Source organism: Zobellella endophytica (genome assembly GCF_003012775.1).
GTDB classification, from domain to species: domain Bacteria; phylum Pseudomonadota; class Gammaproteobacteria; order Enterobacterales; family Aeromonadaceae; genus Oceanimonas; species Oceanimonas endophytica.
On the sequence record NZ_PXYG01000013.1, the window covers coordinates 1 to 57,671 of the forward strand.

General features: G+C 62.9%; 45 protein-coding genes, 1 tRNA gene and 1 pseudogene (1 of these 47 running past the window's edge). 11 read left to right on the forward strand and 36 right to left on the reverse strand.

What is annotated here, in order from left to right:
* The 7 genes from C7H85_RS18745 to C7H85_RS18770 all read right to left on the reverse strand — a co-directional run.
* On the reverse strand, positions 1–1,600 hold a 1,600-nt coding region (locus C7H85_RS18745), incomplete at its 3' end, for a retention module-containing protein (protein WP_146140486.1).
* Between the two features lie 226 nt (positions 1,601–1,826).
* Positions 1,827–2,906 (reverse strand): class II fructose-bisphosphate aldolase, encoded by a 1,080-nt coding sequence (gene fbaA, locus C7H85_RS18750; RefSeq protein ID WP_106731238.1) that lies wholly within the window; start codon positions 2,904–2,906, stop codon positions 1,827–1,829.
* A 67-nt stretch (positions 2,907–2,973) separates the two neighbouring features.
* On the reverse strand, positions 2,974–4,137 hold the full coding sequence (gene pgk / locus C7H85_RS18755) for a phosphoglycerate kinase (RefSeq protein ID WP_106731239.1): 1,164 nt from the start codon (positions 4,135–4,137) through the stop codon (positions 2,974–2,976).
* A 19-nt stretch (positions 4,138–4,156) separates the two neighbouring features.
* On the reverse strand, positions 4,157–5,188 hold the full coding sequence (gene epd, locus C7H85_RS18760; protein WP_106731240.1) for an erythrose-4-phosphate dehydrogenase: 1,032 nt from the start codon (positions 5,186–5,188) through the stop codon (positions 4,157–4,159).
* 220 nt (positions 5,189–5,408) lie between these two features.
* Positions 5,409–5,561 (reverse strand): hypothetical protein, encoded by a 153-nt coding sequence (locus C7H85_RS19760; RefSeq protein ID WP_158260122.1) that lies wholly within the window; start codon positions 5,559–5,561, stop codon positions 5,409–5,411.
* A 66-nt stretch (positions 5,562–5,627) separates the two neighbouring features.
* On the reverse strand, positions 5,628–7,001 hold the full coding sequence (locus C7H85_RS18765; RefSeq protein WP_106731241.1) for an MFS transporter: 1,374 nt from the start codon (positions 6,999–7,001) through the stop codon (positions 5,628–5,630).
* 188 nt (positions 7,002–7,189) lie between these two features.
* Positions 7,190–9,361 carry a malate synthase G gene (locus C7H85_RS18770; protein ID WP_106731242.1) on the reverse strand — a complete coding sequence of 724 codons (2,172 nt, stop codon included), beginning with the start codon at positions 9,359–9,361 and terminating at the stop codon, positions 7,190–7,192.
* Between the two features lie 362 nt (positions 9,362–9,723).
* Here C7H85_RS18770 and C7H85_RS18775 point away from each other — a divergent pair, with 362 nt between their 5' ends.
* A complete protein-coding gene (locus tag C7H85_RS18775; protein WP_106731243.1) occupies positions 9,724–12,021 on the forward strand; it encodes a sensor domain-containing phosphodiesterase in 2,298 nt (765 codons plus the stop codon).
* A gap of 48 nt (positions 12,022–12,069) precedes the next feature.
* Here C7H85_RS18775 and C7H85_RS18780 read toward each other — a convergent pair whose 3' ends face one another.
* The 5 genes from C7H85_RS18780 to C7H85_RS18800 all read right to left on the reverse strand — a co-directional run bounded on the left by C7H85_RS18780 (position 12,070) and on the right by C7H85_RS18800 (position 19,730).
* The gene (locus C7H85_RS18780; RefSeq protein WP_106731244.1) at positions 12,070–13,572 is read right to left on the reverse strand and encodes a CoA-acylating methylmalonate-semialdehyde dehydrogenase; all 1,503 of its coding nucleotides are present in this window, start codon (positions 13,570–13,572) and stop codon (positions 12,070–12,072) included.
* 14 nt (positions 13,573–13,586) lie between these two features.
* Positions 13,587–14,477, reverse strand: coding sequence for a myo-inosose-2 dehydratase (iolE, locus tag C7H85_RS18785; protein ID WP_106731291.1), 891 nt, complete (start codon positions 14,475–14,477; stop codon positions 13,587–13,589).
* A 309-nt stretch (positions 14,478–14,786) separates the two neighbouring features.
* Positions 14,787–16,640: a 3D-(3,5/4)-trihydroxycyclohexane-1,2-dione acylhydrolase (decyclizing) gene (gene iolD, locus C7H85_RS18790; protein WP_210433704.1), complete on the reverse strand. Its 1,854-nt coding sequence runs from the start codon at positions 16,638–16,640 to the stop codon at positions 14,787–14,789.
* 2 nt (positions 16,641–16,642) lie between these two features.
* Positions 16,643–18,556 carry a bifunctional 5-dehydro-2-deoxygluconokinase/5-dehydro-2-deoxyphosphogluconate aldolase gene (locus C7H85_RS18795; RefSeq protein ID WP_106731246.1) on the reverse strand — a complete coding sequence of 638 codons (1,914 nt, stop codon included), beginning with the start codon at positions 18,554–18,556 and terminating at the stop codon, positions 16,643–16,645.
* Positions 18,557–18,593: 37 nt separating this feature from the next.
* Positions 18,594–19,730, reverse strand: a complete 1,137-nt coding sequence (locus tag C7H85_RS18800) for a Gfo/Idh/MocA family protein (protein ID WP_106731247.1) — start codon at positions 19,728–19,730, stop codon at positions 18,594–18,596.
* 545 nt (positions 19,731–20,275) lie between these two features.
* On the opposite strand from C7H85_RS18800, the gene C7H85_RS18805 reads away from it, so the two are divergent.
* Positions 20,276–21,139: a MurR/RpiR family transcriptional regulator gene (locus tag C7H85_RS18805; protein WP_106731248.1), complete on the forward strand. Its 864-nt coding sequence runs from the start codon at positions 20,276–20,278 to the stop codon at positions 21,137–21,139.
* A 242-nt stretch (positions 21,140–21,381) separates the two neighbouring features.
* On the opposite strand, the gene phoU is transcribed toward C7H85_RS18805, so the two are convergent.
* The 4 genes from phoU to C7H85_RS18825 are packed head-to-tail and all read right to left on the reverse strand — an operon-like array spanning position 21,382 to position 26,837.
* Positions 21,382–22,089 (reverse strand): phosphate signaling complex protein PhoU, encoded by a 708-nt coding sequence (gene phoU / locus C7H85_RS18810; protein ID WP_106731249.1) that lies wholly within the window; start codon positions 22,087–22,089, stop codon positions 21,382–21,384.
* 14 nt (positions 22,090–22,103) lie between these two features.
* Positions 22,104–22,922 carry a phosphate ABC transporter ATP-binding protein PstB gene (pstB, locus tag C7H85_RS18815; protein WP_106731250.1) on the reverse strand — a complete coding sequence of 273 codons (819 nt, stop codon included), beginning with the start codon at positions 22,920–22,922 and terminating at the stop codon, positions 22,104–22,106.
* Between the two features lie 30 nt (positions 22,923–22,952).
* Entirely contained in the window at positions 22,953–24,602 is a 1,650-nt protein-coding gene (pstA, locus tag C7H85_RS18820; RefSeq protein ID WP_106731251.1) for a phosphate ABC transporter permease PstA, read from the reverse strand.
* A 15-nt stretch (positions 24,603–24,617) separates the two neighbouring features.
* Positions 24,618–26,837: an ABC transporter permease subunit gene (locus C7H85_RS18825; RefSeq protein WP_106731252.1), complete on the reverse strand. Its 2,220-nt coding sequence runs from the start codon at positions 26,835–26,837 to the stop codon at positions 24,618–24,620.
* 143 nt (positions 26,838–26,980) lie between these two features.
* Between C7H85_RS18825 and C7H85_RS18830 the strand changes: the two genes are divergently transcribed.
* From C7H85_RS18830 to ppx, 3 genes are all read left to right on the forward strand, one after another.
* Positions 26,981–27,481, forward strand: coding sequence for a glycine cleavage system transcriptional repressor (locus C7H85_RS18830; protein WP_106731253.1), 501 nt, complete (start codon positions 26,981–26,983; stop codon positions 27,479–27,481).
* 75 nt (positions 27,482–27,556) lie between these two features.
* Positions 27,557–29,611: a polyphosphate kinase 1 gene (gene ppk1 / locus C7H85_RS18835; RefSeq protein WP_106731254.1), complete on the forward strand. Its 2,055-nt coding sequence runs from the start codon at positions 27,557–27,559 to the stop codon at positions 29,609–29,611.
* Positions 29,612–29,617: 6 nt separating this feature from the next.
* Positions 29,618–31,105 carry an exopolyphosphatase gene (gene ppx / locus C7H85_RS18840; RefSeq protein WP_106731255.1) on the forward strand — a complete coding sequence of 496 codons (1,488 nt, stop codon included), beginning with the start codon at positions 29,618–29,620 and terminating at the stop codon, positions 31,103–31,105.
* A 1-nt stretch (position 31,106) separates the two neighbouring features.
* Here the strand turns inward: ppx and tadA are convergent, their stop codons facing one another.
* Positions 31,107–31,598, reverse strand: a complete 492-nt coding sequence (gene tadA / locus C7H85_RS18845; protein WP_106731256.1) for a tRNA adenosine(34) deaminase TadA — start codon at positions 31,596–31,598, stop codon at positions 31,107–31,109.
* A gap of 190 nt (positions 31,599–31,788) precedes the next feature.
* Here tadA and C7H85_RS18850 point away from each other — a divergent pair.
* Positions 31,789–31,865: transfer RNA gene (locus tag C7H85_RS18850), tRNA-Pro, on the forward strand.
* 66 nt (positions 31,866–31,931) lie between these two features.
* Here C7H85_RS18850 and C7H85_RS18855 read toward each other — a convergent pair.
* From C7H85_RS18855 to C7H85_RS18895, 9 genes are all read right to left on the reverse strand, one after another.
* Positions 31,932–32,393 carry a GNAT family N-acetyltransferase gene (locus C7H85_RS18855; RefSeq protein WP_106731257.1) on the reverse strand — a complete coding sequence of 154 codons (462 nt, stop codon included), beginning with the start codon at positions 32,391–32,393 and terminating at the stop codon, positions 31,932–31,934.
* Between the two features lie 105 nt (positions 32,394–32,498).
* Positions 32,499–33,725, reverse strand: coding sequence for an organoarsenical effux MFS transporter ArsJ (arsJ, locus tag C7H85_RS18860; RefSeq protein ID WP_425445085.1), 1,227 nt, complete (start codon positions 33,723–33,725; stop codon positions 32,499–32,501).
* 6 nt (positions 33,726–33,731) lie between these two features.
* A complete protein-coding gene (locus C7H85_RS18865; protein WP_106731259.1) occupies positions 33,732–34,745 on the reverse strand; it encodes an ArsJ-associated glyceraldehyde-3-phosphate dehydrogenase in 1,014 nt (337 codons plus the stop codon).
* A gap of 259 nt (positions 34,746–35,004) precedes the next feature.
* Entirely contained in the window at positions 35,005–35,511 is a 507-nt protein-coding gene (locus tag C7H85_RS18870; RefSeq protein ID WP_106731260.1) for a phosphatase domain-containing putative toxin, read from the reverse strand.
* Positions 35,512–35,540: 29 nt separating this feature from the next.
* A complete protein-coding gene (gene arsB / locus C7H85_RS18875; RefSeq protein WP_106731261.1) occupies positions 35,541–36,563 on the reverse strand; it encodes an ACR3 family arsenite efflux transporter in 1,023 nt (340 codons plus the stop codon).
* A 121-nt stretch (positions 36,564–36,684) separates the two neighbouring features.
* The gene (locus C7H85_RS18880) at positions 36,685–37,656 is read right to left on the reverse strand and encodes a PstS family phosphate ABC transporter substrate-binding protein (RefSeq protein WP_106731262.1); all 972 of its coding nucleotides are present in this window, start codon (positions 37,654–37,656) and stop codon (positions 36,685–36,687) included.
* Between the two features lie 175 nt (positions 37,657–37,831).
* Positions 37,832–39,148 (reverse strand): phosphate regulon sensor histidine kinase PhoR, encoded by a 1,317-nt coding sequence (gene phoR / locus C7H85_RS18885; RefSeq protein ID WP_106731263.1) that lies wholly within the window; start codon positions 39,146–39,148, stop codon positions 37,832–37,834.
* Between the two features lie 7 nt (positions 39,149–39,155).
* Entirely contained in the window at positions 39,156–39,845 is a 690-nt protein-coding gene (gene phoB, locus C7H85_RS18890; RefSeq protein WP_106731264.1) for a phosphate regulon transcriptional regulator PhoB, read from the reverse strand.
* 125 nt (positions 39,846–39,970) lie between these two features.
* The gene (locus C7H85_RS18895) at positions 39,971–40,399 is read right to left on the reverse strand and encodes a GNAT family N-acetyltransferase (protein ID WP_106731265.1); all 429 of its coding nucleotides are present in this window, start codon (positions 40,397–40,399) and stop codon (positions 39,971–39,973) included.
* A gap of 172 nt (positions 40,400–40,571) precedes the next feature.
* On the opposite strand from C7H85_RS18895, the gene rdgC reads away from it, so the two are divergent.
* The 3 genes from rdgC to C7H85_RS18910 all read left to right on the forward strand — a co-directional run bounded on the left by rdgC (position 40,572) and on the right by C7H85_RS18910 (position 43,193).
* On the forward strand, positions 40,572–41,480 hold the full coding sequence (rdgC, locus tag C7H85_RS18900; RefSeq protein WP_106731266.1) for a recombination-associated protein RdgC: 909 nt from the start codon (positions 40,572–40,574) through the stop codon (positions 41,478–41,480).
* Between the two features lie 95 nt (positions 41,481–41,575).
* The gene (gene trhP / locus C7H85_RS18905; protein ID WP_106731267.1) at positions 41,576–42,964 is read left to right on the forward strand and encodes a prephenate-dependent tRNA uridine(34) hydroxylase TrhP; all 1,389 of its coding nucleotides are present in this window, start codon (positions 41,576–41,578) and stop codon (positions 42,962–42,964) included.
* Positions 42,942–43,193: a YfhL family 4Fe-4S dicluster ferredoxin gene (locus C7H85_RS18910; RefSeq protein WP_106731268.1), complete on the forward strand. Its 252-nt coding sequence runs from the start codon at positions 42,942–42,944 to the stop codon at positions 43,191–43,193. The genes trhP and C7H85_RS18910 overlap by 23 nt, the downstream gene beginning before the upstream one ends.
* Before the next feature lie 43 nt (positions 43,194–43,236).
* Here the strand turns inward: C7H85_RS18910 and C7H85_RS18915 are convergent, their stop codons facing one another.
* Together C7H85_RS18915 and C7H85_RS18920 are read right to left on the reverse strand one after the other, a co-directional pair.
* Positions 43,237–44,415, reverse strand: coding sequence for an MFS transporter (locus tag C7H85_RS18915; protein ID WP_146140487.1), 1,179 nt, complete (start codon positions 44,413–44,415; stop codon positions 43,237–43,239).
* 128 nt (positions 44,416–44,543) lie between these two features.
* A complete protein-coding gene (locus C7H85_RS18920; protein ID WP_106731270.1) occupies positions 44,544–45,041 on the reverse strand; it encodes an acyloxyacyl hydrolase in 498 nt (165 codons plus the stop codon).
* A gap of 227 nt (positions 45,042–45,268) precedes the next feature.
* Here C7H85_RS18920 and suhB point away from each other — a divergent pair, with 227 nt between their 5' ends.
* A complete protein-coding gene (gene suhB, locus C7H85_RS18925) occupies positions 45,269–46,072 on the forward strand; it encodes an inositol-1-monophosphatase (RefSeq protein ID WP_106731271.1) in 804 nt (267 codons plus the stop codon).
* Between the two features lie 547 nt (positions 46,073–46,619).
* Here suhB and C7H85_RS18930 read toward each other — a convergent pair.
* The 5 genes and pseudogenes from C7H85_RS18930 to C7H85_RS18950 form a co-directional block, all read right to left on the reverse strand.
* Complete coding sequence (locus C7H85_RS18930) at positions 46,620–48,392, reverse strand: DEAD/DEAH box helicase (RefSeq protein WP_106731272.1); 1,773 nt, start codon at positions 48,390–48,392, stop codon at positions 46,620–46,622.
* A 123-nt stretch (positions 48,393–48,515) separates the two neighbouring features.
* Positions 48,516–48,943 (reverse strand): annotated as a pseudogene (locus C7H85_RS18935) (hotdog fold thioesterase).
* Between the two features lie 53 nt (positions 48,944–48,996).
* A complete protein-coding gene (locus C7H85_RS18940) occupies positions 48,997–49,239 on the reverse strand; it encodes a GlsB/YeaQ/YmgE family stress response membrane protein (RefSeq protein ID WP_106731273.1) in 243 nt (80 codons plus the stop codon).
* 137 nt (positions 49,240–49,376) lie between these two features.
* Complete coding sequence (gene ydiJ, locus C7H85_RS18945; protein ID WP_106731274.1) at positions 49,377–52,433, reverse strand: D-2-hydroxyglutarate dehydrogenase YdiJ; 3,057 nt, start codon at positions 52,431–52,433, stop codon at positions 49,377–49,379.
* A gap of 248 nt (positions 52,434–52,681) precedes the next feature.
* Positions 52,682–53,491, reverse strand: a complete 810-nt coding sequence (locus tag C7H85_RS18950) for a helix-turn-helix transcriptional regulator (RefSeq protein ID WP_106731275.1) — start codon at positions 53,489–53,491, stop codon at positions 52,682–52,684.
* A gap of 113 nt (positions 53,492–53,604) precedes the next feature.
* Here C7H85_RS18950 and tyrS point away from each other — a divergent pair, with 113 nt between their 5' ends.
* On the forward strand, positions 53,605–54,879 hold the full coding sequence (gene tyrS, locus C7H85_RS18955; RefSeq protein WP_106731276.1) for a tyrosine--tRNA ligase: 1,275 nt from the start codon (positions 53,605–53,607) through the stop codon (positions 54,877–54,879).
* 111 nt (positions 54,880–54,990) lie between these two features.
* Here tyrS and rluF read toward each other — a convergent pair whose 3' ends face one another.
* The 3 genes from rluF to C7H85_RS18970 form a co-directional block, all read right to left on the reverse strand.
* The gene (gene rluF, locus C7H85_RS18960; RefSeq protein ID WP_106731277.1) at positions 54,991–55,878 is read right to left on the reverse strand and encodes a 23S rRNA pseudouridine(2604) synthase RluF; all 888 of its coding nucleotides are present in this window, start codon (positions 55,876–55,878) and stop codon (positions 54,991–54,993) included.
* 126 nt (positions 55,879–56,004) lie between these two features.
* The gene (locus C7H85_RS18965) at positions 56,005–56,466 is read right to left on the reverse strand and encodes a methyltransferase family protein (protein ID WP_106731278.1); all 462 of its coding nucleotides are present in this window, start codon (positions 56,464–56,466) and stop codon (positions 56,005–56,007) included.
* Positions 56,463–57,671, reverse strand: the 3' portion of a protein-coding gene (locus C7H85_RS18970) for a SulP family inorganic anion transporter (RefSeq protein ID WP_106731279.1). Its footprint extends 564 nt past the window's final position; 1,209 of the gene's 1,773 nt are visible here — the last part of the coding sequence; its start codon lies beyond the right edge, outside the window; it ends in the stop codon at positions 56,463–56,465. Before C7H85_RS18970 ends, C7H85_RS18965 begins: the two co-directional genes overlap by 4 nt.

Below are 57,671 nucleotides of genomic sequence, written 5' to 3' on the forward strand. Positions count from 1 at the left end.
CAAAGCTGACGCTGCCCTCGGTCTCGCCGGCGGCGATGGTGATGATCTCGCCGTTGCTCAGGGTCAGCCGCACATCGCTGGCCGGGGCCTGGTCCACCCGGGCGGTGACGGTGATCGCCGTCCCCTCCACCACCGACGCCGGCGCCTCGAGGCTGACGGTGGTGACATCGGCGTCGTCGGCCACGGTCACCGTGGTGGTCGTACTGCTGTCCAGCGCCTCGTAGTCGCCGCCCTCGGTGGCGGTGATGCTCAGGGCCAACACGCCGTCGCCCTGGGCATGGACGTCGTCGGCGCGGCTGGCAAAGCTGACGCTGCCCTCGGTCTCGCCGGCGGCGATGGTGATGATCTCGCCGTTGCTCAGGGTCAGCCGCACATCGCTGGCCGGGGCCTGGTCCACCCGGGCGGTGACGGTGATCGCCGTCCCCTCCACCACCGACGCCGGCGCCTCGAGGCTGACGGTGGTGACATCGGCGTCGTCGGCCACGGTCACCGTGGTGGTCGTACTGCTGTCCAGCGCCTCGTAGTCGCCGCCCTCGGTGGCGGTGATGCTCAGGGCCAACACGCCGTCGCCCTGGGCATGGACGTCGTCGGCGCGGCTGGCAAAGCTGACGCTGCCCTCGGTCTCGCCGGCGGCGATGGTGATGATCTCGCCGTTGCTCAGGGTCAGCCGCACATCGCTGGCCGGGGCCTGGTCCACCCGGGCGGTGACGGTGATCGCCGTCCCCTCCACCACCGACGCCGGCGCCTCGAGGCTGACGGTGGTGACATCGGCGTCGTCGGCCACGGTCACCGTGGTGGTCGTACTGCTGTCCAGCGCCTCGTAATCACCGCCTTCGACACCAGTGATACCCAGCACCAGTGACTCATTCCCCTGTGCATAGGCATCGTCGGCACGGCTTTCAAAACTGACACGGCCCTCGGCCTCACCGGCCGGAATAACAATCATCTGACCATTACTGAGGGTTATCTGCAGATCCGTCACCGGCGCCGTATCCAGCGTGGCAACAACAGTGATAAAAGCGCCTTCAGTGATGCTGCCGGGTGCCGCCAGCGAGATGGTACCGTTCAACGGTGTAATACCGAGAGTGTCATCTTCCCCGGCGGGCAAGGCATCTTCGGGTTGCTCTTCTGTGTCAACCACCAGCGGCGCAAAGTCGGTATCGAATCCCGTTTCGGCAATCACGCTCTCGCCGGTGCGGGAAACCACCACAAAGCCTCCGTTACCACTGCCCTCGCCGGTGGTGGCAACAGGCTGTTCAATGCCGGCGGCCGTTGCCTCGAAGGCCTGGGTCGGGTCATTCCCCTGCAAAATCGCGGCTTGCAGGGCGGCCACATCGTCACTGGCATTGCTGAGAATGGGCGGAATGGTACCGCCCGGCTGTAATTCCTGCCGGGGGATTTGCGTGGTGCTGTCACCGTCCAGCTGCAGGAGAAAATCATGAGCACTGACCACCAACTGTGCGCCTCCGTCGGTCATGACGATGGCTCCTGCAGGCAGTTCATCCCCCGGTTTAAGGGCAACCCGATCACCATTGGCACTCAGCATAAAGGCATTGCCGGTAAGGACGGACACAACAGCGGCTTGTTGGACTTGTTCCATGTCTATTTTCTCCCGTGACGGAATTATTTTTATTTATACGTTTTAAGCTTAAATAGTTTTAAACAATGTATCCTTTATAAAATATCGATAAGTAAATTAAGCTTCAGTTGAAAACCTTTCTATTTTTTAGAATGAACGCTCATGACAAGATATGAGGCAACTGGTCGAAGTATAGATAAAAAAATACCGGCTCAAGGCCGGTATTAATTATTTATAAAAGAAATGATTACAGTACGTTAATCGCGTTCAGCTCTTTGAACGCCTGCTCCAGGCGGGCAATCATGCTGTTCTGGCCTTCACGCAGCCAGACGCGCGGATCGTAATACTTCTTGTTGGGCTTGTCTTCGCCGTCGGGGTTGCCGATCTGACCCTGCAGGTAGCCTTCTTTCGCCTTGTAGTAGTCCATCACGCCCGCCCAGGTGGCCCACTGGGTGTCGGTGTCGATGTTCATCTTGATCACGCCGTAGCCGATGGATTCCTTGATCTCGTCGGCGGAAGAGCCGGAGCCGCCGTGGAACACGAAGTTCAGGGACTTGGCCGGCAGGCCGAATTTCTCGGACACGTACTTCTGGGAGTTGTCGAGGATCTTGGGGGTCAGCTTGACGTTGCCCGGCTTGTAGACTCCGTGCACGTTGCCGAAGGAGGCGGCGATGGTGAACTTGTCGCTGATGGCGCTCAGTTTCTCGTAGGCATAGGCCACGTCTTCCGGCTGGGTGTACAGCATGGAGCTGTCCATGCCGGTGTTGTCCACGCCGTCTTCCTCGCCGCCGGTGCAGCCCAGCTCGATTTCCAGGGTCATGCCGATCTTGCTCATGCGTGCCAGGTACTGGGCGCAGATCTCGATGTTCTCTTCCAGGCTCTCTTCGGACAGGTCGATCATGTGCGAGCTGAACAGCGGCTTGCCGGTTTCGGCGAAGTGCTGCTCACCGGCGTCGAGCAGGCCGTCGATCCAGGGCAGCAGCTTCTTGGCGGCGTGGTCGGTGTGCAGGATCACCGGTACCCCGTAGGCCTCGGCCACGGCGTGTACATGCTTGGCACCGGAGATGGCGCCGATGATGGCGGCCTGCTGGCCTTCCAGCTTCAGGCCCTTGCCGGCGAAGAAGGAAGCACCGCCGTTGGAGAACTGCACCACCACCGGGGCTTTCGCCTTGGCGGCCGCTTCCAGCACGGCATTGATGGAGTCGGTCCCCACCACGTTGACCGCCGGCAGGGCGAAGGCATTGGCCTTGGCGATGGCGAAGATCTTCTGCATGTCGTCGCCGCTGACCACACCCGGTTTTACTACATCAAAAATTTTCTGGGACATTCTCTTGCTCCTGTTGAGGCTCTTGTCAGCCGGTGTGACCCGGCCGATTCAAATAGATAAGGTTAACTCAGCCCTTGGCTCTCTGCTCGAGCATGGCCACCGCCGGCAGGGTCTTGCCTTCCACGAATTCGAGGAAGGCGCCGCCCCCGGTGGAGATATAGGAAATCTGATCCTTGATACCGAACAGGTCGATGGCCGCCAGGGTATCACCACCACCGGCGATGGAGAAGGCATCGCTCTCGGCGACGGCCCGGGCCACGATCTCGGTGCCGCGACGGAAGTTCTCGAACTCGAATACCCCTACCGGGCCATTCCAGATGATGGTCTTGGCGTTTTTCAGGATATCGGCCAGGCGCTGGGCGGACTCGTCACCCAAATCCAGGATTTCTTCGTTGTCGGTCACTTCCGATACCATCTTGACAGTGGCCGGGGCGGTTTCGGAGAACTCGGGCGCAGTGCGCACGTCGGTGGCCAGCGGGATATCGCAGCTTTCCATCAGGCGCTTGGCTTCCGGGATCAGGTCCGGCTCGTACAGGGACTTGCCCACGTTATGGCCGGCGGCGGCCACGAAAGTGTTGGAGATGCCACCGCCCACCACCAGCTGGTCGGCGATCTTGGACAGGGACTCGAGCACGGTCAGCTTGGTGGAGACCTTGGAGCCCCCCACCACCGCCACCATGGGCCGGGCCGGGTTGCCCAGCGCCTTGCCCAGGGCCTCCAGCTCGGCGGACAGCAGCGGGCCGGCACAGGCCACGGGCGCGAACCTGGCCACGCCGTGGGTGGAGGCTTGGGCCCGGTGGGCGGTGCCGAACGCATCCATCACGAAAACATCGCACAGGGCGGCGTACTGTTTGGACAGGGTCTCGTCGTCTTTCTTCTCGCCCTTGTTGAAGCGCACGTTTTCCAGCACCACCAGTTCGCCGGCGGCCAGGTCCACCCCGTTCAGGTAGTCCTTGGCCAGGCGCACGGGGGCGCTCAGCTTGGCGGCCAGGTAGTCGACCACCGGCTGCAGGGAGAACTCGTCGGCATATTCGCCCTCGGTGGGACGCCCCAGGTGGGAGGTGACCATCACCTTGGCGCCTTGAGCCAGCGCGGTTTCGATGGTGGGCAGCGAGGCCAGGATACGGGCGTCGGAGGTCACCTTGCCATCCTTGACCGGTACGTTCAGATCGGCGCGGATCAGTACCCGCTTGCCGGACAGGTCGAGTTCATTCATTTTAATGACAGACATAAAACGTCCTCTTTAAGTACTAGTGTTTTCTGGAAACGGTCTCGGTGGCCGCCAGCCAGGCCAGGCTGGTATCGAGCATGCGATTGGCAAAACCCCACTCATTATCGCACCACATCAGCATCTTGATCAGATTGGCGTCACTCACCCGGGTCTGGGTACCGTCGATGATGGAAGAATGGGGATCATGATTGAAATCGACCGACACCAGGGGGGCCTCGGTATAGCCGAGAATCCCCTTGAGCGGACCTTCGGCAGCCTGGCGCAATACCTGGTTGACGGCCTCGACGGTGGCCTTGTTCTCGACGATCACGCTGAGATCCATGGCGGTGACGTTGATGGTCGGCACCCGTACGGAAATGGCCTCAAATTTGCCGGCGAAATGGGGCAAGATGCGCTCTACTCCCTTGGCCAGCTTGGTGTCCACCGGGATGATGGACTGACTGGCAGCCCGGGTCCGGCGCAGATCCGAATGATAGGCATCGATCACCTGTTGGTCATTCATGGCTGAGTGAATGGTAGTAATATTACCACATTTTATATTAAAAACTCTGTGCAATGTCTCAATTACGGGCACCACGCAGTTGGTGGTGCAGGAAGCATTGGACACGATCACTTCCTGCCCGGTTAGTTGTTGGTGGTTTACACCATAGACGATGGTGGCATCCAGATCATTGTCGGCCGGGTGGGAAAACAACACCTTTTTCGCCCCCGCCGCCAGGTGCCGGCCGGCGTCGGCCCGGCTCGACAACACGCCGGTGCACTCCAGTACCAGGTCTACCCCCAGTTCGGCCCAGGGCAGCAGGGAAGGGTCCGGTGCGTGGCACAGGCGGATCAAATCGTCTTCTATTTCGAAAGCGCCCGGCAGCAGGCGCACTTCATGGCCAAAGCGGCCGTGGCTGGAGTCATAGCGGGTCAGGTGGGCCATGGCCTCGGGCTCGGCCAGCTCGTTGATGGCCACTATCTTCATATGCTGGTGCAGGTCACGTTCATAAAAAGCCCGTAATACACTGCGACCAATACGGCCATAGCCGTTGATGGCTAGTCGAATCATTACTCTCAAGTTCCTGCTGGGCTCAAAGGCAGCACCGGCGCTTTCGCCTCCGGTGCGAAATACCGCTCAAGTCTAACGGGGATTGAAAGCAAGGGGAATGGTCGGGGGAGACTTTGCCGGGGCAAAGCAATACATTGCCGCTTCTGCTTCTTGGAACCTGTTTGAGATCTGGTGTCCTCGGCCAAAGGGCATTGCTCCGCCGAAGATCGTCAACTGGCTCTTACACCACTTCCAACTCCGCCGAGAGCGGCCGGCTCGGCGTGGTATCACGCTGTTGCTGCAGCCAGTGCAGCAGTTGCATCGGGTAACAGTCATCCGCAGCGGCCAAACAGGGGGGCGGCGGCAAGGCATCGGGCTCCGGCGGATGGTCCATGATGTCGTCCTCGGGATGGGGTCCTGATCAGGCTATCCCCTCCCCTTGACGTTTTAATGACAGCAATCAGCGGGAAACGATGATCACGTCTTCTTCCTGGCATGTCTCGGTCGGCTCCGGTAGCTCCAGGTCCATCTGGTTGGCCTGGGCCTGGGCAATCTCTTCCTGCTCCAGATCGGGGAACACCTCTTCCATCGGCACATCTACGAACTCTTCGTTCCGCGGATCCAGTTCGACGATGACACCGGCGGTTTCCACCGGCGTCGGAATATAGTGCGCCTGATCGGCCACCGCCACCATCTTGGTACGCTGCCGCCAGAACCAGGCGTAGCCGCCCAGCAGAAAGGCCACCCCGGCACAGCCGTAATAGAGCCCCTGGGCACCCAGCCAGGTCATCATGCCGGAGCTGAACAGGGGGCCGAGCGAGCTGCCCAGGCCGTAGCTCAGCAGCAGGGTAGTGCTGGCGGCGACGATATGCTGGGCTTCCATCCGGTCATTGGTGATGGCCACCGCCACCGGATAGATGGAGGCGACCATGCCCATGTAGAGAGAAGAGAAACCGATCAGCAACCACAGGTGGTAATGGCCGGCAAACACCACCCCCAGGGCGCAGGCGGTAATCACCACATTGATCCAGATTATGATTTTGCTCCGGTCCAGCCGGTCACAGAGGCGGCCGAGCGGCCAGGCGAAGAGAATAAAGGTAAAGACCGACGCCGCCATGAAATAGGATAGCTGATCCACCGGCAAGCCCACCTGAATGGCATACACCGGTGCCATGGCATAGAAGCTGCTGATCAACACACCGCTGCACAGGGCCGCCAGCAGACCTACCGGCGCGTCGCGGATAATGGCTTTCACGCTGATGCGCTCGTTATGCTCTATGGTCGGCGCGTCCATCCGGGTCAGCGACAGGGGCACCAACGCCGCGGTCAGCACGATGGCCCCCAGGGTAAAGGGCACGAAGGCCGCCGGATCGGTAAAGCCGATCAGCAACTGACCGGCGGTGGCCGCCAGGTAGGCGCAGATCTGGTAGGCGAAGAACAGGGTGGCCCGGTTTTCATTGGTGGCCACGGCGCTGAACCAGCTTTCGATCACCACGAAACTGCCGGCCACCGCCACCCCGCTCAGGGCACGCAGCAAGGCCCAGATGACGATGCTGTCGGTGAGCGGAAAGATCAGGGTGGAGCTGGCCAGGAAGGCGCTGAACACCGCGAAGGCCCGGATATGCCCTACCCTTTTTATCACCCGCGGGCCATAGAGGGAACCGAGCACGAAGCCCACCGAATAGCACACCATGATGCTGCCGATCAGGGTCGGCTCCACCGCCTTGAGCCCCAGGTTGACCCCGAGCAGGGTCATCACGAAGGTATTGCCTCCCATCAGCAGGAAGACACTGAAAATCAACGAAGAAAGTGAGATGACCAGGCGTTTTATCATGGGCGGCCCGCTGTCGGTTTGGCTGGACGGAATTACCCGTTAGGGTGACAGGAAAGCCCCGTCGTTAACAGTCCCCACGCGGCTTTTTTATCCCGCCGGTGTCACGATTATTACGCATGGGCGCATGAGTAAAACTCATGGACAAAAAAATCCCCGGACCAGCCGGGGATGGTTGACCGTCGGGATGCTTATCCCTGGGCTTTCAGCTTGCGCCGGTAGGCGTGCAGCAGCGGCTCGGTGTAACCGCTGGGCTGAGTGCGGCCCTCGAATACCAGGGCACAGGCGGCCTGGAAGGCGATGCCGTCGAAGCCCGGCGCCATGTTACGGTACAACGGATCGCCGGCGTTCTGCTGGTCGACGATGGCGGCCATGCGCTGCATGGTTTCCATCACCTGCTCCTTGCTGCAGATGCCATGGCGCAGCCAGTTGGCGATGTGCTGGGCGGAGATGCGCAGGGTGGCACGGTCTTCCATCAGGCCCACGTCGTTGATGTCCGGCACCTTGGAGCAGCCCACGCCCTGATCGACCCAGCGCACCACGTAGCCGAGGATGCCCTGGGCGTTGTTGTCCAGTTCCTGCTGGATGTCTGACGCGCCCAGGCTGGATGCGTCGGTCAGCAGCGGTATGGTCAACAGGTCGTCCAGGCTGGCCGGAGCACGGCTCTTCAGCTCGTCCTGGCGCGCTTTCACGCTCACCTGGTGGTAATGGGTGGCATGCAGGGTGGCGGCGGTGGGCGACGGTACCCAGGCGGTGTTGGCACCGGCCAGGGGGTGCACGATCTTCTCCTTCAGCATGTCGGCCATGTTGTCGGGAATGGCCCACATGCCCTTGCCGATCTGCGCCTTGCCCTGCAGGCCGGCGGCCAGGCCGACGTCCACGTTGTTGTTTTCGTACGCCTGGATCCAGGCCTGCTGCTTCATGGCGCCCTTGCGCACCACGGGGCCGGCTTCCATGCTGGTATGGATTTCGTCGCCGGTGCGATCCAGGAAGCCGGTGTTGATGAACACCACCCGCTCCCGGGCCTCGTAGATGCAGGCCTTGAGGTTGGCACTGGTACGGCGCTCCTCGTCCATGATGCCGACTTTCAGGGTGTTTTTGGCCAGGCCCAGCACCTGTTCGACGCGACCGAACAGCTCGCAGGCGAAGGCCACTTCTTCCGGGCCGTGCATCTTGGGCTTGACGATATAGACGCTGCCGGTGCGGGAGTTCTTGAACTTGCCGTTGCCCTTGAGATCGTGGATGGCGATCAGGCAGGTCACCAGGCCGTCGATAATGCCTTCCGGCACCTCCTGGCCGTGCTGATCCAGCACCGCTTCGTTGGTCATCAGGTGACCCACGTTGCGCACGAACAGCAGGCTGCGGCCGTGCAGGCTGAAGCGCTCACCGTTGGGGGCCAGGTATTCCCGATCCGGGTTCAGGGTGCGGACAATTTCCTTGTCGCCCTTCTGCACCTTCTCGGTCAGGGTGCCCTGCATCAGGCCCAGCCAGTTGCGGTATACGCCGACCTTGTCTTCCGCGTCCACCGCGGCCACCGAGTCTTCGCAGTCCATGATGGTAGACAGGGCGGACTCCAGCAGCAGATCCTTGATACCGGCCTTGTCGTCCTGCCCCACCGGGCTGGCGCGATCGAACTGCAGTTCGATATGCAGGCCATTGTTACGCAGCAACACGGCCACCGGCTGGGCGGCATCACCGTTGTAGCCGGCGAACTTGTCCGCCTGGGCCAGGGTGGTGGTGTCGCCGCTGTCCAGGCTGATCTGCAACTGGCCGTCGACCACCCGATAGGCGGTGGCGTCCGCGTGGCTGCCGGCGGCCAGGGGGGCGGCCTGATCCAGCAGGTTGCGGCCCCAGGCCACGACTTTGGTTGCGCGGCGCGGGTTGAAGCTCTTGCCTTTTTCTGCGCCGTCGGTCTCGGGAATAGCATCGCTGCCATAGAGCGCATCATACAGGCTGCCCCAACGGGCGTTGGCGGCATTCAGCGCATAGCGGGCATTGTTGACCGGGACCACCAGCTGCGGACCGGCCAGGGTGGCCAGCTCGGCGTCCACGTTGGTCGTGGAGACGGTGAAGTCGTCAACAACCGGCAGTAAATAACCGATATCCACTAAAAACTGCTTGTAGGCCGCGGCGTCATGGGGGTGACCGGCGCGGGCCCGGTGCCAGTCGTCGATCTGGCGTTGCAGCTGTTCCCGTTTTTCCAACAGGGCGCGGTTTTTAGGGGCCAGATCCTTGACGATCTGCTCCATGCCGGCCCAGAAGTCGGCCGGCGCAACGCCGGTACCGGGGATGATTTCATTTACTACCAGATCATGAAGAACGGTAGCGACTTGTAAAGTGCCGAGGTGAATACGTTCCGTCATAGTTGCTTCTTCTAGTTGTCTGTTATGTGTAGACCGATTGTTGACCCTAATTGCTTGGGAGCGACAGTTTACCCTGTGAAGTGACAAACTGGCAAAGCACAATTGCAATATTTGGTCACAGAAACTTTACAAATTGTGCATAATCAATCGCTAATTCTGTGATACGGCAAGCAATTCATGGGGTTTCTCTGGTCTGCTCTGTGCATAAAAGCAGCATTATAGCCGCCTTCGCCGCCAAACGGGCCGACCGCCGCCAATAACACTCACTAAAGTAAATACTCTTCACCTACAATTGGGCATGAACGCATCACCGGCACAGAGCCCGGCCGCCTCCCGAACATCGTTTCTCACTGGGACATCTTATGGAAAAACAGGCAGTCAAACCGGTCAGGCCCGACTATCCCCTGCATCTGGACACCGGCCCGAACACCCGTCATTTCCCCTCTTCGTTCTGGAACATGCCCTTCCGCCTGCTGTTTTCCTACCTGTGCATCGCCTTCGCCTGGATTATCGGCTCCGATGCGCTCGCCAGCAAACTGATCGACATCTATGGTCCCCAGCTGGCCTGGCTGCACAGCGTCAAGGGCATCGGTTTCGTGCTGGTGACCGGCTTCGCGCTGTACGGACTGACCCGCTACCTGGTCAACCAGGCCTGGCAGGCCCATCTGCACCTGCATAATTCGGAACTGGCCTTTCGCAGCGCCTTTATCGACAATCCGACCGCCATGTGGGTCTATGAGCCGGAAGCAGGCATCATGCTCGAAGTGAACCAGGCTGCCTGCCTGCACTACGGCTACTCGCGTCACGAATTCCTGCACCAGAGCCCGTCCCGCCTGAGTTGCGGCGCGGCCCTGCGCTTTCAGAACGGCTACCAGACCCATTGCCATAAAAACGGCACCCTGATGGTGATGGATCTCACCCTCTATCCCATGCGTTATCAGCATACCCGAGCGCAGCTGATCCTGGCCCGGGACATGACCGAGCAGATCCAGGCAGAGCAGGCCCTGGCGAAAAGCGAGGCCCGCTTCAAGGAGCTGGTCAGCAAGGTACCCGAGGCCTTCTGGGTGTTCGATGTGACGCAACAGACCCATGAATACATCAGCCCGGCGTTTGAAACCATGCTGGAAATCAACCTGAGTCAGCTCAAGCAGGACGGCAGCCTGCCGCTGAGCCGGATCCATCCCGAAGATCTGCCCGAGGTGGAGCAAGCCCTGGCCGAGCCGCCGGCCACGGCCACCGAGCTGGAGTATCGCTGGTTTACCCGCCAGGGAGAGCAGCGCTGGCTGCAGCACCGTGCCTACCCGGTGGTGGAGCGGGGGGAAATGGTCAGGATGGTGGGGGTACTGAGCGACATCACCCATGAAAAACAGCAGCAGCAACGGCTGTTCGAGCTGGCCAACTTCGACAACCTGACCCGCCTGGCCAACCGCATCAACTGTCACGGCCAGCTGGCCGGTGCCTGCGCCCGGCAGGATCCATTCCATCTGCTGCTGGTCGGTCTCGACAGGTTCAAGCAGATCAACGACAACCTGGGCCACGACACCGGCGACGAACTGCTGCAACAGGTCGCCAGTCGGCTGGCATCCATGCAGGAAGAACACAGCTTCCTGGCCCGGCTGTCGGGCGACGAATTCGCCCTGCTCCTGTACCACCAGGAGTTGAGCATCCAGGATCGGGCCCATCGGCTCAGCCGGGCCCTGGCCCTGCCCTTCAGCCTCAGCCAGCACACCCTGTTCATTACCGCCAGCATGGGCATCGCCCACTACCCCGAGGACGGCGCCGATCCCGACACCCTGCTGCGCCACGGCGATCATGCCCTGGCCCAGGCCAAACGGCAGGGCCGCCACAGCATCTGTTTTTACCAGCACCCGCCGCAGGCCGGGCTTCCCATCAGCAAGGTCTCGCTGGAAAACGCCCTGCGCCTGGCCTGGCAAGACCGGGAGTTCGAGTTGTTCTATCAGCCCAAGATGTGCCTGCAATCCGGCCAACTGGTCGGCTTCGAGGCCCTGATGCGCTGGCGACTGGCAGGCATGGGGCCGGTGTCGCCGGCCATTTTCGTCCCCATCCTGGAAGATACCGGGCTGATCGTACCGGTCGGCTACTGGTTGATCGAACAGACCTGCGCCGACCTGCAGCAACTGGCCGAGGCGGGAGCCCCGCAAACCATTGCCGTCAATATCGCCGCCCGCCAGCTGGCCCAGGACGACTTCGCCGAGCAGGTGCTGGCCCGGTTACAGCAATACCGGCTGCCACCCCAGCGGCTGGCCCTGGAGCTGACCGAAAGCTCGCTGATGCAGGAGCCGACCCGGGCCGCCGGCATACTGCGCCGGCTGCGCCGGGCACAGATGTCCATCGCCATCGACGACTTCGGCACCGGCTATTCGAGCCTGAGCTACCTCAAACGCTTCCCGGTGGACACCCTCAAGATCGACCGCAGCTTTATCACCGAGATGGAGCAGGATCCGGATGATCGCAGCATCGTCGACGCCATCATCCGCATGGCCCACGGCCTGTCGATGACGGTGGTGGCGGAGGGCGTGGAAACCGCCGAGCAGGCAGCCCTGTTGCGCCAGCTCGACTGCGACCAGATCCAGGGCTACTGGTACGCCCGGCCCATGCCCCTGGCGCAGCTGACCACCTGGCTGGCGGAGAGGCAATAACGAAGAAGCCCGCACTGGGCGGGCTTCGGTTGGCTGCATGACGCTGGCTTATTTCATGGTCGGCATGGAGAACTCGGCGCTCTGCTGGGGCTCGGACGGCCAGCGGCTGGTCACCGTCTTCATTCGGGTGTAAAAGCGCACACCATCGGGGCCGTGCACGTTGAGCGGACCGAAGACGGAACGCTTCCAGCCGCCGAAGGAGTGGAACGCCATCGGCACCGGGATCGGCACGTTGACGCCGACCATGCCCGCCAGCACGTCATGGCTGAACTGGCGGCCGGCATGGCCGTCGCGGGTGAAGATGGCGGTGCCGTTGCCGTATTCGTGGTTGTTCACCAGCTCCAGGGCCGAAGCGTAATCGGGCACCCGCACCACCGCCAGCACCGGGCCGAAGATTTCCTCCCGGTAGATGGTCATCTCCGGGGTCACCTTGTCGAACAGGGTGCCACCGACGAAGTAGCCGGCTTCATGGCCCGGCACCCTGAGGCCACGGCCGTCCACCACCAGCTCGGCGCCTTCCTGCTCGCCCTGGTCGATATAACCCACCACCTTGTCGCGATGCACCGCGGACACCAGCGGGCCCATGTCGTTTTCCTGGCCCTCGACCACACCGGGGCCGACGCGCAGGGCTTCCACCTGGGGCTTGAGCCGGGCGATCAGCTGGTCGGCCACCTCGTCACCCACCGCCACCGCCACGGAAATCGCCATGCAGCGCTCGCCGGCGGCACCGAAGGCCGCGCCCATCAGGGCGTTGGCGGCCAGGTCCAGATCGGCGTCGGGCATGATCACCGCGTGGTTCTTGGCGCCGCCCAGGGCCTGGCAGCGTTTGCCATGGGCGCTGGCGGTGCTGTAGATGTACTCGGCGATGGGGGTGGAGCCGACGAAGCTCACCGCCTGGATGCGGTGGTCGGTCAGCAGCACGTCCACCGCTTCCTTGTCGCCGTGCACCACATTGAACACGCCGTCGGGCAGGCCGGCTTGCTTCAGCAGCTCGGCCAGGCGCACGCTGGTAGAGGGATCCTTCTCGGACGGCTTCATCACGAAGGTATTGCCGCTGGCAATGGCCACCGGGAACATCCACATGGGCACCATGGCCGGGAAGTTGAAGGGTGAAATACCGGCACAGACCCCGAGCGGCTGCATCAGCGAGTTGCTGTCCACCCCGGTGCCCACGTTGAGCGAGTGCTCGCCCTTGAGCAGGTGGGGAATGCCGCAGGCGAACTCCACCACTTCCAGGCCGCGGGTCAATTCGCCCACCGCGTCGGAATAAACCTTGCCGTGTTCGTTGGAGATCAGGCGCGCCAGCTCGTCCATGTTTTCTTCGAGCAGCGCCTTGAACTTGAACAGAATACGGGCACGGCGCAGCGGGCTGGTGCCGGCCCAGCGCGGGAAGGCCTTCTGGGCGGCGGCAATGGCGGAACGCACTTCGTCCGCCGAGCTCAGCACCACTTCGCGGCTCTGCTCGCCGGTGGCCGGGTTGTAAACGGGCGCGGTACGACCGCTGTGGCTTTCGGTGATCTCACCGCCGATAAAGTTCAGTACTTGTTCCATGCTAGGTTTCTCCGTTACAGCAAGCCGGCGTTCCGAGCGAACGCATGTAAGTTGTTATGGCCCAGGGTGGCGTAGGTCAGGGGGTGGGCGACGGACGGATCCTGCTCGGCCTCCACCACCAGCCAGCCCTGGTAGTCGTTGTCTTTCAGCACCTTGAACACCGCCGGATAGTCGACGCAACCGTCGCCGGGCACGGTGAAGGCGCCGTCCAGCACCGCATTGAGGAAGCTGGAGTTGCGGTTGCGCGCTTCCTTCAGGATGTTGGCGCGGATGTCCTTGCAGTGCACGTGGTTGATGCGCCTGGCCCAACGCTTGGCCACCTCGACCGGGTTGCCGCCGGCGTAGGTCATGTGGCCGGTATCGAGCAGCAGCCCCACTTCGGGGCCGGTGTGCTGCATCAGGGCATCCACCTCGGCCTCGGTTTCGATCACCGTGCCCATATGGTGGTGGTAGGCCACCTGTATGCCCTGACTTTGGGTGTAGCGGGCAAACTCGGTCAGCTTGGCGCCATACTCTTCCCACCGCTCGGCGGGGAAGTGCGGGCGCTCGGTGACCGGCTTGCCCTGGTCGCCGTGGATGCAGCCGGTGACTTCGCAGAACACCATCACCTTGCAGCCCATGGCCTTGAGCAACTGGAGGTGCTCCTGCACCGCCTCGATTTCGTCTGCCACCGAGCGCTCCAGCAGGTAGCCGGAATACCAGCCGGAGACCAGCTCCAGTTGGTGGCGATGCAGGATGGGCTTGAGCAGCTCCGGATCCCGGGGAAATTTGTGGCCCAGCTCGAAGCCGGCGAAACCGGCCTGCCTGCCTTCGGTCAGGCAGGTGGCGAGCGGGGTGTCGCCGCCCAGGCTCGGCAGATCGTCGTTGGTCCAGGTCAGGGGGTTGATGCCCAGTTTTACGCTCATGGTGTTCTCCAAAATTCGGTTCTCCCTGAAGCCAGATGTTTGACTGCTCCAGGTAACGGATAAAACTTGTGCCCCAGTGCCGGTCGGCCAAAGGGCCGACTCCGCCGACACGCTTCGGGACGTGACACTCGCTGTTTCAGCCTGCTGCGAACATTCACTGGATGTTCGGTCAGGCTGAAACTGCTCGTCACGGCGAGACAGGCTCGCCCCCTGTACGCTCGCACATGCCATCCCTGGCATGTGACGGTCGGCGGAGCCGCTCCCTTTGTCCTCCCCCAGGCAACGTCGTTGCCTGTCGGGTGCCGTCGTTTACAAATTCTGCAGCTGGCGGGCCTTGTAGGCCTCGTAGCGGGCGCGGGCCTCCTGCACCTGGCTGCGGGGCGACACTTCCGGCACCGCCACATCCCACCAGGAACCGCCTTCTTCGGTCACCACCAGGGCGTCAGTGTCCAGGGTCACCACATAGGTGATGTCCGAGGCCTTGGCCCGCTCCAGCGCCGCTTCCAGCTCCTTGATGTTGCCCACCTTCTCGCCCCTGGCACCCAGCGCGATGGCGTGGGCGGCAAAGTCGGTCTTGGGCGCGCCGCCTTCCACCGTCAGGCAGTCGTCCAGCATGTTGTTGAAGCCGGGGCCGCCGCAGAACTGCTGCAGCCGGTGGATACAGCCGTAGCCGCGGTTGTCGAGCACCACCAGGATCATCTTCTGGCCCAGCATCACCGAGGTGGCGATCTCCGAGTTCAGCATCAGGTAGGAGCCGTCCCCCACCATCACGAACACCTCGGACTCGGGTTTGGCCATCTTGACCCCCAGGCCGCCGGCGATTTCGTAGCCCATGCAGGAGTAGCCGTACTCCATGTGGTAGCCCTTGTCGTAACGGGTACGCCACAGTTTCTGCAGTTCGCCGGGCAGGCCACCGGCGGCACAGACCACGATGTCCTGCTCCCCGGCGGCGCGGTTGACCGCCCCCACCACTTCCGCGTCGGTGGGAAGTTCGGTGCCGCGATCCGTGGTGGCCACGTCCTGGGCGTGCAGCCAGCGGGCACGCAGCTCGGCGGCCTTTTCCACCCAACTGCCCTCGGGCTGCCAGCCCTCGAGCCCGGCGACAAGCTTGGGCAGGGTCAGTTTGGCATCGCCCACCAGGGGCTGCGCCTTGTGCTTGTAGGCATCGAAGGAGCCGACGTTGATGGAAATGATGCGCGCATCCGGGTGATACATGGCGCGGGAGCCGGTGGCGAAGTCGCCGAGCCGGGTGCCCACCGCCAGGATCAGGTCGCAGTCGGCGGACAGGGCATTGGTCGAGGCCGCACCGGTCACGCCGATGGAGCCCATGTTCTGGGCATGATCCCAGGGCAGGGCGCCCTTGCCGGCCTGGGTCTCGCCCACCGGCAGCTGGTACTGGCTCACCAGTTGGTCCAGCTCCTGGAGCGCGCCCGAGTAGTGCACCCCGCCCCCGGCGATCACCAGCGGCTTTTTGGCGGCCTTGATGAGTTCGATCGCTTCGGCCAGCTCCACCTCGTCCGGGGCCTGGCGGCGCAGCCGGTGCACCTTCTCCTCGAACAGGTGTGTCGGGTAGTCGTAGGCCATGGTCTGCACGTCCTGGGGCAGCGCCAGGGTCACCGGGCCGCACTCCACCGGGTCGGTCAGCACCCGCATCGCCTGGGGCAGTGAGGTCAGCAACTGTTCGGGGCGGGTGATGCGGTCGAAGAAACGGCTCACCGGCTTGAAGCAGTCGTTGGAGGTGATGGTGTGATCGCTGAACACCTCCACCTGCTGCAGCACCGGATCCGGCTGGCGGGTGGCGAAGGTGTCACCCGGCAGCAGCAGCACCGGCAGGCGGTTGACGTGGGCCACGGCGGCGGCGGTCACCATGTTGGTGGAGCCGGGGCCGGCGGAGGCGGTACAGGCCATCATCCGCCGGCGGTTGTGAGTCTTGGCGAAGGCGATGGCGGCGTGGGCCATGCCCTGCTCGTTGTGCGCCCGGTAGGTGGGCAGCACATCGCGAGCCTGGTACAGCGCCTCGCCCACCCCGGCCACGTTGCCGTGACCGAAGATGGCGAAGACCCCGTCGAACAGGGGCAGGATTGCCCCGTCGATCTCCACTTTCTGCGCCGTCATGAACTTCACCAGGGCCTGGGCCATGGTCAGACGAAGGGTGTGGGACATCTTCATTCTCCTTGATGACGCTGACGCCAGACGGCGATCAGGTGATGGTAATTGCGTTTGATGGCTTCAATCAGTCCCTGGTCGTCGAGCCGGCCGGCCAGCCAGTCGCGGCTGGGCGTGCCGAAGATGGTGCGGCCGATGGCGAAACCCTTGACCAGCGCCTTGCCGGCGGCGGCGTTGAAGCCGGCCTGCAGCTCGGCCTCCGGCGCGTCCAGGCCCAGGATCACCACCCCGTGGCAGTGCGGGTCGCGTTCGGTGACCACGGCGGTGACCTCGTCCCAGCCGTGGCTGGACAGGGGCGGCAGCTTCCACCAGTCAGGCTTGACCCCCAGGTTGTAAAAGCGCTTGAGGGCACGCACGTAGAGCTCGTCGGTCTTGGGCATGTCCACCGGCAGTATCACTTCCAGCAACAGCTCGTGGCCGCTCTTGCAGCAGGCCTGGTAGACCTCGGTGATCAACCGCTCCTGCTCCAGGCGCAGCTCTACCTGATCCTCCGGGTGGTAGAACACCAGGCACTTGACGATGTGCTCCAGCGGCCAGTCGATCAGCTGGCTGCCGATGTTGCCGTGTTCCAGGCGCAGCGGGCGCGAGCTCGGCAGCTCCAGGGGGCGGCCTATCCACCAGCCCTGGCCGGTAATCTCGTTCAGCACCGGCTGGCCGAAGGTGGTGTCGGCCAGTATGCCGGCCCGGCCCTTGAGCCCGGCCTCTTCCGCCACCTGGCGGCCGGCCTTCAGGATCAGCTTTTTCAGCCGGGGGATCTCGCCGATATCCGCCCCCGCCTCGATGGCCATGTCCACGAACTGGCGGCGGTGATCGAAGGCCAGGATGCACAGATCGTCCCATTCCCGATCCCGGGTGGTCACCCGGTGCAGGTGGTTGAGGCGCGCATCCAGATCCGGGCGCGGCACCGACTCGGCACGGGACAGGTAGTCGTCCAGCTCTTCCTTGCTCGGCATGGCCGGGGCGCAGCCGTGGCGGGACACCACCAGGGCGCCGCAGGCGTTGGCGTAACGGCAGGCCTGCTCCCAGCCCTCGCCGTTGAGGTAGCCACGCAGCAGGCCGGACATGAAGGCGTCACCCGCGCCCAGCACGTTGAGCACCTCCACCTTGACCCCATACACGGTCAGCCCCTGGTCCAGGGTGGCGGGAATGGCCCCCTCGAACACCGAGCAGCCGAGCGGGCCGCGCTTGCACACCAGGGCCGCGCCGCTCACCTCGCGCACCGCCTGCAGGGCGGTCACGGTATCGGTGCTGCCGCCGGCGATATGGAATTCCTCCTCGGTGCCGACGATGACGTCGAACAGATCCAGCATCTGCTGCAGCTGTTCGGTAACGGCGGCGGACGGGATAAAGCGAGTCTCGCCGTCACCGCGGCTGGTCAGGCCCCAGAGCACCGGGCGATAGTCGATATCCAGCGCGGTTTTCACCCCGTGCTTGCGGGCGAGTTCCAGCGCCTTCACCACGGCGGCACGGGTGTCCGGGTGCGACAGGTGGGTGCCGGTGATGGCCAGGCACCTGGCGGAGGCGATGAACTCCTCGTCGATGTCTTCCGCCCGGATGCCCATGTCGGCGCAGTTCTCCCGGAAGAAGATCAGCGGAAAGGTATCCTCGTCCTTGATGCCGAGCACCACCAGGCCAGTGAGCCTGTCCTGGTCGGTCTTCAGGTGGCTGACGTCCACCCCCAGCCGGTCCAGCTCCTCGCGCAGGAAGCGGCCCATATGGTCGTCGCCGACCCGGGACAGCATGGCGGATTTCAGGCCCTGACGGGCGGTGCCGTAGGCCACGTTACCGCTGGAGCCCCCCAGGTATTTGGCGAAACTGCCCATGTCTTCCAGGCGGGCGCCGATTTGCTGGCCGTACAGGTCGACGGCAACCCGCCCAAGGCAAATCACATCCAGGTGCTTTCGTGCTGACATTCTTAATCTCCTCCGGGACGGGTCCCTCTAGTCCTTCTTACAGAATTTCTTCCACATGGATCCACTGGCGGCGTTCGGCCGACAGGGCGATGGCGTCGAGCACCCGGGAGACCTGCCAGCCTTCCTCGAAGTCGGGCCACAGGGGGCTGTCTGCGGCGATGCCGTCCACCAGATCGCGGATCTCCACGGTTTTCTGATCGTTGAAGCCGAAGCCGTGGCCGGCACTGATGCAGAAAGCCGCATAGTCCGGGTGCTCCGGGCCCAGCAGCAGGGTCTTGAAGCCCTGGCGCCCCGCGTCGTCGTCGTGCCGGTAGAGCTTGAGCTCGGCCATCCGCTCCTGGGTATAGCTGATGCTGCCCCGGGTGCCGGTGATCACGTAACCGAGGCCCATCTTGCGGCCGCAGGCGATGCGCGAGGTCTCGATCTGGCCCATAACGCCGGATTCGAAACGCAGCAGGGCGTGGGCCTGGTCTTCGTTTTCCACCGGCAGCAGCCGGGACGGCTCGCGCGGGTCCGGGCGCTCGCTGATAACGGTCTGCATATCGCCGCTCACGCTGGCGATCTGGGTGCCCACCAGGTAGTGGGCCATGTTGATGATATGGGCGCCGAGGTCGCCCAGCGCCCCCAGGCCGGCGCTTTCCTTGCGACAGTGCCAGTCCAGCGGGGTGGCCGGGTTGGCCATGTAATCTTCATTATGGGTGCCGTAGAAGTGCACCACCTCGCCGATCTCCCCCCGCTCGATGATCTGGCGCGCCAGCCGGGTCGCGGGGTTCTTTATGTAGTTGAAGCCCACCAGGGTCTTGACCCCGGCCCGGCGGGCCGCTTCCACCATTTCGGCAGCGTCGCGGGTGCTCAGCGCCAGTGGTTTTTCGGAATAGACGTGTTTACCGTGGGCGATGGCGGCCAGGGCCATTTCCTTGTGCAGGAAGTTGGGGGCGCAGATGTCGACTACATCGATGGCCGGGTCGGCCACCAGTTCGCGCCAGTCGCCGGTAGAACGGCTGAAGCCCAGGCTCTCGGCCTGGCGCGCCGCAAGCGCAGGGGTCACCTCGGCCAGCATCTCCCGCACCAGTTGCCCCCTGAGCGGGAACACCACCGGCGCCTGGGCGTAGGCGATGGCGTGGCAACGCCCGATATAACCGGTCCCGATCAATCCCACCCGCACTTGCTGCATCGTTAACTCCTCGATTGCTGGCGCCAGGCTGGCTTCGCCACTCTGGCCGTCACATTTCATTGGCTTATTTATACGAAACAATTATTTCATTATCAACCAAACGTGAAATATTTATATGTAAATGTGATGTAGCACGCACTTCTCGGCCGTCCGGCCGGGCCCCATCTCTCCCCCTTGTCAGCCCCGTATTTCAAAAGCCCTTTTATATCAATCCTCAAGGATGGAACAGGGCCCGTCGGCAACGGAAATATACATTCCATAAGAAATATAGAAAAAACAAATACTCGTTTCAAAAAATCCATACCCCGGCCAACGGGTTCCCGCCAGGCCATGAATCAAAGGAAAAACACCTGATTTAACGCGGCTTTTATGGCATTCCCGCCCCGCTTTCGGAGCAAGGATGGCCGCGTCGATCGGGAATATTTTTGCTAGCTGAATCGATTAACCACAAAATGAAATGTTTATTTCGGTGCAATATTTCATTTACACTGGGTACAGGATCGCCGGCAGCGGGCCGGGCGAATAGCAATCTTCAGAGAGCCATCATGTCAGCACCGAACACTTATTCCGAGTTACAGGATGTGATCCGCAGCCGCTACGGCGAACTCAGCAAACGGCTGCAGCAGGTTGCCGCCTATGTGCTCGACAACACCAACAGCGTCGCCTTCGACACCGTGGCCATCATCGCCGAACGGGCCGACGTGCCGCCTTCCACCCTGATCCGTTTCGCCAACGCCTTCGGCTACAGCGGTTTCAACGACATGAAGCAGGTGTTCCGCCGTCACCTGGTGGAGGAGACCGCCAACTATACCGACCGGGTGCGGTTGTTCCGGGAGCTGGAAGAGCAGGCCGCCCCCGAGCGCCCCGAGGAGATCCTCAACGAATTCGCCCGGGCCAATGCCCAGGCGCTGCAGCAACTGGCGGCGCAGACCTCGGCGGAGGATCTGAACAAGGCGGTGCTGGCCCTGGCCGAGGCGGAAAACATCTACGTCATCGGCCTGCGCCGCTCCTTCAGCGTCGCCACCTACCTCACCTACGCCCTGCGCCACCTCAACCGGCGCGCCTTTCTTATCGACGGCCTGGGCGGCATGTTCAAGGAGCAGCTGGAACTGATCGGCCCCAAGGACGTGGTGGTGGCGATCAGCTTCTCGCCCTACGCCCAGGAAACCCTGGCACTGACCGAAACCGCCGCCAGCGTGGGCGCCAGGCAAATAGCCATCACCGACAGCCAGGTCAGCCCCCTGGCCTCCTTCGGCGATATCTGCTTCGTGGTCAAGGAAGCCCAGGTGGACGCCTTCCGTTCCCAGTCCGCCAGCCTGTGCCTGGTGCAGAGCCTGGCGGTGTCCCTGGCCTTCCACGACGACAGCAATCAGAGCGATAAAAAAAAACGCGCTAACGCGCGTTTTTGAGTAAGGACCTGTTTGAGATCTTTGCTAAACCTGTCTGTTGAGCCCCATCGAAGCGGCAACAGAGTCACCTCCTCCGACGCGCTGCAAGTACGTCCATGTAAGCTCGGAAATGCCGTCGCTGGCATTTCACGGTCGGCGGAGGCGCTCCCTGTTGCCTTTCCCTGACCACCGAGCCTAGCTGAGGGCAACACCGACAGGCGCCGCCATCAAACATAAGGCCGCATTGCGCGGCCTTGTTGGATTTATCTGTCCAGCATATTGTGAATATCTTCGTCGCTGGTATGGCGCACGTCCTTGCCCTTGACGAAGTAGATGATGTATTCGCAGATGTGCTGCACCCTGTCTCCCACCCGCTCCAGCGACCGGGCGCACCACAGCACGTTGAGCACGTGGGGGATGGAACGCGGATCTTCCATCATGAAAGTCATCAGCTCGCGGATGATGGACTCGTATTCCCGGTCCACCTTGTCGTCTTCCTTGTGTACTTCGATGGCCGCTTCCACGTCCATGCGGGCGAAGGCGTCCAGCGCCTCGTGCAGCATCTTGACGGTACGCCGGCCCATGTTCTCCATCGATACCAGCGGCGGCTGCTTCTTGTTGGCGTTGTCGAGCAGCATCATGCCGATGCGCTTGGCCACGTCGCCGATGCGCTCCAGATCGGTGATGGTCTTGATGATCGCCAGCACCAGGCGCAGATCCGAGGCCGCCGGCTGGCGTTTGGCGATGATGCGGGTGCACTCTTCGTCAATCTGTACTTCCAGCGCGTTGACCTTGTGATCGTTAACCACTATCTGCCGGGCCAGATCCATGTTCTGTTCATGAATGGCGGTGATGGCGTCGGCCAACTGCTGTTCGACCAGGCCGCCCATCACCAACACCTGGTTGAGCACGCCTTCCAGCTCCACGTTGAACTGGCCGGAGATATGTTTTTTCAGGTTGTTCTTGTCCATCAATTCTGTGCTCCTTAACCGTAGCGCCCGGTAATGTAATCTTCCGTCTTCTTCTTGCTGGGCGTGGTGAACAGGGTGTTGGTATCGGTGTATTCGATAAGCTCACCCATGTACATGAAAGCGGTATAATCCGACACCCGCGCCGCCTGCTGCATGTTGTGGGTCACGATCACCACGGTGTACTGGCTCTTGAGGGTGTTGATCAGCTCCTCGATCACCAGAGTGGAGATCGGATCCAGCGCCGAGGTCGGCTCGTCCAGCAGCAGCACTTCCGGCTCGATGGCGATGGCCCGGGCGATCACCAGCCGCTGCTGCTGGCCGCCGGACAGGCCGAAGGCGTTGTCGTGCAGCCGGTCCTTCACCTCGTCCCACAGGGCGGCGCCACGCAGGGAGCGCTCCACCGCCTCGTCCAGCCGGCGGCGATCGTTGATACCCTGCAGCCGCAGGCCGTAGACCACGTTCTCGTAGATCGACTTGGGGAAGGGATTGGGCCGCTGGAACACCATGCCCACCCGGCGGCGCAGGGCCGCCACGTCCACGCCCTTGCCGTAGATGTTCTGGTGGTGCAGCAGGATTTCTCCCTCAATGCGGCAGCTGTCCACCAGATCGTTCATCCGGTTGATGCTGCGCAGCAGGGTGGACTTGCCGCAGCCGGACGGGCCGATGAAGGCGGTGACCTGGCCCTTGGCGATCTTCATATTGACGTTGAACAGCGCCTGCTTCTCGCCGTAGAACAGATTCAGATCCCGCACTTCCAGTGCGATCTGCTCTTCGCTCAGGTGGCTCACGTCGAGCACGACGTCCTGGTTCATGGTGGGTGCTACGTTAATCATCTTGTTACCTCAAAGCTATGGCTGTCTTGATCACTGGTCAAGCGAGCGGAATTTTTCGCGCAGGTGGTTACGGATACCGATGGCGGTCAGGTTGAGCCCCACGATCACGGTCACCAGCAGGAAGGAAGTCGCGTACACCAGGGGCCGCGCCGCCTCCACATTCGGGCTCTGGAAGCCCACGTCGTAAATATGAAAGCCCAGGTGCATGAACTTGCGCTCCACATGCAGGTAGGGGAAGTTGCCATCCACCGGCAGGCTGGGCGCCAGTTTCACTACCCCCACCAGCATCAGCGGCGCCACTTCACCGGCGGCCCGGGCGATGGCCAGGATAAGGCCGGTCATGATCGCCGGGCTGGCCATGGGGATGACGATGCGCCACAGGGTTTCCGCCTTGGTGGCCCCCAGTGCCAGCGAGCCCTGGCGTACCGCGCTGGGAATCCGCGACAGGCCTTCTTCGGTGGAGACGATCACCACCGGCAGAGTCAGTATGGCCAGGGTCAGGGCCGACCACAGCACCCCGGGCGATCCGAAAGTGGGCGTGGGCAGGGCTTCCGGATAGAACAGCCGGTCGAGAGAGCCGCCCAACATGTACACGAAAAAGCCAAGGCCGAACACCCCGTACACGATGGAGGGCACGCCCGCCAGGTTGATCACCGCGATGCGGATGATCTTGGTCAGGCTGTTCTTGCCTGCGTACTCGTGCAGGTAGATGGCCGCCACCACCCCCAGCGGGGTGACAATGATGGCCATCAGGATCACCATGAACACGGTGCCGAAAATCGCCGGGAAGACGCCGCCTTCGGTGTTGGCTTCCCGCGGCTCGCCGGTGATGAACTTGCCGATCTGCTGGAACCAGTGGCCGGTTTTGGCCATGGGCCCCATGTCGTTGGGCCAGGCCACGTCCAGGATCTCGCCGAGCGACAGGGTCACTTCCTGGCCACGCATGTCGCGGATCACCACGTTATCGCGGCGGGCCTGGTCACGCATGGCGAACAGCTCCCGCTCCAGCACCTGGTAGTCGGCGCGCAGCTGCTGCTCCCGGGCCTGGATGCCGGCAATGGCTTCCTCGGTGGCGTTGCCCTCCAGCTCCAGCTTGCGCTGTTGCAGACGCAGCTTTTCCAGCTGGAAGTTGATCTTGCCGATGTCGCCCCGCTGCAGGCTCTTCATCCGGTCGTTGAGCTCGAGCACCCGCTCGATACGACGTTGCAGCTGCTCACGCACATCCCCGCCCACGGCCCGATCGCCTTCCAGCACCCGTTCCACGTAGCCGTAAAAGTTGCCGTGGTTGGAACGTTCGATCACCGCCAGCCCGGCCGGGGTTTCCCGGGAGACAATATCGGTTTCCAGCAACCAGCGGAAATCGAGCGGCACGAACTCCCGGTTACCGGTTTTGATCAGGTAGCGATCCAGAGTGTCTGAAGTCACCCCTTCCAGGCTCAGCCCCGAGCCGCGCAGCTGGGCCACGGGCACGGTTTCCCGGTCGTGGATTTCGCCGATCACCGTATGGCGCTCCCCCTCGGGCGACGTCAGTTGCCATTCATAGATGGTATGGGGCCAGAAATAGGTGAGGCCACGCCAGCCGATCAGCAGCAGCAGGCCGAGTACCGCCACCAGGCTGAGGCTGACGGCACCGCCGGTCAGCCAGATCCAGGGCGCCCCTGATTTGAACCATTTACTCATGAGTCGTCTCGCCCCTTACATTGAGCTGTATTTGTCACGCAGTCGCTGACGAACGAATTCCGCGACCGTGTTGAACATGAAGGTGAACACAAAGAGCACGAAGGCCGCCAGGAACAGCACCCGGTAATGGGAGCTGTTCACTTCCGCCTCCGGCATTTCCACCGCGATGTTGGCGGCCAGGGTACGCATGCCGTTGAAGATGCTGAAATCCATCACCGGGGTATTGCCGGTGGCCATCAGCACTATCATGGTCTCGCCCACGGCCCGACCCAGGCCCATCATCACCGCTGAGAAAATACCGGGGCTGGCGGTCAGCATCACCACCCGGATCAGGGTCTGCCAAGGCGTGGCGCCCAGGGCCAGGGAGCCGTTGGTCAGGTGCTTGGGCACCGAAAACACCGCGTCTTCGGCGATGGAGAAGATAGTGGGAATGACCGCGAAGCCCATGGCGATGCCCACCACCAGGGAGTTGCGCTGGTCGAAGCCGATGCCCAGCTCGTTGGTGAGGAAGCCGCGGGCGTTGCCGCCGAAGAACAGGTTCTCCACCACCGGGCTGAAGGCGAAGGAGGCCCAGCCCACCAGGATCACCACCGGCAACAGCAGCACGCTCTGCCAGCCCTCCGGCACCGCGTCCTTGATGTGCTTGGGCAGGTGATGCCAGACGAAGGCCATCAGCAGGATCGACAGCGGCAGCATCACCAGCAGGATGACTATACCCGGCAGGTGGGTCTCGATCAGCGGCGCCAGCCAGAGCCCGGCCAGGAAGCCGAGGATAACGGTGGGCAGCGCCTCCATGATCTCCACCGTCGGCTTGACGACCTTGCGCAGCCCCGGCGACATGAAGTAGGCGGTATAGACGGCGCCGGCGATGGCGATGGGCACCGCGAACAGCAGCGCGTAGAAGGCGGCCTTGATGGTGCCAAAGGAGATGGGCACCAGGCTCAGCTTGGCCTCGAAGTCGCTGCTGCCGGAGGTGGACTGCCACACGTACTGGGGCTCGGGATAGCCTTCGTACCAGACCTTGGTCCACATGGCGCGCCAGGTCACTTCCGGGTGCTCGTTTTCCACATGGAAGCTGGACAGCCGGTCACCCTCGAGCACCAGCAGCAGGCTGTTGCGCGGGGACATGGCCAGGGCGGACACGGACTCGCCGGCCAGCTTGCCGGAGAACAGCCGCGAGCCGCCGGTGGTGTGGAAAATGTCCAGGCTGCCATTGTCGGAAACGGTGGCGAAGCCCTTGCGGTTCAGTTCCGGCGCTATCCGGCTGATACGGCCTTCGGCCTGGAACTCACGGATAAAGGTGAATTCACGCTTGCCGTCCCTGGTCACCTCGAACCACTGGGACACCGCGCCATTGTCGTTGGCGACCAGCAGCGAGTTGCCGCCGGACAGCAGGGTCATGGTGGTGATGTTGCCGCCGACGGCGTTCATGTCGAGCACATTGCGCAGCCGCACCTTGCCGATGTTGCGCACGTCGTAGATGGACACCTCGTTGCCGCTGCGCGCGAACAGGAAGCGCAGGTTGGGAGTCAGCAGCAGTTGGTCCACCTGCTCGGGCAGGCCGGGGATGGCCACCTGCTCGGGCGCCAGCTCGATCTCGCCGGTAATGAAGTTTTCCTTGCCGGAGAAGCGGGTCAGAATGCCACTGCCGTCGGCGGTCACGGCCGCCGCCAGCAGGTCGTTACCGTTCTGGGCGAACGCCAGCCGGCTCAGGCTGCGGCCCTGCTCGTCCAGCACCAGGGGAGCCTCCCCGAAGGGATAGACGGCTTCGGGGATGATGGTCCGGATATTGTCCGGATAACTGACGTTGAACTTGGGCGCCACCACCCGGAAGCGGCCGTCGTCCTGACCATAGGCCACCATGTTGCCGGACTGGCTGCGGGCCACGCTGGTGATGTTGCCGGGAATGCGGATACGCTGCAGGTGCTTGCCTTGCAGCGGCAGGGAGTAGAAATTGACCTCCCCGTCGTCGTTGAAGCGATAAACCAGCTCGTTCTGCTCTTCCACCCCCAGCAGCACCGTCTCGCCGCCGCCCGCCAGGGTCAGCTGCTGGCCGGGTTCAACGCGGGCGCCGTCGAAAATCGGCTTCACCACGTACAACAGGTAAAAGAAGATCAGTAGCAGGGCAACCAGCACCAGTATCCCACCGGTGGTTACCCCTATTTGCGCCAGCCTGTCTTTCAGCCAGCGTCCCTTGCTGCCCGACAGCGCTATGGTTTGGGTTTCGGTTGACATCAGTCACCTCGATAGATTTCCAGTTAGCGGCATTATATGGCGCACAGATGACAGTTTTGTTACACCCGGGCAGGCAAATGGCAGTCTGTTAAAACAAACAAAAGGGTGTATCTTAAAAGTGCCCAACAGCGAGGAGAATGCCTATGAAAACCCTGGTCGCCACCCTGATAGGTCCCGACAAGACCGGCCTGGTCAAACAACTGGCCGCCCTCATCAAACAGCATCACGGCAGCTGGCAGGCCAGTGCCATGAGCGAGCTGGCCGGCCACTTCGCCGGCATCGTCGAGATCCGGGTGCCCGAGGAGCACAGCCAGGCGCTGAGCCGGGCCCTGACCCAGTTGCCCGAGTTCCAGGTGCAACTGGTGGAAGGCCAGGGCAAGGCCCCCCAGGGCCAGAGCCTGACCTTGACCGTCACCGCCAACGATCGCCTCGGCATCATCGACGAGGTCACCGATATCCTCAACAGCCTCAATATCAGCGTCAAGACCCTGAAGACCGACAGCCACCCGGCCCCGGTCACCGGCATCATGCTGTTCGAAGCACAGAGCACCCTGATCCTGCCCCACGGCCAGACCCTGGGTGACCTGCAGGCCCGGCTGGAAGCCCTGAGCGACGATCTGGTGGTCGACATCGACATTGCCTGAGCCGTCACAAAAACGTCATAAAACTCTGTCATAAAAGTGGCTTGAAACTGACATATCCCGATGACAGGAATAATAATGAGCACGGACAAATGGTATCTGGACAAGGAGCTGAGCTGGCTGTCGTTTAACGAGCGGGTGCTGCAGGAAGCCATGGACAAGAGCGTCCCCCTGGTGGAACGGGTGCGCTTCCTGGGCATCTTCTCCAACAACCAGGACGAGTTCTTCCGGGTCCGGGTGTCCGACGTCAAACGCCAGGTGATGATCGACGCGGATCAGGGCAAGACCAACGGCGCCGCCTCCCTGCTCAGGAATATCCAGCAGAAGGTGATCAAGCTCTCCAACACCTTCGACGAGGTCTACAAGGAACTGATCGTCACCCTGGCCCGGCAGAACATCTTCCTGCTCAACGAAAACCAGCTGTCGCCCGAGCAAGAAGCCTGGGCCAAACGCTACTTCGAGGACGAAGTTCGCGCCTACCTGTCCCCCATCATACTGCGCGCCGAGATCGATCCGGTGCGCTTTCTCAAGGACGAGTACACCTACATCTGTGTGGGCATGATCAAGGACGAGGAGCGACATTACGCCCTGGTGGAAATTCCCACCGACGTGCTGCCCCGCTTCGTGGTGCTGCCGCCGGGCAAGAGCCGGCGCAAGAAAAGCATCATCATCATGGATAACGTGATCCGCCTGTGCCTGAACGAGCTGTTCGCCGGCTTCTTCGAGTACGACGACATCCACGCCTACTCCTTCAAGATGACCCGGGACGCGGAATACGATCTGTCCGATCAGCTCGATCAGAGCCTGCTCGAGAAGATGAGCGACGGCCTCAAGCAGCGCCTCACCGCCCTGCCGGTGCGCTTCGTACACGACCGGGAAATGCCGCCGGAGATGGTGCAGACCCTGGTGCGCAAGCTCAAGATCCAGGGCCACGACGCGGTGATGTCCGGCGGGCGCTACCACAACTTCAAGGACTTCATCGGCTTTCCCAATGTCGGTCGCAAGCACCTGGTGAACAAGCCACAGCCTGCGCTCAAGTGCCGGGAGTTCCAGGACAGTCCCTCTTCCTTCGATGCCATCCGCCGGCGCGACATCCTGCTGTATTTCCCCTATCACAGCTTCAGCCACGTCACCGAGTTCATCCGCCAGTCCTCCTTCGACCCGGCGGTGCTCAGCATCAAGATGAACGTGTACCGGGTGGCTTCGCTGTCGCGCATCATGTATTCGCTGATGGACGCGGCCAACAACGGCAAGAAGGTGACCGTGGTAATCGAGCTGCGTGCCCGTTTCGACGAGGCGGCCAACATCGAGTGGGCCAAGCGGCTGACCGAAGCCGGCATCGGCGTGGAGTTCGGGGTGCCGAGCCTCAAGGTGCACTCCAAGCTGTGCCTGGTCACCCGCCGCGAGGGGGAGCAACTGGTGCAGTACGCCCATGTGGGCACCGGCAACTTCAACGAGAAAACCGCCAACATCTACACCGACTTCTCGCTGCTGACCGCCAATCCGGAGATCACGGGCGAGGTGGCGGCGGTGTTCGACTTCATCCGCCAGCCCTATCGCCGGGTCAAGTTCAACCACCTGCTGGTGTCGCCGCTCAATTCCCGGCGCGGCCTGTACAGCATGATCGACGCGGAGATCGCCAACGCCCGCCAGGGCCTGCCCGCCGGACTGGTGCTCAAGCTCAACAACCTGGTCGACAAGGGCCTGATCAACCGTCTCTACGGCGCCAGCCAGGCCGGGGTGAAGATCGATCTTATCGTGCGCGGCATGTGCTCGCTGGTGCCGGGAGTGGAAGGCGTCAGCGACAATATCCGCGCCATCAGCATCGTGGACCGCTACCTGGAGCACCCGCGGGTGATGGTGTTCCACAACAACGGCCAGCCGAAGGTCTATATTTCCTCCGCCGACTGGATGACCCGCAACCTGGACTTCCGGGTAGAGGTGGCCACCCCCATCCTGGATCCGGAGCTGCGCCAGCGAATTATCGATATCCTCGATATCCAGCTCAACGACACCACCAAAGCCAGAATTTTGGACTTCGAGCAAACGAATCATTATGTCGAGCGCGGTAACCGGCGTAAAATCCGTTCCCAGACCGTTATTTATGACTATCTCAAGGCTCTGGAGGGATAACCGCGCATGACCGATCAGTACGTTGCCACCATCGATCTCGGCTCAAACAGCTTCCATATGGTGATCGCCCGCTACCACGGCGACAGCCTGCGCATCGTGGACCGCCTGAAAGAACGGGTTCGACTGGCCGACGGCCTGGACGATGTAAACCTGCTCAGCCAGGAGGCCATGGAGCGCGGCCTGGCCTGCCTAAGGCTGTTCGGGGAGCGCCTGCGCGGCTTTCACGCCACCCAGGTACGGGTGGCCGGCACCTTTACCCTGCGCGAAGCCGCCAACGCCCAGGAATTCGTGCGCCAGGCACAGCAGGTGCTGGGTTTTCCCATCGACATCGTCAGCGGCAACGAAGAAGCGCGCCTGATCTACCAGGGCGTGGCCCATACCCAGAATACCCAGGGCCAGGTGCTGGTGATCGACATCGGCGGCGGCAGCACCGAACTGGTCATCGGCCGGGATTTCGACTGCAAGCTGGTGTCCAGCCGCAGCATGGGCTGCGTGAGCTTCACCCGCAAATACTTCGCCGACGGTCGCCTTACCGAGGAGAACTTCGAGCAGGCCATCGAAGCGGCCGAGTACCAGCTGGTGCCGGTGATGGGCCGCTATCTGGGGCTGGGCTGGGACCAGGTGCTGGGCAGTTCCGGCACCATCAAGACCCTGCTCGAAATGTGTTCGGCCGTCACCCAGGAGCCGGTGATCGACCTGCCCGGGCTGCTGCACATCAAGACCCAGCTTACCGCCGCAGGCAGCCTGGACAAGGTGGACATCCCTGGCCTGAGCGAGGATCGCAAGCCGTTGATCGCCGCCGGGCTATCGATACTGCTCGGGGTGTTCCGCAGCCTCAACCTGGATAAAATGGGTTTTTCCGACGGAGCCCTGCGCGAAGGCCTGCTGTATACCTTTTTCGGCCGGGTCAAACACCACGACATTCAGGTCAACACCATACTGGCCCTGAGCCAGGAGTACGCCATCGACACCCGCCAGGCCGAGCGGGTAAAGCAGACGGCACTCTCGCTGTTCGATCAGGTCCGCGACGGCTGGCAGCTGGACAACGGCTTTGTCGACCTGCTGGGTGGCGCCGCCCTGCTGCACGAGGTCGGGCTGCATATCAACTTCACCGGCATCCACCGGCACTCCGCCTATATCCTGAGCAACGCCGATCTGCCCGGCTTCACTCAGGAAGAGCAGAAAGCCCTGGCCGCCCTGGTGCGCTTCCACCGCAAGGCGCTCAAGCTCACCGAGCTGGAGCCGCTCAACTACCTGCCGGAGCGGCAGCTGTTTCGCCTGGTCCGGCTGCTGCGGCTGGCGGTGGCGTTGAACCGCCGCCGCCAGGACGGGGTACTGCCACCGTTGCCGTTGACCCTGGCCGCCGACGACGAGCTGCGCCTGAGCCTGCCCGCCGACTGGTGCGACCGGAACCACCTGCTGCTGACCACCCTGGAGCGGGAGCAGGCCTATCAGGCCAAGGTGGACTGGAAGCTGGAGCTGGTCAGGGTATAAGTTACGACTCGGCCGCCCGTTGTTTGGCGGCCTTTTTTTCCGCCCGACGACGCTTGAAGAAAGCGCTTAGCTGGGTGGAGCAGGCCTCGGCCAGCACCCCCTGCTGCCAAGCCACCTGGTGGTTGAGGCCCGGGGTGGCCAGCAGCCGCAGCACCGAGTCCACCGCCCCGGTCTTGGCATCAAAGGCGCCGTACACCAGCCGCCGGATACGGCTGTGCACCATGGCACCGGCGCACATCATGCAGGGCTCCAGGGTCACGTAGAGGGTGGCGTCCAGCAGCCGGTAGTTGCCGAGCGTCAGCCCGGCCTGGCGCAGCGCCATGATCTCTGCATGGGCGGTGGCGTCGTGGCTGCCGATGGAGCGGTTCCAGCCCACCCCGACGCACTCGTCATTCAGCACCACCAGGGCCCCGACGGGCACCTCGCCTTCCTGCTCCGCCCGCGCCGCCAGCGCCATGGCCTGGGTCATCCAGTATTCGTCTCGTTCGTTCATCACCGCCTCCGTAGGCCGCGTATTATGGCAAAAGCGGCCCCGGCTGCAAGCCGGGACGGGGCCCGTCGGGTAGCTCCGGTAAGGAAAGCGATGAAAAAACGCAACAATGTCCAAGAAAGCGCCAAACGCACCAAAATTGCAAAAAGGGGCTTGCAGCGGGTGCGGGCCATCTATATAGTGAGCCCCACTTCGGCGTGTAGCGCAGCTTGGTAGCGCACTGTCATGGGGTGTCAGGGGTCGGAGGTTCAAATCCTCTCACGCCGACCAAAATACCCTTGAAAAACCCACCTTACGGTGGGTTTTTTATTGCCTGTCATTTTTCGTCCCGGCCACTCAGGCCCGGTATTCCATCAGTATCACCGGCACCCGCCTGCCCCGGCGTTCCAGCTCCCGCTGCTCCAGGGCGACGAAGCTCATGGCCTCGAAGAACGGCTGGGCGGTAATGCTGGCTTCACAATAGAGACGGGACAGCCCGTGGGAGGCGGCTTCGGCTTTCAGCCGCTGCATCAGCGCCCGGCCGATGCCCTCGCCCTGGCGGGCATGGTGTACGTAGAACAGATCGATGCGGCCATCCTCGTCCAGCTCGGCAAAGCCCAGCAGAAACTTGCCGTCCATCGCCACCAGCGGCCGGGTGCGGATGAAACGGCTGACCCAGCGCGGCTCGTCATATTCATCAGGAGCCCACACCGCCAGCTGGCTTTCACTGTAATCAGCCTGGTTGATACGGTGCACGGTGTCGTGGAACAAACGCCAGATACTGCCCGTCTCACCGCTGCGGATCTTCCTGATTTCCATAATGACTCCTGCCTGTGCCTGTGGCCTCTATCTAGCCACAGTTGAAAGCAAGAAAAAAGCGGCTTGCGCGCCGCTTTGTCATATTTATTGCACAAACAACCGGTTTCAGCCCTGTTCGGGCACCCGCTGCCGGTGTTTCGGCAAATTGAGGGAAATCAGTGCCGCCAGCAGCAGGAAACCGGCGGAAATCCACAGACAGGCGGTCAACCCGGCCTGCTGGTAGACCCATCCCGACAGCACAGTGCCGACGAGCCGCCCCATGGCGTTGGCCATGTAATAGAAGCCCACGTCCAGGGAGACCCCGTCTTCCCCAGCATAGCTGACGATCAGATAGCTGTGCAGCGAGGAGTTGACGGCAAACAGCGCCCCGAACAGCAAGAGGCCGCCGAGCAGGGTCCATTGTGGATGGAACCCGGCCCCCAGTCCGAGGGCGATCAGCGCCGGAGTCAGGGTCAGTATCAGGGCCCAGCCGAAGGCGGTTTTGCCGTCGGGCACCCTGCCCGAGCGCTTGCCGGTAAAGTAAGGCGCGAACGACTGTACTACCCCGTAGCCGATGATCCAGAGCGCCAGGAAGCCGCCGATCCGCCAGTGATCCCAGCCGAACTGGCTGGCCAGGAATACCGGCAGCGCCACCACGAACCACACATCCCGGGCGCCGAACAGGAACATCCGCGCCGCCGAAAGGGCGTTGATGGCACGGCTCTTGGAAAAGATATCGCGAAACTTCGGCTTGGCTTTTGCCCGACCCAGATCCTGTTTCAGCATGACGACGCTGAACAGCCACACCAGGGCCAGCACCGCCGCCATGGCGCCGACGGCCCCGGCGAAGCCGAGCAGCGCCAGCAGGGCCCCGCCGAGGAAGAAACCCGCGCCCTTGAGCGCGTTCTTGGAGCCGGTGAGGATGGCCACCCACTGGTAGAGGGTGCCCTGGGCATCCTTCGGCACCAGCAGCTTGATTGCGCTCTTGGCGCTCATCTTGTTGAGATCCTTGGCGATGCCCGACAACGCCTGGGCCGCCATCACCCAGGGCACCGTCAGCCAGGCCGCCGGTACCAGCAGCATGGACAGCGCCACCACCTGCAGCGCCAGGCCGATGTTCATGGTCTTGTTTAGGCCCATATGGGCACCTAACCAGCCGCCCACCAGGTTGGTGATCACCCCGAAGATTTCATAGAACAGGAACAGCAGGGCGATCTCCAGCGGGCTGTAACCCAGGCCGTGGAAGTGCAGCACCACCAGCATGCGCAGGGCACCGTCGGTGAGGGTAAAGGCCCAGTAGTTGCCGGTGACCAACAGGTACTGACGGATCTCGGGGGACAGGGTGGCCAGCATCACCACTTACCCCGCCCGGTCCAGCCGGCCCACCTTGCGCATCAGCTCGGCGGTGCGGTTGGCGTAGCCCCATTCGTTGTCGTACCAGGCGTACAGCTTGACCTGGGTGCCGTTGACCACCATGGTGGAGAGTGCGTCTATGATGCTGGAGCGCGGATCCGTCTTGTAGTCCACCGACACCAGGGGCCGTTCCTCATAGCCGAGGATACCCGCCAGTTCGCCTTCCGCCGCCGCCTTGAGCAGGGTGTTCACCTCCGCCTCGGTGGTGGCCTGCTCCACCTCGAACACGCAGTCAGTGAGCGAGGCGTTGGCCAGCGGCACCCGCACCGCATGGCCGTTCAGCTTGCCCTTCAGTTCGGGGAAGATATGGGTGATGGCGGTGGCCGAGCCGGTGGTGGTGGGAATAAGGCTCTGGCCGCAGGCCCGGGCCCGGCGCAGATCCTGGTGGGGCGCGTCCAGTATGGTCTGGGTGTTGGTGATGTCGTGGATGGTGGTCATGGAGCCGTGGCGGATGCCCAGTTGGCCGTGGATCACCTTGACCACCGGTGCCAGGCAGTTGGTGGTGCAGGAGGCGGCGGTCACGATGGGGTGCAGCGCCGGATCGTAGAGGTGATCGTTCACCCCCATCACCACGTTGAGCACGCCCTCTTCCTTCACCGGCGCCGTCACCACCACCCGCTTCACCCCCTGATCCAGGTAGGCCTGCAGCAGGGCCTTGCTCTTCATCTTGCCGGAAGCCTCGATCACCACGTCGCAGCCGGACCAGTCGGTATCGGCTATGGCCTTGTTGCGGGTGCAGGCAATGCGCCGGTTGTCGATGATCATTTCTTCACCGATGGCCCGCGCCTCCCGGGTCCAGCGGCCGTGCACCGAGTCGAAGGTGACAAGGTGCGCCAGGGTGGCGGCGTCACCGGCCGGATCGTTGATCTGCACGAACTCCACGTCGTCCCATGCCCAGGCCGCGCGCAGCGCCAGCCGCCCCATGCGGCCGAAGCCGTTGATCCCTACCTTGATGGTCATTGCTACTACCTCCCTCTTTCAATATATTTTGTGCCAGCCCGCAGTGCTGTCGGTTTGTCGCCGCTCCAGACTGACCTGAACAGACAACATCCATGCCTAAACAGGCGGACAAAGCGAACGGCGCCGCCGACCGTCACATGCCAGGGATGGCATGTGCCGAGCGATACATGGATGTACCGAGCGTGTCGGCGGAGTTGGCCCTTTGGCCGACTTTTCCATCCCTACGTTACATCCGGTTGAATCAATTCGCCCCTTACGCCTACCCGACCGAGCTTGCCAGCGCTTCGATATAGCTCAGGTGGGCCGGCAGGCACAGGGCCTTGGGCCGCAGCGCCTGCACCCGTTGCACCGCCTCACTCAGCGGCACATCCAGGGCCAGCAGGATAGTCGCCGCCATCAGGCCGGTACGGCCCGAGCCGCCCTTGCAGTGGATGGCGATATCCCGGCCCTGGGCCAGCAGTGCCAGCACCCTATCGCGCGCCCCGGCCCAGGCCTGCTCGAAGGCGGCCTCGGGGGCCGCGTCATCCTCCACCGGCAGGTGGAACCAGGCCAGCTCCAGCTCCTCACACAGGGCCGGCATGGCGGTGACCCGGTTCTTTTCCATCTCGGCCCCGGGCATCAGAGTCAGCACGGCGCCGGCGCCGGCCTGGCGCAGCTGTTCGAGTGAGGCGTCCAGCGCCGCCTCTTTGGTACCCGGGCAAGGGGTGAGGATCAGACGGCCCCGGCCTTCGCCGAGGGACAGATAGTCAAAAGGGTGTTGCGACATCGTCTTTCCTTGATTGTCCATTGATTAAATCAGTTATAGGCGAACCAGTGCCGGGTGCGGTTGGCGATGGCCACCAGCGACAGCATCACCGGCACTTCCACCAGCACTCCCACCACGGTGGCGAGCGCCGCCCCCGAGTGCAGCCCGAACAGGGAGATGGCCACCGCCACCGCCAGCTCGAAGAAGTTGGAGGTGCCTATCATACAGGCCGGTGCGGCGATGTTATGGGGCAGCTTCATCGCCCGGGCGGCGGTGTAGGCAATGGCGAAAATGCCGTAGGTCTGGATCAGCAGCGGGATGGCGATCAGCACGATGGTCTGGGGCTGGGCCAGAATGGTGGGCGCCTGGAAGCCGAACAGCAGCACCACGGTCGCCAGCAGGCCCGCCACCGACAGCGGCTTGATGCGCTGGATAAAGTGTTGCAACTGTTTACCGTCGCCACGCTGCGCCAGCCGCCGGCGGGTATAGATGCCGGCCGCGAGCGGCAGCACCACATACAGCAGCACCGACCACAGCAGGGTGTCCCAGGGCACCGTGATGTCGCTTACCCCCAACAGGAAGGCGGCGATGGGGGCGAAGGCGAACACCATGATAAGGTCGTTCACCGACACCTGCACCAGGGTGTAGTTGGGATCTCCGCGGGTGAGCTGGCTCCACACGAACACCATGGCGGTGCAGGGCGCCACCCCCAGCAGTATCATGCCGGCGATGTATTCCCCGGCGGACTGGGGGTCGACCCAGTCGGCGAACAGCACCCGGAAGAACAGCCAGCCCAGGGCCGCCATGGTGAACGGCTTGATCAGCCAGTTGACCGCCAGGGTCAGCAGCAGGCCCCTGGGCTTTTTGCCCACGTCCTTGATGGCGGAAAAGTCGATCTGCACCATCATGGGGTAGATCATCACCCAGATGCACAGGGCCACCACCAGGTTGACGTGGGCGAATTCCAGCCCCGCCACCAGGGCGAAACCATCGGGCAGCAGGCTGCCCAGGGTGACGCCGGCCAGGATACACAGGCCGACCCACAGCGACAGGTAGCGTTCGAATACTCCCATTCCTTTACCTCGATGAGACTGAAAACATGCGGAAAAAAGAATATACGAAAAATCAAATATGTAAACCACTAAAAAACCCCGGTGATCCCGGGGTTTGGCATGCAGATGGGCGTCGAATGGCTTAGTTCAGGCCCAGCTTGGCCAGGTCGGCTTCGATAACGGCGGCGGGCACCGGCACGTAACCGTCCTTGTCCACGATTTCCTGACCCTGCTTGGACAGCATCAGCTTGACGAACTCGGCTTCCATCGGGCCCAGCGGCTCGTTGGGGTGCTTGTTCACGTAGACGTACAGGAAGCGGGACAACGGGTATTCGCCGCTGATGGCGTTGTCGGCGTTGGCTTCGATGTAATCGGTGGAGCCGGCTTCCGCCAGGGGCACGGCGCGCACGCTGGAGGTGCTGTAGCCCAGGCCAGAGTAACCGATGGCGTTCAGGGAAGAAGAGACGGACTGCACCACGGAGGCGGAGCCGGGCTGTTCGTTCACGTTGTTCTTGAAGTCACCCTTGCACAGCGCTTCATCTTTGAAGTAACCGTAGGTGCCGGATACGGAGTTGCGGCCGTACAGCTGCACGTCGCGGCTGGTCCAGTCACCGGAGAGACCGGTCTGGCCCCACTTGGTGATCTGCTCGGCCATGCCGCAGCCCAGGGTGCTGGAGAAAATGGCGTCGACCTGGTCGATGCTCAGACCTTCGATCGGGTTGTCTTTATGCACGAACACCGCCAGGGCATCGATGGCGACGCGAACCGGGGTCGGCTTGTAGCCGTAGCGCTTTTCGAAGGCTTCGATTTCGTTGCTCTTCATGGCCCGGCTCATGGGGCCGAACTGGGCGGTACCCTCGGTCAGGGCGGCGGGAGCGGTGGAAGAACCGGCGGCCTGGATCTGTACGTTGACGTTGGGATAGCTACGTTTGAACTCTTCGGCCCACAGGGTGGCCATGTTGGCCAGGGTGTCGGAACCCACGGAAGACAGGTTACCGGAGATACCGCTGACTTTTTCATAGTCGGGCAGAGAACTGTCCACCGCGGCCAGGGCAGAGGTGGAAGCCAGGGCGGCAGTCAATCCAAGCGCGCTTACCAGTTTGTTCAATTTCATCCTTAATCTCCAATCTGAGTTCGGTCTTTCAAGACGCGGCCAGTATTGCCGCCGGTGATGACAACTATATGAACCGAAGGTGACGCTTTTATGACAAGAAAACAGAAAGCGGGAAGCGGGAAGCGGGATCTTCGCTCCCACGTGGCGGCATGGGAACGAAAAAATACCGGACCTGTCAGGCGATTTCCCGGTTGGGGCTGTCCAGCACCAGCAGGCGTTCGGGCAGGCTGAAGCTGAAACAACTGCCCTCCCCCGGGCGACTGCGGATCTCGAGATGGGCATCGTGGTGGCCGAGGGCATGCTTGACGATGGCCAGCCCCAGGCCGGAGCCGCCGGTCTGCCGGCTGCGGGCCTTGTCGACCCGGTAGAAGCGCTCGGTCAGCCGGGCGATGTGCTCCGGGGCGATGCCTTCGCCATTGTCGGTCACCGCGAAGCGGCCCTGGTACCCCACCCGGCCCCATTCCACCCGGATCTCGGTACCGGCCGGGGAATGACGGATGGCGTTGTAGACCAGGTTGGAAATGGCGCTGCGCAACTGCTCCTGATCGCCCCTCACCTTGAGACCCGCGTCGACCTCGAAGCTGAACCGGTGGCCCTTGTCGGCACTCAGCGCGACCGCCTCCTGTTCCAGCATCATCAGCATGGCCGGCATATCGACAATCTTGCCGAGATCGATGGTGGGCGATGCCTCGATGCGGGTCAGGGTCATCAGCTGATTGACCAGGGCGTCCATACGCAGGGTCTGCTCCAGCATCACCTTCTGGGTCTTGTGCCACATCGGCCCGGGCGGCAGCTCCTCCAGCATTTCCAGGTAACCCTTGAGTACCGTCAGCGGCGTGCGCAGTTCATGGGACACGTTGGCCACGAAGGACTTGCGCATCTGCTCCAGGCTTTTCAGCCGGGTGACGTCACGCACCACCAGCATGGCCTGATCTTCCGCATAGGGCATGATGCGGCATTCCAGCAACTTGTCTTCGTTGACCGGTGACGGCAGCTCCAGCGGCTCACGAAAATCGGCCCGCTTCATGTAGGTGATGAACGCCGGGGTGCGGATCAGGTTGCCGATATGCTGTCCGGCATCATCGGGCCAGCGGAATCCCAGCAACTGCTGGGCCAGCTTGTTGCACCAGATGATGCTGCCGTCGCGCCGGATCACCACGGCGGCGTCCGGCAGGGCCTCGGCCCCTTCCCGGAAGCGGCGCACCAGGTTGGCCAGCTCCCGCCGGCGCGCTCGCTGGCGCTGCTGCAGCCGGTAGATGCCGTTGAAGATGACTTCCCAGCTGCCCGTGCCCTCGGGCGGTACCAGGCTGCGGTCCCGCCACAGCCAGACCGCCAGCTTGTGCTGAAAACGATAATGCCAGGCCAGGTGCAGGGAGGTGGCTACCAACAACCCCAGCGCGATGTCGCCGATGGCCAGGCCAAGCAGAAAAAACACCAGGTAGTAGAGGATTAATCGCCACCATAAACCATGGCCGGAGTCGTGTAGCTGCATGCAAGCCTCATAGGCGCGTTGAAAAACGGTAGCCGGCACCACGCACAGTCTGGATCAGCTTGTCGTGTCCCGACTCCGACACCGCCTTGCGCAACCGCCGGATATGCACGTCCACGGTTCTGTCTTCCACATAGACGTTGGTGCCCCACACATTATTGAGCAACTGCTCGCGGCTGTATACCCGCTCCGGATGAGTCATGAAAAAGTGCAACAATTTGAATTCGGTCGGGCCCATGTCGAGCTGCAGGTTGTTGGCGCTGACCCGGTGGCTGACCGGATCCAGCTTCAGCCCCTGCACCTCGATGACGTCTTCCACCGAGGTGGGAGCTACCCGGCGCAGCACCGCCTTGAGCCGGGAGGTCAGTTCCTTGGGGGAAAACGGCTTGGTGATGTAATCGTCGGCGCCCACGTCCAGGCCTTTGATCTTGTCTTCTTCCTCGGCCCGGGCGGTGAGCATGATCACCGGGATCTGGCGGGTCAGTTCGTCCTGCTTGAGGTGCTTGATCAACTGGATGCCGCTGCCGCCGGGCAGCATCCAGTCGAGCAGGATAAGCTCGGGATAGGGTTCCTTGATCAGCGACAGCGCCTGGTCGTAATCTTCCGCTTCCTGGGTAGCGAAGCCTTTCTGCTCCAGCACGAAACACAACATTTCGCGGATCGGCGCCTCATCCTCTACCACCAGTATTTTCCGTGTCATTCTTCAACTGCCTCTTAATTCGGGTCTTGTCGGTGTATCACCCATTATTGGAAGCAAGTATGACATTTTTATGAAATTGTGACGCGCCGGTGTCAGCGGGCTGACAACTTGGCGACGTTTTTCTTTCAGCAGGCCTGATAGCCCATGCAGAGCTCCGGCTGGCCGGTGCCCGGATCGATACCTTCCTCGGTAATGGCGAAGCCGTGCTGGCGGTAAAAATGCACCGCCACGTCGTTCTCGCTGAACACCTTGAGCGACAGCCGCCGCCGCAGCCGCTTGGCCATGGCCAGCAGCGCCTTGCCGATGCCGTTCTGCTGGCAGTCCGGGCGCACGAACAACGCCGCCAGGTAGTCGTCCACCAGGGCGATAAAGCCCTGGATCTCCCCGCCCCGCTCGCAGACCCACAGCTCGGCCGACGGCAGATAACGGGCGCGCATCTGCTCCTGCTGCTGCCACCAGAAGGCGGCCGGTACAAAATCATGGGCCTGCAGCGAGGCCAGCAGCCACACTTCGAGGATGGCGTCCATGTCATCGGCCCTGGCCTGTCGTATCATTGCTCTTCTCCTCGCCCGCTTCATCCAATTGTATGAGTCCCCTTTGCAGACAGACCGGGTTTTATTGCCGTCTGTGACCCGGATCGGCTTTTATCGGCCAAGAATGACTACCTGATCACAAAGCCGCTTTACAGTACAATACCCCTTTTTCCGGCTCGTCACCGAGGACGCCATGTGGTTTAAGAATCTGCAAATTTACCGTTTTACCCGCCCGTTCGAACTCAGTCTTGAAGAACTGGAAAAACAGCTGGAGACCATGACCTTCAGCCCCTGCGGCAGCCAGGATCAGGCGAAATTCGGCTGGATTTCCCCGCTCGGTAAACAGGGTCATGCCCTGACCCACGGCGCCGAACGCCAGATCCTGCTCTGCGCCAAGAAAGAGGAAAAAATGCTGCCGGGCTCGGTGGTTAACGACACCGTGGCCGAAAAGGTGGAAGCGCTGGAAGCAGAGCAGGGCCGGGCGCTGAAGAAAAAGGAGAAGGAGGCGATCAAGGAAGAAGTGATCGTGAGCCTCTTGCCCCGGGCCTTCAGCCGCCATCAGCAGACCTATGCCTGGATCAACCCGGAGGCCGGTTTTATCGCCGTCGATGCCAGCTCCGCCAAGCGCGCCGAAGACCTGCTGGCGCTGCTGCGCAAATGCATCGGCAGCCTGCCGGTAGTGCCGCTGGCCATGACCACGCCGCCCGAACTCACCCTCACCGACTGGCTGAAGGAAGGCGCTGCGCCGGCGGGCTTCGCGCTGGAAGACGAGGCCGAGCTGCGCTCGGCGCTGGAGCACGGAGGCATCATCCGCGCCAAGCAGCAGGACTTGCTCAGCGAGGAAATGAAGGCCCACCTGGATGCGGACAAGCTGGTCACCAAGCTGGCGCTGAACTGGGCCGACACCCTGAGCTTCGTGCTGGCCGACGACATGAGCATCAAGCGGCTCAAGTTCTCGGAAGAGCTGCGCGAGCAGAACGACGATGTCAGCGGCGAAGACGCCGCCGCCCGCTTCGACGCCGACTTCGCCCTGGTGACCGGCGAACTGTCCCGCTTCATCCCCGAATTGATCGAGGTCATGGGCGGCGAAGAAAGCCGCTGAGCCCGGCTCGAATTTCTCGTCCGGCGGGGGTAGAATGCCCGCCCCGGCCGCCATCAGGTGGCGGCCTGCTGACCTGACATCAGACGAGAAATTCCATGTTTACACCCGAATTGCTGTCCCCCGCCGGCACCCTCAAGAACATGCGTTACGCCTTCGCCTATGGCGCCGACGCGGTCTACGCCGGCCAGCCCCGCTATTCGCTGCGGGTGCGCAACAACGAATTCAACCACGAGAACCTGAAAATCGGCATCGACGAGGCCCACACCCTGGGCAAGAAGTTCTACGTGGTGGTCAACATCCAGCCCCACAACGCCAAGCTGAAAACTTTCCTGCGCGACATGAAGCCGGTGGTGGAGATGGGTCCCGATGCGCTGATCATGTCCGACCCCGGCCTGATCATGCTGGTGCGGCAGCACTTCCCGCACATGCCCATCCATTTGTCGGTACAGGCCAACGCCGTCAACTGGGCCTCGGTGAAGTTCTGGCAGGACTACGGCATCGAGCGGGTGATTCTCTCCCGGGAGCTGTCGCTGGAGGAGATAGAGGAAATTCGCACCCAGTGCCCGGATATCGAGCTGGAGGTGTTCGTGCACGGCGCCCTGTGCATGGCCTATTCCGGCCGCTGCCTGCTGTCGGGCTACATCAACAAGCGGGATCCCAACCAGGGCACCTGCACCAACGCCTGCCGCTGGGAATACAAGGTGCACGAGGCGAAGGAAGACGACGCCGGCCAGATCGTGCACAAGCAGGAGCCGATCCTGGTGCAGCCGGTGGCGCCCACCCTGGGCACGGGCGCGCCCCATGATCAGCCGGTGCTGCTGGAAGAGGGCAACAGGCCCGGCGAGTACATGGCCGCCTTCGAGGACGAGCACGGCACCTATATCATGAACTCCAAGGATCTGCGGGCGGTGCAGTACGTGGAGCGCCTCACCCAAATGGGCGTGCACTCGCTGAAAATCGAAGGACGTACCAAGTCCTTCTATTACGTGGCGCGCACCGCCCAGGTCTATCGCAAGGCCATCGACGATGCCGTGGCCGGCCGCCCCTTCGACGCCACCCTGATGAGCACCCTGGAAAACCTGGCCCACCGGGGCTATACCGAGGGTTTCCTCAAGCGCCACGCCCACGGCGACTACCAGAACTACGACACCGGCTATTCGGTGTCCACCCGCCAGCAGTTCGTGGGCGAGATCACCGGCCGCGACGGCGACTGGGTGGAAGTGGCGGTGAAGAACAAATTCCTGGTCGGCGACACCCTGGAGCTGATGACCCCCAAAGGCAACCTCAGCTTCACCCTGCAGGCCATGAAGAATCGCAAGGGCGAAGCGGTGGACGTGGCCCCGGGCAACGGCCATGTGGTGTACCTGCCGCTGCCCGCCGGGCTGGATGTGGCCTTCGGCATACTGCTGCGTAACCTGGGCGAGCAGCAGGATACCCGCCGCCCGCACCGGGAGAATGCCCATGGCGCTGCTGATCACCGATAAGTGTATTAACTGCGACATGTGCGAACCCGAGTGCCCCAACGGTGCCATCCACTTCGGGCCGGAGATCTACGAGATAGACCCGGCCCTGTGCACCGAGTGCGTGGGCCACTACGACAAACCGACCTGCATCAGCGTTTGCCCTATCGACTGCATCGTCGATCACCCCGAACACCGGGAGAGCGAAGCGCAGCTGTGGGACAAGTTCGTGCTGTTGCACCACTCCTCCTAAAACAAGGCCCCGGCAAAAGCCGGGGCCTTGTTGTCGGGCCGGCTCAGACGCCCGGCTCGGCCAGGGCTTCGCTGCCCGGCAGCAAAAACCACACCACCAGGCCGGCACAGGCCAGCAGCAAACCGCCCAGTACCAGCTGGTTCATCTCCGGCAACCCTCCCTGTACCAGCAGGAACAGGCCGCCCCCCAGATTGGAACTGCCGCCCAGCAGGGCGCCGGCGGTGCCGCTGTGCTGCGGAAAGGGCGACACCGCCTTGGAGGTGGCCACCGGGAACAGCAGGCCGGCACCGGCAAAATAGAGGCTGCCACCCAGCACCAGCCCGGCCACGGCCAGACGGGCATCGAAGGCTGACATCAGGACGATGGCGGAGCCCAGCAGCAGGCCGGCGGTGGCCAGCCACTGCATGCGCCGTACCGACCAGGACGACGCCTTCCAGGAGGCGAGCATGGCACCGGCGAAGTACAGCGGCAACGGCAGGATGAACAATACGCTGATCTCGGCACTGGTCAGTTCACTCTGCTTGCTGACCAGCACGCTGAACACCGCCTCGTACAGGATCACCCCGGCAAAGGTCGCCACCAGCATGCCCAGTTGACGGCGGAAACCGGCATGGTGCAGCACGTATTTATAGGCCGGCAGCATGGGTTGTACATGGCGTCGCGCCGCAGGCAAGGTTTCCCGGAAACAGAGCAGCATCACCAGGCTTATCAACAGTCCCACTCCCAGCAGGAACCAGTACATGGACTGCCAGCCAAATTGCAGGTTGAGCCAGCCACCCAGCAGCGGCGCCAGCAGCGGCGCCAGCATGATGCCCATGGACACATAGCCGTTGTAGCGCACCAGATCCGTCCCCTCGAACTTGTCCCGCATCAGGCTGCGACACAGGCTGCCGGCGGCGGCGGTACCCGCTCCCTGCACAAAGCTGCCCAGCAACAGCACGGGATAGACCGGAAAGGCCAGGATCAGCGCCGAGCCCAGCACATAGATGGACAGGCCGGCCAGCAACACCGGGCGGCGGCCATAGCGGTCGGACAGCGGGCCATAGACAAACTGGAATAATCCGTAGGGGATCAGGTAAAAGGCCATCACCAGCGGCAGGCTGTCGCTGGCCACCCGCAGCTCGGTCGCCATGTCCGCCATGGCCGGCACATACAGGGTTTGGGTCATCTGACCGGAGGCAACCATCAGAACAGTGAGTAATACCAGGGACAGGCCCGACATGGCCGCGATCTCCAAAAAGCGCCCGAATGGGCAGACTGTGATTTGGATCGCATCATAATGTATAGACAAATAATCTGGCAACCGACGCCAGAACGACCTTTTATAATGTCCAGGCCTAGATTTTCTAATCAGAAGTTATAGCGGTAACTGACTCCCCAGGAAGTCAGCCCGTCGTTGGGGCGGGCAATGCCCGCATTGGACAGGTGTCCGCCTTCGAGCGCCAGGCTGTGCCGGGCAAGTGCCACCCCGACCCCGACCCGGCTGGAAAACTGAAACTGGGTGGAAAAACGGCGTTGCTCCAGCCGGGTCTGGCTGATCCAGGCCGGGCCCACCCCGACGAAGGCAAAGGGACGCAGCCCGTCCGCATGGGTGGCGTAGTACAGGGTGGGGACCAGGCTAAGCTGCACCAGTTCGTCGTCCCCCAGCTCCCAGTAGCTGCTGTCGAACCAGAGTCCGTAGTCAAACTGGCCAGAGTCGCTTTCAAACCAGGGGGCCGGCTGTTGCCACTCCGCTCCCAGCGACAACCGGTCGGCGCCGTCACCACCACCGGCGCCGACCACCAGACTCCAGTCCGCCTGGGCCGGGGCGGCCGCTAAAGCAAACAGCAACAAGAGCGTTTTGTTCATGTTTGAGTCCTTTTTGTCGTCGCCACTCAATAAAAGATAGTCAGTTTCAACCAGGTCATCGGAGTTTTTCCGGCTATTTATTCATCCTGTATTGAAGAGGCCCCGCCCGGCCCCTTCTTCAACCCGGGGGACGGCCCGTCCCGGCATTTAACCCTTGCCTGATGAAGGCAGGCTGGTATAATCCGCCGCTCAAATTTCGTTCTTTAACATCAAGTGGGTTCTCTGATATGCATCCGATGCTGAATATTGCGGTGCGCGCTGCGCGCAACGCCGGTCAAGTTATCGTCAAAGGTTTCGCCAACCCGGATAACGTGGAAACACGCCAAAAAGGCCTGAGCGATTTTGTAACCAATGTCGATCTTGATGCGGAAAACGCCGTAGTAAACACCATCCGCAAGTCCTACCCGGAGCATACGATCATCGGAGAAGAATGTGGCGAACTGGCCGGCAGCAACGCCGATTACCAGTGGATCATCGACCCACTTGATGGCACCACCAACTTCATGAAAGGCATCCCCCACTTTGCCGTTTCCATCGCTCTGCGGGTGAAAGGCCGTACCGAACAGGCCGTGGTCTACGATCCCATTCGCGACGAACTGTTCACCGCCAGTCGCGGCGCCGGCGCCCAGCTCAATGGCTACCGCATCCGTGCCGGCAAGGCCAAGGATCTGTCCAACACCGTGCTGGCCACCGGCTTCCCCTTCAAGCAGAAGCACCAGACCGATGCCTACCTGGCCATGTTCAAAGCCATGTTCATCCAGTGCGCAGACATCCGCCGCGCCGGTGCCGCCAGCCTGGATCTGGCCTATGTCGCCGCCGGTCGGGTCGACGGTTACTGGGAACTGGGCCTCAAGCCCTGGGACTCCGCCGCCGGCAGCCTGATCGCCCGGGAAGCCGGCGCCATCGTCACCGACTTCGTCGGTGGCCACAACTATGAGCGCAGCGGTAATGTGGTCTGCGCCAATCCCAAGGTACTGAAGGAGATGCTGGCTACCATTCGCGAGCATCTGCCGGAATCCCTGGCTAACTGATAATGGTCGCTCCCGACATTAAGCCCCGCTCAGGCGGGGCTTTTTTTGTGCCCGCCCGGATTTGAAGGCGAGCTGCTCTGGAGCACAGGTGGCTCGCCTGCTTTCCCGCAAAGCGGGAACCTTCGGGCCCACCAACCACACCCACACCACGGCATAACACCCAGGCGGGCGGGCCGCCCGCGCTCCGATTCGTGCGACACCTCGGTCCCGGTGGTCGAATGAATTTGACCCTACGGCACAGGTTGTAGGATCGAATTTATTCGACCAAACCCCGGCGCCGTCGGCGGAACGGTCCGTTGAAACGGACCCTACGGCAGACCCGGTGTAACCCGCCGCCGCCCGTAGGATCGACTTCCGTCAACCAAACGCCGCACCTCAGCTGTCACCATAATACCCACGTCGACCACCCGCCCGAGCCCCATTAGTGCAACTAGGCGAGCGGGATCCCCGAAGCTCCTTTTCCCCTCACGCCACGTCTCCACACCCGTGATAAAACAAAAAGGCCTGCCGGTTACCCGGCAGGCCTCTGGTCGTCATGAAGCGGCAGTTAGCCGTTCAGGCGCTTGTCGTTGCGACGGGGACGGAACTTGCCGCCACGGTCGTCGTTGTTGGCACGGAAGCTGCGACGGGGCAGCGGACCGCCTTCGTACTTGGCCAGGTTCAGCGGACGCTGGCAGACCCGCACCTTCTGCAGTACCTGTTGTACTTCGGCGGTCATGCCTTCCGGCAGATCCACGGTAGAGAAGTCATCATGGATCTGGATCTGGCCGATGTAACGGGATTCCAAATCCGCTTCGTTGGCGATGGCGCCGACCAGGTGGCCCGGCTTGACGCCGTGTACCCGGCCCACGTCGACGCGAAAAGTTTCCATCACCACGCCGGACACGTCATCCTTGCCACCGCGGGCGGCACGGGGGCGCTCGGCGCGCTCGAAACGATCGCGGCCACCGTCACGGCTCTCGCGCACGTCGGGGCGGCGCGCCGCCATCGGCCTGTCTTCCACGAACAGCGGGCGGTCGCCTTGCAGCAGACGGGCCAGGCCGGCTGCCAGCTGGGCTGCGTCCACGCCATCTTCCTGCAGGGCCGTCACCATTTCCACGAAGGGGGACAGGGCCTTCTCGTCGGCTTCCACGCTGGCGCGGATACGGGACTTGAAGCGCTCGGCGCGGATCTTGTTGATGTCGTCGGCGGACGGCATCTGCATTTCTTCGATCGGCTGGCGGGTGTGGCGCTCCAGGTTGAACAGGTTGCGCTTTTCACGACCGGTCACGAACAGGATGGCGTCACCCTCGCGGCCGGCACGGCCGGTACGGCCGATACGGTGCACGTAGGACTCGTTGTCGTGGGGCATGTCGAAGTTGACCACGTGGCTGATGCGCTCCACGTCCAGACCGCGGGCGACCACGTCGGTGGCTACCAGTACGTTCAGACGGCCGTTTTTCAGACGGTCGACTACTTTCTCGCGCAGCTTCTGCGGAATGTCACCGTGCAGGGCTTCACAGGCATGGCCTTCGCGCACCATCATCTCGGCCAGATCTTCGGCGTCCTTACGGGTACGTACGAACACCAGCATGGCGTCCATCTCTTCGGTTTCCACCAGGCGGCACAGGGCTTCATGCTTGGACATGCCGCGCACGAACCAGTAACGCTGACGGATACTGGCGTTGGTGCGGGTCTTGTTGGCGATACGCACTTCCTGCGGATCTTTCAGGTATTTCTGCGCCACACGCTGGATGACCGGCGGCATGGTGGCGGAAAACAGGGCGATCTGACGGCTCTCGGGGGTGTGCTCCAGAATCCATTCCACGTCGTCGATAAAGCCCATGCGCAGCATTTCATCGGCTTCGTCCAGCACCAATGCTTGCAGGTTGTCGAGCTTGAGGGTGCCGCGACGCATGTGGTCCATGACCCGGCCCGGGGTACCGACGATGATGTCGACACCGCGCTTGAGGGCACGGATCTGGCTGTCGTAGGCCTGGCCACCGTAGATGGACAGAATGCGAATGTCTTTCTGGTATTTGGCGTAGCCTTCGAAGGACTCTGCGACCTGGATGGCCAGCTCACGGGTCGGGGCCAGCACCAGCACCTGGGGCTGGGCATTGCCACCGGTGATGCGGCTCAGCATCGGCAGGGCAAAGGCGGCGGTTTTACCGGTACCGGTTTGTGCCAGACCCAGTACGTCCCGCCCGGTCAACAGGGTGGGAATGGCGGCGGCCTGAATAGCAGAAGGCTGCTCGTAACCGGCGTCGGTCAGAGCTTGAAGAACGGCAGGCGCCAAGCCGAGGTCAGCAAAACCAAGTACAGAAGAAGTATTTGTCATTTAACAGTTCCGAATAAATAGAATGTCGGCGGACTGATACAGTAAAAGGCCAGGGACAGCCCATTCTCACCGGGGGTGAGGGCTTCCCTTCACACAGTGTGTGTCACACATAGATTCACAAGGCTAATCTGGCCGTTTTTGTCTCAACACCGCCATGGTTAACCGGCTGGTACACACCAGTCGATCTTTCTCATCATGGATGTCGATCTGCCAGACTTGTGTCGTCGCGCCCAAATGGAGGGGACGTGCGGTACCTGTAACAAGGTCGCTTCGTTTGGCGCGGACGTGATTTGCGTTAACCTCCAGACCAACGCAATAATAACCCGCTTCAACGCACATATATTGGCAGCTACTGAACCCAGGGTCTCGGCCAGCGCTACGGAAGCGCCGCCATGTAACATGCCAAGAGGCTGGTGAGTACGATGCTAGACCGGCATGCTGCCGCTCAAAAAACCGTGACCCACTTCACAAAAGGTCATGCCCAACTGGGCTGCGTGCGTATTCTCCGACAGTTGGTTCAAACTGTCCAGCGTAAATTCACGGTTCCACATAAAAAGACATATTTTGATGATAAGGCGTGAGGCTTCACGCCTTGCGCGATAAGCTACCGCCGAGCGACTTTGCCGACGATAAAGATCAGCAGCACGGCCCCCAGTACCGACATGATCAGGGAGCCGATCAGGCCGGTGGCGGCCAGCCCCAGCAGCCGAAACACCACGCCGCCGAGAAAACCGCCCACCAGGCCGACGGCGATGTTGCCGAGCAGGCCGAAGCCCTGCCCTTTCATCAGGTTACCGGCAATCCAGCCGGCCAGGGCGCCGATAATCAATCCCCAGAAAAGTCCCATAGCTTCTCCTTGTTGTTGCGGTTGGCCAGGGGCCACATCAGTGGATCCTGGACCTTCATCATCCAGCGCAGCTCCAGCCAAGGGGCGAATTTATTCGACCAGATGGAGCACCGCTTTACCAGTCCAGATCCCGGCCCTCAAGCCAGCAAGCTTAGCAGAGCCTGTACCGGATGCTTGACCGGCTGCCCTTCCATCCGCTTGACCTGGCTGCGGCAGGAGAAGCCGGTGGCCAGGCAGCGCTCACGCGGCAGCTTGCTCATGGGCTCGGCCCAGCTCAGGCCGTAGAGAGTCCTGGAGCCTTCCAGGTTCCTGGTTTCGTGGCCGTAGGTACCGGCCATGCCGCAGCACCCCACCGCCACCGGCTCAAGCCTGGCGCCCAGGTGGCCGAAGATGTAGCCCCAGTCCTGGTGGGTGGCGGGCTTGGCGGTTTTTTCGGTGCAGTGGCCAAACAGGTACCAGGGCTCGCCGGCGGGCTCCCGGGCCGGGATCTGCTCCAGCACCCGCAGCAGCCATTCCTGGGGCAGCAGTACTTCGAAATCGCCCCGGGCCGGGCCAAGGATCTTGTCGTATTCGTCCCGGTAGCAGAGCACCAGGGAGGGATCCACCCCCATCATGGGAATGCCGAGCCGGGCCAGCTGGTTGAGGAACTGGGCGCTGTCCGCCGCCATGGCGGCGAAGCGGCGCAAAAAGCCCTTGACGTGGGCCGCCTTGCCGTTGGGCTTGAACGGCAACACCACCGGCGCGAAGCCGAGCGCCGTGGCCAGGCGCACCAGATCGAACACCACCTGGGCATCGTAGAAGGAAGTGAAGGGATCCTGCACGATGAGCACGGTTTTCGCCTTCTGCTCCGCGCTCAGGCCCTGCAGCCGCGCCAGGTCGAACTGGCCGGCCGGGCCGTCCGCCAGCAGGGTCTTGAGGCTGGGGTTGCTCACCAGCGGCATGTCCACCATGCCCAGCACCGAGGCGGCGCCACGCTTGACCCACTGGTTCTTCATCACCGGGTTGACCAGTTTGGGCACCCTGGCCATCCAGGGGGTATAGCTTTCCACCCAGGACACCAGGTAATCCTTGGGCGGGCGCTGGTAGCGCTGATGGTAGAGCTGCAGGAAGCGGGCGCGGAAGGTGGGCACGTCCACCTTGATCGGACACTGGCTGGAGCAGGCCTTGCAGGCCAGGCAGCCGTCCATCGCCTCCTTCACCTCGTGGGAGAAGTCGTATTCGCCCCGCCGCCTGGCCAGGGTGTGCCTGATACGCTCTACCATGCCCTTGACGCTGGTGCTACGGCTCATCACCGCCGCCTCCTCGGCCATGGGATCGAAGCCCTGGGCCGAGAGCTGACGCAGCCATTCCCGTACCAGGCCGGCGCGGCCCTTGGGGGAGTGGCGCCGATCGGCGGTGAGTTTCATCGAGGGGCACATGGGCGAGCGCACCTCGAAGTCGAAACAAAGTCCGTTGCCGTTGCAATCCATGGCCTGGGTGAAGCCGTCACGCACATGGATGGGGATTTGCCGGTCGAAGAAGCCGCGCTTGGTTGCGTCCACCGACACCAGTTGTTCCAGGCTGTCGAGCGGAGTGCAGATCTTGCCCGGATTCAGCCGGTTGAAGGGATCGAAGGCCGACTTGATGCGGCGCAGCTCGGTGAACAGCGTTTCACCGAAGAACACCGGACTGTACTCGGAGCGGTAACCCTTGCCGTGCTCGCCCCACATCAGGCCGCCGAACTTGGCGGTGAGGGCGTTGACCTGATCGGAGATGCGGCGCAGCATCACCTCCTGCTCCGGGTCGGTCAGGTCCAGCGCCGGGCGCACGTGCAGTACGCCGGCATCCACATGGCCGAACATACCGTACTGCAGACCATGATCGTCGAGCAACTGGCGGAATTCCATGATGTAGTCGGCCAGGTGCTCGGGCGGCACCGCGGTGTCCTCCACGAAGGCCACCGGCTTCTTGCGGCCCTTGGCGTTGCCGAGCAGGCCCACCGCCTTCTTGCGCATGGCGTAGATGCGGTTGAGGGAGGCCAGGTCGTCACAGATCTGATAGCCGATGATGCCCGCCTCGCCACGTGCCATCAGATCGTCGAGCCGGGCGCAGAGGGCCTCGACCTTGTCGCGCTGGGCGGCTTCGTCCTGGTCGGCGTACTCCACCATGTTGAGGCCGTCCATCACCTTGCCCGGCACGTCCCGGATCAGATCGCTCACCGAATGCCAGATGATGTCTTCCCGCGCCAGGTTGAGCACCCTGGAGTCGACGGTTTCCACCGACAGCGCCTTGGCCTCCACCATCAGCGGGGCGTTGCGCAGGGCGGACTGGAAGCTGTCGTACTTGACGTTGACCAGGGTACGGTATTTGGGAATGGGGGTCAGATCCAGCCAGGCTTCGGTGATAAAGGCGAGCGACCCCTCGGAGCCGCACAGGATGCGGGTCAGATCCAGGGTATGGGTATGCTTGTCGTAAACATGTTTGAGGTCGTAGCCGGTCAGGAAGCGGTTGAGTTTGGGGAAGCGGCGCGCTATCTCGCCCGCGTGCCCGGTGACGCTGTGGTAGACGCAGCGGTACAGCTCCCCTTCCCGGCTGTCTTCCTCGAGCTTCTGGTCCAGCGCCTCGCCGGACACCGGCCCGGTTTCGATAAGGGTGCCGTCCACCAGCACGGCGGTGACCCCCAGCACGTGATCCGAGGTCTTGCCGTAGACCAGGGAACCCTGGCCGGAGGCGTCGGTGTTGATCATGCCGCCGATGGTGGCCCTGTTGCTGGTGGACAGGTCCGGCGAGAAGAAGAGCCCATGGGGCTGCACCAGCTGGTTGAGCTTGTCCTTGACCATGCCGGTCTGCACCCGCACCCGGCGGCCGTCCGTGTCCATCGCCAGCAACTGATGCATATGGCGGGACAGGTCGACCACGATGTTGTCGTTGAGCGACTGGCCGTTGGTGCCGGTGCCGCCACCCCGGGGGGAGAAACGGATATCCCTGTAGGCCTCCTTGCCGGCCAGGGTCAGCATCACCACCAGATCCTGGCTGGAGCGGGGAAACACCACCGCCTGGGGCAGGCACTGATAGACACTGTTGTCGGTGGCCACCGCCAGCCGGCTGGCATAACTGCGTTCTATGTCACCGCGAAAGCCGCTGCCGGCCAACGCCTCGAGAAACGAAAAATAGGTGGGGTTTATCTGCTGCTGCAGATCAATCCTTGGGATCATAACGATCTGTCCCCCTTGAATCCTGTATCAATGCGCCCAGAGAGACGGCCAGTATACACTCCTATGGGCCCCGGGGGCGAGGGGCTGCTGTCGCCGGCCCCCTGGCAAAGGGCGCCGCCGCCTCGCGATAAAGGCGTCAGCATACCCCGCTCCGACCGCGGGCTTGGACTGATAAATCCGACCGGAACGGCAACATAAGCGACACCGGCCGGGGAATTCCCGGCCCCGGCCCGGCGCCAGCGACGGCCTTATCCTTCCCTTCGACTGGACTCGCCGTCACCGGTGATCAGGTGGTTGAGAAAAAGCGCGAACAGCGCTGCCCGCGAGTCCACCCCGAACTTGGCGTACAAATGCTTGCGGTGGTTTTTGACCGTGCCCTCGCCGATGCCGAGCCCGACGGCGATGGCGCCGTTGTCGAGGCCCTGTACCAGCAAGGAAGCCACCTGACTCTCGCGCCGGGTCAGTCTGGCCCGGCCGAAACTGGCCAGGGCCGCCTGCACCCGGCGGTCCATGTCGGCCGCACCGGGCGGCGACAGCGCCAGCGGACCGATGCCACCGGGCCAGTGCCGCCGGCACAGGGCCCCCAGCAAGGGGAGACGGCGGCGCAGCTCCGCCTGCTCCGCCGGGGTGAAGGGCCTGGCCTGCAAGCGGCCAAAAAAGATCATCAGCCACTGGCCGTCGTTGAGCCTGATCACCAGCCCCAGCTCCTCCTGCCAGCCGGTGTCCCGATAGAAGGCCGCCAGATAATGAGGCGCCATGCCCTGCGCCGCCGCCAGTGCGCGCAGCGAGTAGACGCCCTCGGCCAGGCCGGCGCTCAGCGCCCGGCAGAAGGGATCTTCGGTGTAAAGGCCGTTCAGGTACTGCTGAAACAGCAGCTCGCGCCGATGCCGCAGGTTGTCGTACAGATACAGCGCGCGGCCCCCGGTGCGATAGCCCACCATCAGCAGGCAATCGCACCCGAGCAGGGTTTCCAGCAGGCGGGCCAGCGCCCGGGGAAAGGCGGCACCGCCCAAGGCATCGATCGCCCTGGCCAGCAGGGCTTCGTCCAGGTCTTTCATCGCTATTCACTCCGGAGGTTGGAGCCGACGATTATCGCAAACTGTCCCATAAAGGACATAGCTGGCCGGCCGCGTCCGGAGCAGGATCGGGCTTTTGCCAACGGAGTCTTCCCATGGATACGACCGGTTCCTCCTTGCTCGACGAGCTGCAACGGCGCGGCCTTATTGCCCAGTTGTCCGATCCCGCCGCCCTGGCGGCGCACCTCGACGCCGATGCCCGCACCCTGTACTGCGGTTTCGATCCCACCGCCGGCAGCCTGCACATCGGCCATCTGGTCCCCCTGCTGATGCTGCGCCGCTTCTTGGACGCCGGCCACCGGGTGGTGGCCCTGATCGGCGGCGCCACCGGCATGATCGGCGACCCCAGCTTCAAGGCCAAGGAACGCAGCCTGCACAGCGCCGAGGCGGTGCAAGGCTGGGTGGACGCACTGGGTGAGCAGATAGGCCGGTTGTTGGGTGCGGACGGCAATGCTCGGGTGCAACTGGTCAACAACCGCGACTGGCTGGCCGGCATGGACGTGCTCGGCTTTCTGCGGGACCTCGGCAAGCATTTTTCGGTGAATGCCATGATCGCCCGGGAATCGGTCAGGCAACGACTGGCCCGCCCCGAGCAGGGGCTATCGTTCACCGAGTTTTCCTACTCCCTGCTGCAATCCTACGACTTCGCCGTGCTCAACCGGGAGCGGGGCTGCAGCCTGCAGATCGGCGGCAACGATCAGTGGGGCAACATTACCAGCGGCATCGATCTCGTGCGCCGGCTCAACCGGCAGCGGGTATTCGGGCTGACCCTGCCGCTCATCACCAAGGCGGACGGCACCAAGTTCGGCAAGACCGAAAGCGGCACCGTCTGGCTGGATCCGACCAGGACCTCGCCCTACGCCTTCTACCAGTTCTGGCTGAACACCGCCGATGAGGATGTCCATCGCTTCCTGCGTTACTACAGCTTTCTCCCCCTGGTGGAGATAGCCGCCATGGAGGCGGAGGACCGGCAAGGCGGCAAGCCCCGGGCCCAAGGGGTGCTGGCCCGGGAGCTGACCCGGCTGGTGCATGGCGAGGAGGCGCTGCGAGGTGCCGAACGGATAAGCTCGGCGCTGTTTTCCGGGGAGTTCGGTCGACTGAGCCCGGCCGAGTTCGCCCAACTGGAGCTGGACGGCATCCCCCTGACCCGGGTGGAAGCCACGGGTTCGCTGGTGGAGCTGGTGGTCGCAGCCAAGCTGGCCGGCACCAACCGCCAGGCGCGGGAACTGATCGCCCGGGGCGCCATCAGCGTGAACGGCGTCCGGGCCGGAGGCGACAGCCTGGCCGGCATTGCTCCCCTGCACCACCGCTACCTGGTGCTGTGCCGGGGCAAGAAGCACTTCCACCTGCTGAAGCTCGACCCGACCTGAATCCTGGAGCACCGATCAGTTCAAACGTTGAGCGGCATGATGCTTGTTGGGGCGCGGGCGGCCCGCCTGCGCTCCACCAGCAAGGTGCAAATCAGCAAACCGCGGCGTTTGCTAGCGGCCGCGCCGCCCGGCGCCGCTCCGTTTGCCGGCGGTACCGGTGCTCTCCCGGCCCGGCTTCGCCGGTCGCCGGCCCGGAGCCACCTTGCCCCTGCCGTCCTGGCCGACCCGCGGCCCCTTACGGGCGGCCTTGGGCACATCGAGCCGGGACGCTTCCTCGGTCTTGCTCGAGCCCTGCACCATGCGGTTGATGATGGCCAGCTCCCCGGGGCTGACTTCCCGCCACTGGCCCGGCTTGAGGTTGCCCAGGGCGATATTCATGATCCTGACCCGCTTCAGGCTGGTGACCTCGAAACCGAGGTATTCGGCCATGCGCCGGATCTGGCGATTCAGCCCCTGGGTGAGAATGATATTGACGCTGCGCGGGCCGATTTTTTTGACCTTGCAGGGCTTGGTCACGGTGTCGAGAATGGGCACTCCCGCCGCCATGCGGGCGACGAAGTCGTCGGTGACCGGCTTGTCCACCGAGACGATGTACTCCTTCTCATGGGCATTGCCGGCGCGCAGTATCTTGTTGACGATATCGCCGTCGTTGGTCAGCAGGATCAGGCCGGACGACGGCTTGTCGAGCCGGCCGATGGGAAAGATGCGCGCGTGATAGTTGACCGCGTCCACGATATTGCCGGAAATCGCCTGATCGGTGGTGCAGGTAATGCCGATGGGTTTGTTATAGACCAGGTAAACCGGCTGCGGCTTGGCCCGCAGGGGCTTGCCGTTGATGGTGATCTTGTCCGCCGGCGTGACCTTGACGCCCATGCCGGCGACCTGGCCGTTGACCGTTACCGCCCCCTGCTCGATCAGCCGATCGGCCTCCCGGCGGGAGCAGATGCCGGTTTCACTGATGAATTTGTTCAGGCGGGTGCCGCCGTTCTCGTCTGTCATGGGGTTAGGCTCCCTCTCGCTGGCGGCAATAAATCGGCCCGGAACCGGAGCCGATCCAGGGCGGACCAGGTTAAAAGCGGCCAGTGTAAAGATGCGGCTCCGGGCCCGCAAGCGCTAATCGGCAGGCTAAAGCCAGCGTCGTACCCGGGCCCGGTAGTCGAGGTAGGCGGCGCCGAACTTTTCGCTCAGGGCCTGCTCCTCCGCCGCGATCTGCACCCGGTTCATGTAGACCACGAAGAGCACCAGCCAGGGCAGATTCAGCAGGCTGCCGAGCCAGAGGGCCCAGGCCAGCAACAACAGTAGATCGCCGAGGTAGATGGGATTGCGCGACCAGCGGAACAGGCCGCCGGTCACCAGCTGCGATGCCTCGGCCGGCCGGAAAGGCAGCAGGGTAGTGCGGGCCCGGAGCAGCTGCCCGGCGGCGACGACCATCACCAGCAGCCCGGCGCCCAGGATCACCAGAGCCAGCGCGGCCCGGCCCGGAAAATCGATCAGCCCCCATTCGCTCCCTCGCCGGCAGCTCCACATCAACAGGGCCGTGATCGCCACCACCCCGGGCGGGGGCAGCCAGAGCCGGCGCCGGCTCATGAGTCCACCGGCGAGGGCGCACGCGCCGTCGCGGGCCCGGCCGCCGCCTCGGGGGACACCGCCGGTTCGGGTTCATCCGGTTCCCGGTAGCGACGGGTCATGCGCAGCGCCTGGTACAGGTCGGGATACACCAGTATGCCTTCCTCGCCCACCCGGATGCCGGCCTGGTGCAGCCAGTGGGTCATCTGGCTGCGGCGCCCGGCCATCACCATGTGAATGCCCCGGCGCTTCAGCTCCTTGTGCAGCTCGCCCACCATGCTCATCACGCTGATGTCCTGGTGGGTGAAGCAGGATACCGCATCGATGATCAGGCACTTGGGCGGATGGCCTTCGCCCGTCGTCAGCAGCTGCAATACCCGGCGCTTGAAGTAGGCGGCGTTGAAATAGGTGAGCGGCGAGTTGAAACGGTAGATCAGCACCCCGGTCACCGCCCGGATCGCCTCATTCTGCCCCAGGGTGTGCACCACCCCTTCTTCGCTCATGCCCAGCAACTGGTCGGTGGGGCGCATCACGTTGCGCAGGAACTGGAACAGGCCGAGCAGCACCGCCAGGGTGATGCCCGGTATCACCCCCATGAACAGCACACTGACAAAGGTGATCCAGGCCAGCCAGAAGGCGGAGCGGTCGGAGTGGCGCAAGGCCCACAGGCCACGGAAGTCGGTGAGCGACAGCGAGGCCATCACCAGCACCACCCCGAGGGCGGCGGTGGGGATGTACTGCAGCGGCGAGGTCAGGAAGAAAGTGACCAGGGCGATGATCAGCGCGGCGACGATCGACACCAGCTGGCTCTTGCCGCCGTTGGCGTCGTTCACCGCGGTGCGCGAATCGGCGCCGCTGATGGCGAAGCCCTGGGATACCGCCGAGGCCAGGTTGGCCACCCCCAGGGCGCGGAATTCATTGTCGGCGTCGATGTCGTAGCCGTTCCTGGCGGCGAAGCTGCGGGCGGTGAGCATCATGGACACGAAGCTCACCATGGCCAGATTGAGCGCCGGCAGCACCAGCTCCCGCATCAGGCCGGGGGGGAACTCCGGCAACTGCAGCCGGGGAATGCCGCCGCTCAGGGTACCGACCACCGCCACGCCAATCCGTTCGGGCCCCAGCAACCACAGCAGGGCCGCCGTCACCGCCAGCCCCAGCAGGCTGCTCGGCCACTGGGGCCGGTAGCGCCGGCAGGCCAGCATCACCACCAGGGTCAGCAGGCTGAT

What these genes read in the sequence shown, in the direction of transcription:
- fbaA (WP_106731238.1), bottom strand. Translation starts at nt 2,906, where the DNA reads ATGTCCCAGAAAATTTTTGATGTAGTAAAACCGGGTGTGGTCAGCGGC.
- pgk (WP_106731239.1), bottom strand. Translation starts at nt 4,137, where the DNA reads ATGTCTGTCATTAAAATGAATGAACTCGACCTGTCCGGCAAGCGGGTA.
- epd (WP_106731240.1), bottom strand. Translation starts at nt 5,188, where the DNA reads ATGATTCGACTAGCCATCAACGGCTATGGCCGTATTGGTCGCAGTGTA.
- C7H85_RS19760 (WP_158260122.1), bottom strand. Translation starts at nt 5,561, where the DNA reads ATGGACCATCCGCCGGAGCCCGATGCCTTGCCGCCGCCCCCCTGTTTG.
- C7H85_RS18765 (WP_106731241.1), bottom strand. Translation starts at nt 7,001, where the DNA reads ATGATAAAACGCCTGGTCATCTCACTTTCTTCGTTGATTTTCAGTGTC.
- C7H85_RS18770 (WP_106731242.1), bottom strand. Translation starts at nt 9,361, where the DNA reads ATGACGGAACGTATTCACCTCGGCACTTTACAAGTCGCTACCGTTCTT.
- C7H85_RS18775 (WP_106731243.1), top strand. Translation starts at nt 9,724, where the DNA reads ATGGAAAAACAGGCAGTCAAACCGGTCAGGCCCGACTATCCCCTGCAT.
- C7H85_RS18780 (WP_106731244.1), bottom strand. Translation starts at nt 13,572, where the DNA reads ATGGAACAAGTACTGAACTTTATCGGCGGTGAGATCACCGAAAGCCAC.
- iolE (WP_106731291.1), bottom strand. Translation starts at nt 14,477, where the DNA reads ATGAGCGTAAAACTGGGCATCAACCCCCTGACCTGGACCAACGACGAT.
- iolD (WP_210433704.1), bottom strand. Translation starts at nt 16,640, where the DNA reads ATGTCCCACACCCTTCGTCTGACCATGGCCCAGGCCCTGGTGAAGTTC.
- C7H85_RS18795 (WP_106731246.1), bottom strand. Translation starts at nt 18,556, where the DNA reads ATGTCAGCACGAAAGCACCTGGATGTGATTTGCCTTGGGCGGGTTGCC.
- C7H85_RS18800 (WP_106731247.1), bottom strand. Translation starts at nt 19,730, where the DNA reads ATGCAGCAAGTGCGGGTGGGATTGATCGGGACCGGTTATATCGGGCGT.
- C7H85_RS18805 (WP_106731248.1), top strand. Translation starts at nt 20,276, where the DNA reads ATGTCAGCACCGAACACTTATTCCGAGTTACAGGATGTGATCCGCAGC.
- phoU (WP_106731249.1), bottom strand. Translation starts at nt 22,089, where the DNA reads ATGGACAAGAACAACCTGAAAAAACATATCTCCGGCCAGTTCAACGTG.
- pstB (WP_106731250.1), bottom strand. Translation starts at nt 22,922, where the DNA reads ATGATTAACGTAGCACCCACCATGAACCAGGACGTCGTGCTCGACGTG.
- pstA (WP_106731251.1), bottom strand. Translation starts at nt 24,602, where the DNA reads ATGAGTAAATGGTTCAAATCAGGGGCGCCCTGGATCTGGCTGACCGGC.
- C7H85_RS18825 (WP_106731252.1), bottom strand. Translation starts at nt 26,837, where the DNA reads ATGTCAACCGAAACCCAAACCATAGCGCTGTCGGGCAGCAAGGGACGC.
- C7H85_RS18830 (WP_106731253.1), top strand. Translation starts at nt 26,981, where the DNA reads ATGAAAACCCTGGTCGCCACCCTGATAGGTCCCGACAAGACCGGCCTG.
- ppk1 (WP_106731254.1), top strand. Translation starts at nt 27,557, where the DNA reads ATGAGCACGGACAAATGGTATCTGGACAAGGAGCTGAGCTGGCTGTCG.
- ppx (WP_106731255.1), top strand. Translation starts at nt 29,618, where the DNA reads ATGACCGATCAGTACGTTGCCACCATCGATCTCGGCTCAAACAGCTTC.
- tadA (WP_106731256.1), bottom strand. Translation starts at nt 31,598, where the DNA reads ATGAACGAACGAGACGAATACTGGATGACCCAGGCCATGGCGCTGGCG.
- C7H85_RS18855 (WP_106731257.1), bottom strand. Translation starts at nt 32,393, where the DNA reads ATGGAAATCAGGAAGATCCGCAGCGGTGAGACGGGCAGTATCTGGCGT.
- arsJ (WP_425445085.1), bottom strand. Translation starts at nt 33,725, where the DNA reads ATGCTGGCCACCCTGTCCCCCGAGATCCGTCAGTACCTGTTGGTCACC.
- C7H85_RS18865 (WP_106731259.1), bottom strand. Translation starts at nt 34,745, where the DNA reads ATGACCATCAAGGTAGGGATCAACGGCTTCGGCCGCATGGGGCGGCTG.
- C7H85_RS18870 (WP_106731260.1), bottom strand. Translation starts at nt 35,511, where the DNA reads ATGTCGCAACACCCTTTTGACTATCTGTCCCTCGGCGAAGGCCGGGGC.
- arsB (WP_106731261.1), bottom strand. Translation starts at nt 36,563, where the DNA reads ATGGGAGTATTCGAACGCTACCTGTCGCTGTGGGTCGGCCTGTGTATC.
- C7H85_RS18880 (WP_106731262.1), bottom strand. Translation starts at nt 37,656, where the DNA reads ATGAAATTGAACAAACTGGTAAGCGCGCTTGGATTGACTGCCGCCCTG.
- phoR (WP_106731263.1), bottom strand. Translation starts at nt 39,148, where the DNA reads ATGCAGCTACACGACTCCGGCCATGGTTTATGGTGGCGATTAATCCTC.
- phoB (WP_106731264.1), bottom strand. Translation starts at nt 39,845, where the DNA reads ATGACACGGAAAATACTGGTGGTAGAGGATGAGGCGCCGATCCGCGAA.
- C7H85_RS18895 (WP_106731265.1), bottom strand. Translation starts at nt 40,399, where the DNA reads ATGATACGACAGGCCAGGGCCGATGACATGGACGCCATCCTCGAAGTG.
- rdgC (WP_106731266.1), top strand. Translation starts at nt 40,572, where the DNA reads ATGTGGTTTAAGAATCTGCAAATTTACCGTTTTACCCGCCCGTTCGAA.
- trhP (WP_106731267.1), top strand. Translation starts at nt 41,576, where the DNA reads ATGTTTACACCCGAATTGCTGTCCCCCGCCGGCACCCTCAAGAACATG.
- C7H85_RS18910 (WP_106731268.1), top strand. Translation starts at nt 42,942, where the DNA reads ATGGCGCTGCTGATCACCGATAAGTGTATTAACTGCGACATGTGCGAA.
- C7H85_RS18915 (WP_146140487.1), bottom strand. Translation starts at nt 44,415, where the DNA reads ATGTCGGGCCTGTCCCTGGTATTACTCACTGTTCTGATGGTTGCCTCC.
- C7H85_RS18920 (WP_106731270.1), bottom strand. Translation starts at nt 45,041, where the DNA reads ATGAACAAAACGCTCTTGTTGCTGTTTGCTTTAGCGGCCGCCCCGGCC.
- suhB (WP_106731271.1), top strand. Translation starts at nt 45,269, where the DNA reads ATGCATCCGATGCTGAATATTGCGGTGCGCGCTGCGCGCAACGCCGGT.
- C7H85_RS18930 (WP_106731272.1), bottom strand. Translation starts at nt 48,392, where the DNA reads ATGACAAATACTTCTTCTGTACTTGGTTTTGCTGACCTCGGCTTGGCG.
- C7H85_RS18940 (WP_106731273.1), bottom strand. Translation starts at nt 49,239, where the DNA reads ATGGGACTTTTCTGGGGATTGATTATCGGCGCCCTGGCCGGCTGGATT.
- ydiJ (WP_106731274.1), bottom strand. Translation starts at nt 52,433, where the DNA reads ATGATCCCAAGGATTGATCTGCAGCAGCAGATAAACCCCACCTATTTT.
- C7H85_RS18950 (WP_106731275.1), bottom strand. Translation starts at nt 53,491, where the DNA reads ATGAAAGACCTGGACGAAGCCCTGCTGGCCAGGGCGATCGATGCCTTG.
- tyrS (WP_106731276.1), top strand. Translation starts at nt 53,605, where the DNA reads ATGGATACGACCGGTTCCTCCTTGCTCGACGAGCTGCAACGGCGCGGC.
- rluF (WP_106731277.1), bottom strand. Translation starts at nt 55,878, where the DNA reads ATGACAGACGAGAACGGCGGCACCCGCCTGAACAAATTCATCAGTGAA.
- C7H85_RS18965 (WP_106731278.1), bottom strand. Translation starts at nt 56,466, where the DNA reads ATGAGCCGGCGCCGGCTCTGGCTGCCCCCGCCCGGGGTGGTGGCGATC.